Here is a 54,919-nt window from a genome sequence, read left to right as displayed (position 1 = left end):
TCCGCGCGATGCCCAGCAGCAGCGGGCCGGTCGGGTCGGCCACGATCTCGGAGAGCGTGACCGGGTCCAGCGCGGCGAAGAACGCCTCCTGGGCCCGGCGCAGGGCCCCGCGGAGCCGGCACCCGGAGTTCAGCGGGCAGGGGGTCGCGCCCTCGCACTCGACCACGTCCCCGTCGCCCTCGAAGGTCCGCACGACCGCGCCCACCGACGCCGTACGCCCCCGCTCCGTGAGCGCCAGGCCCCCGCCCCGGCCGCGGCGGGCGTCGACCAGGCCCAGATGCTGGAGTTCGGCGACGACCTTCGCGGCGTGCGTGTAGGGCACGTCCATGTCGGCGGCGACCTGGCGGGTCGTGGGCGTGGTGCCGGCGGCGACCGCGAGTCGCATCAGGACGCGCAGGGCCAGGTCGGTGGAGCGCAGCAGCCGCATACCGCGAGGGTAGGTAATGCGCATCCTGGCTTCAAATTATCCGCGGACTGTGCCCTACCTACGGAAGTGCCCCCCTCGCGCATTACGATCAGCGAGCGCCACCGTCCACGCCCCTTTCCCCTCCAGAAGGACACGCCTCATGGGTTCCGGCAAGAACAGCAGCACCGCGGCGCGCAAGGCGCGCATCGAGGAGATGCGGCGCGCCGAGCGTGCCCGGGAGCGCCGTAACCGGGTCCTCACCATCGCCGCCAGTGTGGTGGTCGTCGCCGGTCTCGTCGTCGGCGGTGTGGTCCTGGTGAACTCACAGTCGGACAAATCCAACAAGAACGACACGATCGCGAGCGGTGACGCGAAGAACTCCGGGGACTCCGGGGGCTTCACCACCGGCAAGGACGGCGTGAAGACCTGGTCCGGCAAGCTGTCCCGGACGCACGTGACGACCAAGGTGTCGTACCCGATGCACCCGCCGGTCGGCGGCAACCACAACCCGGTCTGGCTGAACTGCAACGGCGACGTCTACACCGAGCCGGTGCAGGACGAGAACGCCGTGCACGCACTGGAGCACGGCGCGGTCTGGGTGACGTACACCGGCAAGGCCAAGAAGTCCGACGTCGACGCGCTCGCGGCGAAGGTGAAGAAGACCCCGTACTCGCTGATGAGCCCGTACGAGAACCAGGACGCCCCGCTGATCCTTTCGGCGTGGGGGCACCAGGTGGCGGTGAAGAGCGCGAAGGACCCGGAAGTGGACAAGTTCTTCGCCACCTACGTGCAGGGGCAGCAGACGCCCGAGCCGGGCGCCTCGTGCACCGGCGGGGTCATGAAGTGAGGCGGCAGCACATCGGCTGGGTCGCCGGGGCCGCGGCGGCGGTGCTCGTCGCGGGCGGCGCGATCACCTACGCGGTCGCCGAGGAAACCGGCTCGGCGGAGACGAAGACGCCGGGCGCGGAGTCGGCCGACGCCGGCTTCGCGCGGGACATGGCCGTCCATCACCAGCAGGCCGTCGAGATGTCGTACATCGTGCGGGACCGCACGAAGGACGAGGAGGTGCGGCGGCTCGCGTACGACATCGCGCAGACCCAGGCCAACCAGCGCGGGATGCTGCTGGGCTGGCTGGACCTGTGGGGGCTGCCGAAGGTGTCGGCCGAGCCGCCGATGACCTGGATGGGCATGGGCGGGATGGCCTCCGGCAAGGACGGCGCGCTGATGCCGGGGATGGCCACGAACACCGACCTGAAGAAGCTCCAGACGCTGAGCGGCAAGCAGGCCGAGGTCTTCTACCTCCAGCTCATGACGGACCACCACAAGGGCGGCATCCACATGGCCGAGGGCTGTGTCGCCAAGTGCACCGTCGGCGTGGAGAAGCGGCTCGCGCAGGGCATGGTCGACGCGCAGCAGTCGGAGATCGAGCTGATGGCCGGGATGCTCAAGGAGCGGGGCGCGCAACCCCGTTCGTAACACCGCCGTAAGGACGAAGCCGCCAAATCGCCCTATGCGGCGGTTACTTGAGCTTCTCTTGACTTTTACGTTCCCCTGGCATGAACGGTTCATCGACAGAGTGGCCCCCATCGTGTGATCCACTCGCCGGCCGACACCGCCGCGGGCCGGCGCGCGCATCCGCGACGTACCGACCACCACTACGTGCATGCGAACCGCATCGCAGGGGGTTCTATGAGATCCAACCGCGCCACCGTGCGCGCCGGTGTGAGCATGGCAGCGACACTGCCCATGATCGCCGGCGCGCTGGCGCTGGGCATACCCGCGGCACACGCTGCGGACAGCCCCGCTCGTGACGTACTGAAGGGCACCAAGCCGCTGTGGGCCACGGCCAAGGCGGACAAGGGCGCGACCCCGGACAGCGCGAAGGTCAAGGCCCGGGTCTACCTGGCCGGCAAGGACGCGGCCGGACTCGCCGCCTACGCCAAGGCGGTGTCCGATCCCAGCTCGCCGCTGTACGGCAAGTACCTGAGCGCCAAGAAGGCGCAGGCGCGCTTCGGCGCCACCAAGGCCCAGGTGGCCGCGGTCACGTCCTGGCTGAAGTCGGCCGGTCTGACCGTCACCGAGGTCACCCCGCACTACGTCGCCGTCTCCGGTGACGTGGCCGCCGCCGAGAAGGCGTTCGGCACGCAGCTGCACAACTTCGCCAAGGGCTCGAAGACGTACCGCGCCCCGGCGCGCACGGCCTCCGTCCCGGCGGCCCTGAAGGGCGCGGTCCTCACGGTCACCGGCCTGGACAGCGCCCCGCACAAGGCGCACCACGACGACCAGCTGCCGCCGCCGGACGCCGTGTTCAAGAACTCGGGCCCGTTCTCGTCGTACTACGGCTCGAACATCGCGACCACGCTCCCGGACGCGTACGGCTCGAAGATCCCGTACGCGGTCAAGGGCTACACCGGCAAGCAGCTGCGCGCGGCCTACGGCGCGGGCACGTACACCGGCCGCGGTGTCCGCATCGCGATCACGGACGCGTACGCCTCCCCGACGATCGCCTACGACGCGGGCACGTACGCCCTCAAGAACGGTGACGCGGCCTGGAAGACCGGCCAGCTGCACCAGGTGCTGCCGAAGAACTACACCAAGACCGAGGAGTGCGGCGCGGCCGGCTGGTACGGCGAGGAGACCCTCGACGTCGAGGCGGTGCACGCGGTCGCCCCGAACGCCGACGTCACCTACGTGGGCGCGTCCTCCTGCTACGACGACGACCTGCTGGACTCGCTCAGCAAGATCGTCGACAACCACCTGGCCGACATCGTCTCCAACTCCTGGGGCGACGTCGAGGCCAACCAGACGCCCGACCTCGCCGCCGCCTACGACCAGGTGTTCCAGCTGGGCGCGGTGCAGGGCATCGGCTTCTACTTCTCCTCCGGCGACGACGGCGACCAGGCCGCGGCCTCCGGGGTCAAGCAGGTCGACACCCCGGCCAACTCGGCGTGGGTGACCGCGGTCGGCGGCACCTCGCTGGCCGTCGGCAAGGGCGAGAAGTACCTGTGGGAGACCGGCTGGGGCACCCAGAAGGCCTCGCTGTCGGCCGACGGCAAGAGCTGGACGAACTTCCCCGGCACGTTCACCTCGGGCGCGGGCGGCGGCACCAGCAAGACGGTGCCGCAACCGTACTACCAGAAGAACGTCGTCCCGAAGGCGCTGGCCACGGCCAACAACGCCGCCGGCAACCGCGTCGTCCCGGACATCGCGGCCATCGCCGACCCGAACACCGGCTTCCTGGTCGGCCAGACCCAGACCTTCCCGGACGGCTCGGAGCAGTACAGCGAGTACCGCATCGGCGGCACCTCGCTGGCCGCCCCGGTGATCGCGGCGGTCCAGGCCCTCGGCCAGGAGGCGCGCGGCGGCAAGGCGATCGGCTTCGCCAACCCGTCGATCTACGCCAAGTACGGCAAGAAGGGCGTCTACCACGACGTCACGGACGACCCGACGGGGTCCGGGCTGGCCGTGGCCCGCGTGGACTTCGTGAACGGCCTGGACGCCTCCGGCGGCCTCGCCACCTCGGTCCGCAGCCTCGGCAAGGACAGCTCGCTGTCTGCAGTGAAGGGCTACGACGACGTGACGGGCGTGGGTTCGCCTGCGGGCGGGTACGTGGAGTCGTTCCGGCGGCGTTGAGTCGCTGATCCGCTGAAGCGGCAGGGGCGTGGGGCGTTGAACGCCTCACGCCCCCGTTGCGTCATGCGGTCTTGAGCGCGGTGATGAAGGGGGTCCAGGCGGTGGGGGTGAGGAGGAGGGCCGGGCCGTCGGGGAGCTTGGAGTCGCGTACGGGGACGAGGCCGGGGATGTTGGGGGCTACTTCGACGCAGTTGCCGCCGTCACCGTTGCTATAGCTGCTCTTGAACCAGAGCGCTTCACTCAAGTCGATCCGGTTGCTTGCCATTTCGGTAATCCTCTGCCGCTGCCTTGATCATGGCGAGGGACGTGTCTGGTGACTGCGCGACGGCCCTGAGCCGATCGTATGCCTTGCGGTACTGCTTCACGAGCGCCGGATCGTCAACGGTGTCCCCACTGTAGGACGCCTCGGTGTAGATCAACGGTGGAGCATCCGGGAAGTCCATGATCATGACGGACGCCACCATCAGGGGATACGCGCCACACTTCCGCGAAACGATCTGCGGAGTGATCCGGCGCCGTTCCGCCAACTGCGCGATGCGGTCAAGCTGCGCGGTCATGTCCTGGGCCGACAGGAGCGGCTCGGTGACCAGCGACTCGTGCAGGATCGCCCAGTACTCCGGGGTGGCGTGGTCATCCTCGAAGAGGCGGGCGCGAGCAAGACGGGCCGTCACTTTCTCCTCGACCCACTCGTCGGAGGCCGCCGGGTGAGCCGACCGGACCATGGCCCGCGCATACGACGCCGTCTGGAGCAGCCCGGGGAACGTGATGGGGCACCACTCCTCAATGGACTCCGCGTACTTCTCCGCCTCCAGGACTTTCTCGAAGTACGCGGCATGCGGCCCCCGCCGCGCCTTCCGCACATCCTCGCAATGCCGCTCGAAGAACCCGTCGGTTCCCAGCACCCGGTCCGCATGCCGAGCCAGGTCGAGCGGCATTCTCCGCTCCCCGCGCTCGATGTCGCTGAGGTAGGTCTTGCCGTAGAAGCTGCCCTCAAGGAACGTTTCCAGCGACAGGCCGGCCGCCTCCCTCTTCCACCGCAGCTCCTTGCCGTAAAAGGTGGGGACGCTCATCGAGCCGTCAATGTCCTTGCCCCGAGCCACCGCTCGCCCTCCTCCGCTGCCCTGGTCGCGAACGCGAAACCTCTTTCACGGTAGCGAGTCCGGCGACACGCTGTGAGCCGTTCGTCACACACCGCACAGAAGGTGGCTGCCGCCCATGCCGGACCACTCCCCCACCGCCTACGACGTGACCCTCTGCGTCGAGGACCTGCGCGCCGCGCTCGCCCTGCACGGCATCACGCTCCCGTCCCTCCGCGTCGACCTGCCGAGCTTGGCAAGTACGTACTGTCCGCCAGCCGGACTGGTCACGCTCGGGAACTGCAACACGGCCACGGCACGCGCCCTGGCCGCCGCGCTGAGGAAGACGGCGGCCGAGTGATGCCCCCGATGGAGTTCCATCTGCTCGCCACGCCGAAGGCGGCACCGGACCTGCGCTACCACCTCCGCGAGCACGAGTACGAGGTCCGCCTGTGCGTAACCGAGTTGCTGACGAACGTGATTGACCACGTCGGCGAGGGCACACCGGTGACCGTCAGGGTCATCGGTACGGCGGATCACGGCCGTACCCGTATCGAGGTGACCGACCCCGACCCGCGCGTGTTGCCCGTCCGCCTCTCCGCCATGGAAACGGAGGAGTCCGGGCGGGGGTTGGCTCTCCTCGACGCGCTTGCCGAGAGGTGGGGCGTGGAGCAGTGGCCGGACCGGAAGACGGTGTGGTGCGAGCTGTGAAGTTGCCGTTGGGCCGCCCGCTTCTTTGGCCAGTGTCGGGCTTCCGCGAGGTGAGTCAAGGGCGCTCCCGTTCCGCTGCGCTCCACTCCCGCGTCGCCTTCGGCGATGGCCCTCCGGGCCACCCTTGACACACCTCGCTCCAGCCCGGGTGAGAAGCGAGCGGGCAGCCCGGGGAAAGTGGCCGGCTGAGGTCCGTTGGCCCCTTGGGTCGGCTGCGTCCGCATCGTGGGGAGGGCGGCGCGTCCGCGCCTCGCCTGCACGCCGGGTCGGCTCAGCGGCATGCGGCCGGTGGGTGGTGCGCGCTCGCGCCTCGCATGGACGCCGGGTGGGATTGGCGGCGAGCGGTGGGTGGGGGGTGGGTGCGCGGGCGCGCCTCGCCAGCACGCCGGGTGGGTTTGGCGGCTGCGGGCTGCGGGTGGGGCGCGGTCACGGGTGGCCTGCACGCCGGGTCGGCTTAGCGGCATGCGGCCGGTGGGGGTGGGTGCGCGGGCGCGCCTCGCCAGCACGCCCGGTGGGTTTGGCGGCTGCGGGCTGCGGGTGGGGCGCGGTCACGGGTGGCCTGCACGCCGGGTCGGCTTAGCGGCGAGCGGTGGGTGGGAGGGTGCGCGGTCGGGCCTCGGATGGAGGCCGCGTGGGTTTGGCGTCTTGCGGCGGTTGGGCGGGTGCGCCACCGCGCCTCGCACGGACGCCGCGCGGGCTTGGCGGCCCGCTGAGGCCGTCCCATCAGCCCCTCACGTCACACGACAGCCGTGATTGGCGGACTTGGGCCACCTTCATCGGCTATCCCTCCTCGCCTGCCTTGGACATTGCCGCCCCCGGCTGGCCCAGATCCGCCAATCCCTCCATGGGAGGCGCCAGTGAGGCCCCATGACGACGAGGGAGAGCCGCCAATCCCACCCGGCGTCCATGCGAGGCCCGACCGCGCCCCACCCGCCACCCGCAGCCGCCGATCCCACTCGGCGTGCAGGCGAGACGGGACCGCGCACCCACCACCCACCGCAAGTCGCCAAGCCCACCCGGCGTGCAGGCGAGGCGAGACCGCGCACCCACCACCCACCGCAAGTCGCCAAACCCACCCGGCGTCCATGCGAGACGCGAGCGCGCACCCCCACCCCCACCCACCGCTCGCCGCCAAACCCACCCGGCGTCCATGCGAGGCGCGAGCGCGCACCACCCACCCGCCGCTCGCCGCCATCCCCACCCGGCGTCCATGCGAGACGCGGCCGCGCACCCCCAGCCCAGGGCACGCACTCGACCCACCCCAGGGCCCGGTGCCGGTCAGGGCCACCGCCTTTCCGGGCCGCTCGCTCGCTTCTCACCCGGGCTGGAGCGAGGTGTGTCAAGGGTGGCCCGGAGGGCCATCGGCGGAGCCGACGCGGGAGTGGAGCGCAGCGGAACGGGAGCGCCCTTGACTCACCTCGCGGAAGCCCGACACTGGCCGAGAAGCGAGCGGCCCAACGGCCACTTCACCGCACCGCCAGCGGCCACACCCTCCCCCTGCCAACAGTCACCCGAAGCGCCCCCAGTGGGCCGGCGGATACCTTGGCGGCTCAGGCAGGTGAGAGAAGCCGTACCGGGGTGAGTCGTGGGTATAGAGCTGGAGTTGCGGGTCAAGCGGGCCGCGCGGGGGAAAGGGCGGCAGCGGGATGTCGTGATCCTTGGTTCCCACGAGCACGGGGACGCGCTCGCCCAGGCCCTGGACGGGGTGGTCCGGGGTCGTCTCGCGCGGGTCGATCCCTACCGGGACACCCGCTTCACCGAGCAGGACGCGGAGGCCGCCCTTCCTGAGGTGGCCGCCCTGGTACGGGAGTGCACCGACCCGGCCCAGAGAGCGGCCCTGCTCGATCTGGCCGAGCTGCTGCGGGCCTGCGCCGCGACGCCGGGGGGCTGTCTCTGGTTCGTCGGCGACTAGGGGCTTCTAGCCGTACCAGCACCCGTACCCGCACCAGTACGCCCACCCGTACCCATGCCCGCCGCCGGCGTCAGTGGTGCAGCGCGCCCGACTCCTCCGGTACGCGTCCCGCAACCACCCGGCCCACCGACGGAGTCGCCCGCCTGCGGTCCACCGCGTACGCCACGCTCGCCACGCCCAGGCCCAGGACCGCGAGGGCCGCGCCCGCGAGTGCCGGGGACGTCGTACCGAAGCCGGCCGCGAGGGCCAGGCCGCCGATCCAGGCGCCGCCGGCGTTGGCCAGGTTGAAGGCGGCCTGGTTGGCGGAGGAGGCGAGGGAGGGGGCCGCCGCGGCCTTCTCCATCACCATCAGCTGGAGCGGGGAGCCGGTCACGAAGGCCGCCATGCCGAGGAGGGCCACCGCGAGGGCCGCGCTCCACTCCGCCCACATCAGGAAGGGGAAGAGCACGAGGACGACCGCCAGGGACGCCAGGCCGCCGAAGAGGGTGCCGCGCAGGGAGTGGTCCGCGAGACGGCCGCCCAGCAGGTTGCCGGCGGTCGCGCCCACGCCGAAGAGGGCGAGGAGCAGGGTCACGTTGGTCTCGGCGAAGCCCGCCGCGTCGGTCAGCATCGGCGTCACGTAGCTGTAGGCGGCGAAGAGCGCGCCGAAGCCCGCCACCGTCGTACCGAGGGCCAGCCAGACCGGCACCGACCTCAGGGCGGCCAGTTCGCCGCGCAGGCCCGCCGTAGGAGCGGACGCGTGATCGTGCGGGATGAGGAGGGCGAGGGAGGCGATCGCCGCCACGCCGATCACGCTCACCGCGAGGAACGTCGCCCGCCAGCCGAAGTGCTGGCCCATGAGGGTGGCGGCGGGCACACCGGCGATGTTGGCGACGGTCAGGCCGAGGAACATCAGGGACACCGAGCGGGCCTTGCGCTCCGGCGGGACCATCGCCGTGGCGACGACCGCGCCCACGCCGAAGAAGGCGCCGTGCGGCAGGCCGCTGAGGAAGCGGGCGGCCAGCAGGGAGCCGTTGCCGGGGGCGAGCGCGGAGAGCGCGTTGCCGACGACGAAGAGGGCCATCAGGCCGATGAGCACCGTGCGGCGGGACATCCGGGCGGTGAGCGCGGCCAGCAGCGGGGCGCCGATGACGACGCCCAGTGCGTACGCCGAGACCAGGTGCCCGGCGCTGGGGATGGAGATGTGCAGGTCGTCCGCGACGTCGGGGAGCAGCCCCATCATCACGAACTCGGTGGTACCGATACCGAAAGCGCCGACGGCCAGTGCGAGCAGGGCCAGGGGCATGAAGGGCCTGTGCCTTTCGAAGTAAGAGAGCGGGGTTCCGTGACCAGATTATGTTCAGCTACGGAACAAAGCCTCTCAGGCCCAGTATTCCTGCCGGTTACGAGGACGTGTCCAGCTTCACACGGGCCGCCACCGGCAGGTGGTCGCTGTTCGTCCGCGGCAGCGTCCAGGAGCTCTCCGGCTCGACGCCCTTGACCATGATCTGGTCGATGCGCGCCATCGGGAACGACGCCGGCCAGCTGAACCCGAAACCGCTGCCCGCCGCGCCCTGCGTGGAGCGCAGCTGCGAGGTGACGGCGTTGAGCGAGCGGTCGTTCATCGTACCGTTCAGGTCACCGAGGAGGACGACCTGCTTCAGGGGCTCGTCGGCGATGGCCTCGCCCAGCGCGTCGGCGCTCTTGTCCCGCTGCCGGGCGGTGAATCCGGCCTCCATCTTCACCCGCACCGAGGGCAGGTGCGCGACATAGACCGCGACCGGGCCCCGCGGGGTCGTCACGGTGGCGCGCATCGCCCGCTTCCAGCCGAGCTTGATGTCGACGGCGTGGACGTCGGTCATCGGGTACCTGCTCCACAGCCCGACGGTGCCGACCACCGCGTGGTGCTTGTACGTCGGCGCGAGCGCCTTCTCGTAGACGGGGACGGAGGAGGCCGGCAGTTCCTCCAGGGCCAGCACGTCGGCACCGGACGCGGCGACGTCGGTGGCGGTCGCGGCCGGGTCGGGGTTGTCGGCGTTGACGTTGTGGGTGGCCACCATGAGGTCGCCGAGGTCGCCGCCGCCGCCCGACTTGTCGGTCAGCAGCCCGCCGAAGAGGTTGAGCCACACGATCGCCGGCAGCGTCACGGCGATGAGCGCGGTCGCCGACTTCCGGATCAGACCGAGCACCAGCAACACCGGGACGGCCAGGCCCAGCCACGGCAGAAACGTCTCGGTGAGACTGCCGAGATTGCCGATGACGTTGGGGATGCGGGAGTGCACCAGCATCACCAGGGCGAGCAGCAGGGCCAGTACGGCGAGGACGATGCCGCGACGCCAGACGCGTGGATCGCCCCGCCAGCCGGCGAACAGACGGTGCGCGAGGCGCCGAAGCCGGGATCCCGGTCGCTCGGGCCCCGAGCCGCCGCCCGCCGTCTCCGTCATGTACGCCTGCTGCGCCATACCGTCTGCCTCACTGCCTGCCGTGCACACCGTTCGCCCCCGTGCTCTTCCGACCCTAGGGGATGATCGGCTCCGTTCCCGCCGTCCCATGACGGCCGTACGGAAGACGAGGACGAAGGAAGCCGTGCCGGGAGTTCCTGTCACCCCCGGTGCCGGCGAGGTCTGTGACGAAACGTGCACATTAGTGCTACGAGGCCGTCGAGCTGACGGGTCGTAGGCCCTCCAGGACCGTGTCGACGATCTGCTCCGCCAGCCCCTCGGGCAGCTCGGCGTCGGGGCGCATGACCGAGCGGACGAGCATGGGGCCGACGAACATGTCGTTGGCCAGCTCCAGGTCGACGTCCGCCCGGATCTCGCCGTTCTCCTGCGCGCGGCGCAGCACGTCCAGGGCGACGACGCGCCGGGGCGCTATGACGCTCGCGTGGTAGGCCGCCCAGATCCGGGGGGCGGACTTCATCTGCGCGTACACGTTGTGCAGGATGGCCGACGAACGGCTCATGAGCCCGCGCTGGCGCAGGGCCTCCAGCAGTACGACGAGGTCGTCGCGCAGGGAGGTGCCGGGGAGTACGGGGTCGGGGGGTTCGGCGGCGCGTACGACGTCGACGAACAGTTCCTCCTTGCCGCTCCAGCGGCGGTAGATGGTGGCCTTGCCGACGCCGGCCGTGCGCGCGACCCGCTCGATGGACAGCTCGGCGAGGGGCACGCCCTCCTCCAGGAGCTTCATCACGCCTTCCAGGATGGCGCGTTCCACGGCTTCGCTGCGCGGGCGGCCCCGCGCGGGCGCCTCCGGGCGCGTCCGGCTGTCGGCAAGGCTCACGTCGGTCCGTCCTCTCGCTGTGCTGGGGGAATTGTCCCGCAGCCGCCTCCCTGCCCGGTGGAAGTGACCGGGGACCTCAGTCCCGCGCGGCGACCAGCTCCGCCTCCTTCGCGTCCTGCGGTGCGGCCGGCGGCTTGCCCGGCAGGAACAGCGCGGTGACCACGGCGCCGACCAGCGCGACGCCCGTACCGCACAGGGCGGTGATGTGCATGGCGTGCAGGAACGCGTCGTGGGCGGGCGTGACCAGGGCCTCGCCGCGCGGGCCGAGCTTCTCGGCGATGCCGAGGGTGGCCTCGATGGACTCGGCGGCGGTGTCGCGCAGGCCGGGCGGCAGCGCGCCGAGCTTGCCCTCGATGCCGTTGCGGTAGGAGGTGGCGAGCACCGAGCCGAGGACGGCGATGCCGAGGGCGCCGCCGACCTGGCGGAAGGTGTTGCTGAGCGCGGAGGCGGAGCCGGCCTTCTCGCGGGGCAGGGCCTGCATGATGACGACCGAGGTCGGCGTCATGATGTGCGCCATGCCGGTGCCCATGAGGAAGAAGACGACCTCCAGCAGCCAGATGGGGGTGTCGGCCTCGAAGGTGGCGAACGCGGCCAGCGTCACCGCGATCAGCACCAGGCCGGCGGTGGTGGTGGCCTTGTTGCCGAACCGGTCGACCAGCAGCCGGGCGCGGGGCGCGAAGATCAGCTGGGCGGCGGCGAGCGGCAGCATCAGCACGCCGGACTCCAGCGGGGAGTAGCCGCGCACGCTCTGGGTGTAGAAGACGCCGAAGAACGTGACGCCCATCAGCGCGAAGAAGACCAGCGCGATGGCGCTCATGGCGGCCGAGAAGACCTTGTTCTTGAAGTAGGTGACGTCCAGCGACGGGTGGTCGCTGCGCTTCTCGAAGACGACGAAGGCGGTCAGGACGGCGAGTCCGGCGAGGATGGTGGCCAGCACCTTGGGGTCGGTGAAGTCGGCCAGTTCGCCGCCCTTGATGATGCCGTAGACCAGCAGGACGAGGCCGACGACGGACAGGACCACGCCGACGGGGTCGAGGCGGCCGGGCCGGGGGTCGCGGGAGTCGGGCACCAGCCAGGCCATCAGGGCGAGCGCGACGATCACGATCGGCACGTTGACGAAGAAGACCGAGCCCCACCAGAAGTGGTCGAGCAGCGCGCCGCCGGTGATCGGGCCGATGGCGATGGCGAGGCCGACGCCGCCGGCCCAGATGCCGATGGCCTTGGGCTGCTCCTCGCGTTCGAAGACGTTCATGAGGACGGCGAGGGTGGCGGGCATGACGAAGGCGGCACCGAGGGCCATCAGCGCGCGGTAGGCGATCAGCTGGCCGGGCGAGCCGGACTCGGCGGCGAGCGCGGAGCCGATGCCGAACACGGCGATGCCTCCGAGCAGCACCTTCTTGCGGCCGAGCCGGTCGCCGACGAGGCCGGCGGTGAAGAGCAGGCCGGCGAAGACGAGGGTGTAGGCGTTGATCGCCCACTCGATCTCGCTCTGCGTGGCGCCGAGGCCGGTGGGCGCCGGGGTGGAGATGGTCTTGATGGCGACGTTCAGGATCGAGTTGTCGAGCACCACGATGAGCAGGCTCAGCATCAGCACGCCGAGGATCGCCCAACGGCGCCGGTGCACCGCTTCCGGTATCCGGGAAGGGGCGGGGGCAGGACTTGTCATGTGTTCGAGACTACGATCATTCCGATACGGAACGGTCTCGTATCTTATTTCTTTACCAATGCCTTACACAGCTCGTTCTCGGCCACTGTCGGGGATCACAGGGGCCCCCTCTGGCTCTGTCTGGCACGAGGTGCCACCATGGAGGCGAATCCGGGGACGCCGTAATGGGCGCCTCGAGATGACTGAAGGAGCCATTGCCATGACGCAGCTTCCGGCTGCCCAGACTGTGCAGAACAGGCCCTCCGACGGCAGCAAGGCGCTGTACGGAGGGAAGGGCACCCGCCGCATCACCGTGCGCGACATCGCCCTCGCCAAGGAGCGGGGCGAGAAGTGGCCCATGCTCACCGCCTACGACGCGATGACCGCGTCCGTCTTCGACGAGGCCGGGATCCCGGTGATCCTCGTCGGCGACTCGGCGGGCAACTGCCACCTCGGGTACGAGACGACCGTGCCCGTCACCCTCGACGAGATGACGATGCTGTCCGCGGCCGTGGTCCGCGGCACGCAGCGCTCCCTGATCGTCGGCGACCTCCCCTTCGGCTCGTACCAGGAGGGTCCGGTGCAGGCGCTGCGCTCGGCGACCCGGCTGGTGAAGGAGGCCGGGGTCGGCGCGGTCAAGCTGGAGGGCGGCGAGCGTTCGCACGAACAGATCCGGCTGCTGGTGGAGTCCGGCATCCCGGTCATGGCCCACATCGGGCTGACCCCGCAGTCCGTCAACGCGATGGGCTACCGCGTGCAGGGGCGCGGCGAGGAGGCTGCCCAGCAGCTGCTGCGCGATGCGAAGGCCGTGCAGGACGCGGGCGCGTTCGCGGTCGTCCTGGAGCTGGTGCCGGCGGAGCTGGCCGCCGAGGTGACGCGGGTGCTGCACATCCCGACCGTCGGCATCGGCGCGGGCCCGGAGACGGACGCGCAGGTCCTGGTGTGGACCGACATGCTCGGCCTGACCTCCGGCCGGGTCCCGAAGTTCGTCAAGAAGTACGCGAATCTGCGTGAGGTCATGGGCAACGCGGCGAAGGAGTTCGCGGAGGACGTCGTCGGCGGGACCTTCCCGCTGGAGGAGCACAGCGTCCACTAGCCATTGCGGCAACACCCCGGACAGCCCGCCGATCTTCCCCCGTCGGCGGGCTGTCCCCTTTTTTGCGCCCGCAGTGGTCGTCAGCGTCTTGTCGGTGGCTGTCGGTGGCTGTCGGTGGCTGTCGGCGGCCTGTCGGTGGTTTGTCGGTGGGGCCTGGCACCTTCTTCCCCATGACGCGAATCGACGACAACCCCGCCGGCGGCCGCTCCGCCGTGACCGTACGGGGGCTGGTCAAGCACTACGGCGAGACCAAGGCACTGGACGGTGTCGACCTGGACGTGCGCGAGGGCACCGTGATGGGTGTGCTCGGGCCGAACGGCGCCGGCAAGACCACCCTCGTACGGATTCTGTCCACCCTCATCACCCCGGACGCCGGCCAGGCCGTCGTGGCCGGCTACGACGTCGTACGGCAGCCCCGGCAGCTGCGCCGGGTGATAGGACTGACCGGACAGTACGCCTCCGTGGACGAGAAGCTCCCGGGCTGGGAGAACCTGTACCTGATCGGCCGCCTGCTGGACCTGTCCCGCAAGGACGCCCGCGCCCGCGCCGACGAGCTGCTGGAGCGGTTCTCGCTGACCGAGGCCGCCCGGCGGCCGGCGAGCACCTACTCCGGTGGCATGCGGCGGCGGCTGGACCTCGCCGCCTCGATGATCGGCCGGCCGGCCGTGCTCTACCTGGACGAGCCGACGACCGGACTCGACCCCCGCACCCGCAACGAGGTGTGGGACGAGGTCAAGGCCATGGTCGGCGACGGCGTCACCGTGCTGCTCACCACCCAGTACATGGAGGAGGCCGAGCAGCTCGCCTCCGAGCTGACCGTGGTGGACCGCGGCAAGGTCATCGCCAAGGGCGGGATCGAGGAGCTGAAGGCCCGCGTCGGCGGACGCACCCTGCGCGTCCGCCCGGTCGACCCCCTGGAGCTGGGCCCGCTCGCCACCATGCTGGACGAGCTGGGCATCACCGGACTCGCGGCCACCACCGTGGACGCCGAGACCGGCACCCTGCTGGTGCCGATCCTCAGCGACGAGCAGCTGACCGCCGTGGTCGGCGCGGTCACCGCGCGCGGCATCACGATCTCCTCCATCACCACCGAACTGCCCAGCCTGGACGAGGTGTTCCTGTCCCTCACCGGCCACCGCGCCAGTGCCCCGCAGGACACCACGCCCGCCGACGACCTCCAGGAGGTCACCGTATGAGCGCCGCCGCTCTCTCCCCGTCCCAGGCCGCCGCGAAGGTCGACACGCCGATCCCGCTGCGCGCCCACCTCCGGCACACCGGGGCGCTGATCCGCCGCAACCTGCTGTGGATCCGGCAGGACCCGGAGTCGATGTTCGACGCCATCCTCTTCCCGGTGATCTTCACCCTGCTGTTCGTGTACGTCTTCGGCGGCTCCATCGGGCAGTCGCTGGGCGGCGGCGGCCAGGACCGGTACGTCCAGTACGTGATCCCCGGACTCCTCGCCATGATGGGCATGAACATGGCCCAGGGCGTGGGCACCGGCTTCAACCAGGACTTCAACTCCGGTGTCATGGACCGCTTCCGCTCGCTGCCCATCGGGCGCGGCTCCGTCCTCTTCGCGAAGATCGCGGTGGAGCTGATGCGGATGCTGTTCGCGACCGTGGTCCTGCTGGTGGTCGCGCTCCTCGTCGGCTACGACGTGCACAGCTGGGGCGGCCTGCTCGCCTCCATCGGGCTGTCCGCGGTGTTCGGCTCCGCGCTGATGTGGGTGTTCCTGACCCTCGGCGTCGTGATGAAGAGCGCCCAGTCGGTGCAGGCGATGGGCTTCCTGGTGCTGATGCCGCTGCAGTTCGGCTCGTCGATCTTCGCGCCGACCGCGACGATGCCGGGCTGGCTGCAGGCGTTCACCGACTACAACCCGCTCTCCGCGCTGGCCGACACCGCGCGCGGGCTGATGGAGGGCGGCCCGGTCGCGCACCCGATGTGGGTGACGCTCATCTGGTCGGTCGGCCTCACCGCGCTCATGGCCCCGGTCGCCATCCACAAGTTCCGTACGAAGAGCTGACGTTCCGCGCCGGTCAGACCAGGGCGGTGGCCTCCGCGAGGGAGAGGCCACCGCCCTCGGCATAGGCGGCCTCGTACGCCGGTGCGTCGAGCGTCTCCCGGATCCGGGCCTCGGTCAGGTCGTACACCCGGCGCTCCACCCCGGAGGAGATGTGACCGGCCGGCAGGAGGGCGTCCGCCGCGGCCAGGCAGCGGGCGGCGTCGGTGGCGCGGCGGCCGTCGTCGGCGCGGGCCAGGGCCATCGCGGCGGTGGTGAGACAGACGGAGTGCAGATGCGGGGTGATGGTCTGGGAGAGCGGGTCGGCGGCGAGCCGCAGCGCCTCGCGCACCCGGGTCAGGGCCTCTTCGATGCGCTCGTCCAGGGCGTCCAGCCAGGCCTCCTGGCAGAGGATCATGGTGTCGAAGACGACGAAGTGCGAGATGGTGACCTCCTCGCGCAGCAGCCGCAGCTGTGCGCGGGCCTCCTCGGTGCGGTCGGTCAGGCCGAGCCAGCAGGCGAGGAAGAGCCGGGCGGCGGGCATCGCCTCGTTCAGGGTGCCGTCCTGGCTGGCGACGACTTCACGGAGCATCCGCTCGCCGCGTTCGGTCTCGCCCGACTCCAGGAGCACGTTGCCGAGCCGGGCGCGCAGCACGGCCACCTGGGCGCGGGCGCCGAGCCGTTCGGCATGGTCGACGGCGGCCTGGTAGTCGGCCACGGCCTCGCGGTGGGCGCCCTTGCGTTCGCGGGCCTCACCGCGGGCGGACAGGGCCTCGGTGAGGCCCCAGGTGTCGCCGAGGCGGCGGTAGATCTCCAGGGCCTCGTCGGCGTCGCGGGTGGCGTCGCCGGCCCAGGCGGTGCGGTTGGCGAGGAGGCCGGCGCGCAGTTGCAGCGCGCCGGCCAGCTCCCACTCGTAGCCCGGGGTGTTCCGGCTGGTCCGCACGGCGGCGTCCACGATGGTGCGCAGCTGGTCCGCGCCGCCGGTCAGCAGCACGGCGAAGAACCACAGCGCGCCCGGGATCCGGCAGGTCTGCGGCATGCCGGGCTCGTAGACCCGGGTGACCGCGCGCAGCCTGGCCTGCGCCTCGGGCGTCTGCCAGGCGTCGATCTCGGTGTCCATGCAGGCCAGGTGGGCCAGGTGGACGCCGCGCCGGGCCTCGGCGAGGATCTCGCCGGTGTACGGGGGCGGGGCGTCGGTGCAGCGCTGCCACACCGGTGCGGCGCGGCGGACCGGCTCGGCGAACGGGTCGGGGCCGAGCGCCATGACCTCCTTGCACCAGGTGCGGGTCTCGACGCGCTGGTCGCGCATCTGCCAGAACCAGAGCAGGGAGAGGACCAGGCAGAGCGCCTCCTGCTCGTCGCGTTCGGCGACGGCGTGCCGCAGGGCGGTGCGCAGGTTCTCGTACTCCAGCTGGATCCGGTCGATGGCGGCGCGCTGCTCGGGGCCGCGCAGCAACGGGTCGGTGGTGCGGGCGAGTTCGCGGTAGTACGTGAGATGGGCGTGCTCGGCCTCGGTACGGCGTCCGGTCTCGGTGAGCCGTTCGGCGGCGTACTCGGCGACGGTCTCCAGCAGCCGGTAGCGCATGCCGCCGTCGGCGGCGGGGGCGGCCACCACCAGGGACTTGTCGACCAGGGAGCCGAGGGCGTCCAGCGCGGCCGGCCCGCACACGGCCTCGGCGGCGGCCAGGTCGCAGCCGCCGGCGAAGACCGACAGCCGGGCGAGGACGTCCCGTTCACCGGCGTCCAGCAGGTCCCAGGACCAGTCCACGACGGCTCTGAGGGTCTGCTGGCGGGGCAGCACGGTCCGGCTGCCGGAGGTGAGCAGCCGGAACCGGTCGTCCAGCCGGTCGGCTATCTGGCGGGGTGTCAGCATGCGCAGCCGGGCCGCCGCCAGCTCGATCGCGAGCGGGAGCCCGTCCAGGCGGCGGCATATCTCGGCGCACGCCTCGGGGTCGTCCTCGGTGCGAAAGCCCGGGCGGGCCGCCGCGCCCCGGTCGGCGAGCAGCCGCAGCGCGACCGGCTCGGGCAGCGGCTCCACGGGCCGTACCAGCTCCCCCGGTACGCCGAGGGGTTCGCGGCTGGTGGCGAGGACGGTCAGCTCCGGGCAGCGGGCCAGCAGGCCCTCGGTGAGCCGGGCGGCGGCGTCCACGACGTGCTCGCAGTTGTCCAGGATGATCAGCATCCGGCGCCGGGCGCAGTGCTCCACGAGCCGTTCGAGGGGGTCGTCGTGCCGGTCGGAGACCGCGCGCATGCTGTCCACGCCGGCGCCGTGCAGCACGGTCTCGCGGGCGCCGATCGCGGTCAGCACGGCCTGCGGTACGGCGTCCGGGTCGTCCACGGGGGCCAGTTCGGCGAGCCACACCCCGTCCCGGACGGTGTGCCGTACCGCCTCGGCGGCCTCCTGGGACAGCCGGGTCTTCCCGGCGCCGCCGGGCCCGAGCAGGGTGACCAGGCGGGCCCCGCCGAGGTCGGCGCCGATGGCGCGGATGTCGGTCTCCCGGCCGACGAAGGAGGTGAGCCGGGCGGGCAGGTTGCCGGGGCGGGCCGCGGGGCGCGGGTCGGCCGGTTCCTCGCGCAGCAGCTCGGCGTGCAGGGCGCGCAGTTCGGGGCCGGGGTCGGAGCCGAGCCGGTCGGCGAGCAGACGGCGTACGTCCTCGTAGGCGGCGAGCGCCTGGGCCGGGCGGCCGGTGTCGCGCAGGGCGCACAGCCGCAGCGCCTGGAGCGGTTCGTCCAGCGGGTGGGCGTCGCACAGGGCGGTCAGCTCGGGCAGCGCCTGCTCGGCCCGGCCGAGGGCGAGGGCGGCGGCGTGCCGGGCGCGCTGGGCGTCGAGGCGGCGGGTCTCCCAGCGGGCCGCCTCGGCGGCGCGGTCGGGCAGGTCGGCGAGGGCGGGCCCGCGCCACAGGGCGAGGGCGTCGTCGAGGACGGCGGCGGCCTTGGCCGGGTCGCCGTCGGCGAGGGCGCCGAGGCCGTCGCCGGTCAGCCGCTCGAAGCGGGTGAGGTCGACGTCGTCGGGCGCGGCGGTGAGCCGGTAGCCGCCGTCGGCGGAGGCGACGGCCTCGGGGCCGAGGGCCCGGCGGAGCCGGCCGACGAGCGCCTGCAGCGCGCCGGCGGCGTCGGCGGGCGGCTCGGGGCCCCACACCTCGTCCACCAGCACGCCCGCCGGCACGGTCCGGCCGGCCCGCAGGGCGAGCACGCTCAGCAGGGCACGCAGCCGTGCCCCGCCGAGCGGGACGGTCGTGCCGTCGGGGCGGATTGCCTGGGTGGTGCCGAGCAGCGAGAAGCGCACGGGGTCCATTGTCTCCGGAGGGGTCGGCGGGGGTCACGGGGCTGCGGCGGTGTGCCGCGCCTGCCTGTCAGGGGCGTGCCGGGTCGTCGGGGTGACCCGGGTCGTCCGGGACGTCCAGGGTGACGAGGACGCCGACGGCGCGGCGGACCCGGAAGGGGACCGACCGCGGCGGCTGCTCCTCGTCCTCGAACGCGTCGAACCACTTCGGGCAGCCGTCGACGGGCTCCAGGGTATGTCCGCCGGGCACCGCCTCCAGGTCGCGCCCGGTCGCCATGAAGACCACCTCGCCGGGTGGCGCGGCGGGCGGCTCGACGGCGCGCGGGTCGTGGCGGGCCAGGAACTCCTGGTGTACCAGGTCGATGCCGCGGACCCGGCCGGTGGTCTCGCGGTCGGGGCCGCCGTGGTTCTCCACCCACGCCCCGGCGCCGTAGTACTCGCCCTGCGGATCCCGCTCGTCGACGGTGACGAGCCGCCAGCCGACCTCGTCCCCGACGTGGAACGGCGTGCCGCAGCACTCCATCTGCCAGTCCCCGTAGAACACCCTCATCCGTGCCATTCCTTCACCCTCCAGGAACCGGACGGCCACCGCGAGACGTTTTCTCCTCGCGTCAGCGGCCGGTACGGTCGCAGTCCCTGACCGACCCGGCCGTACAGGAGTCCGACATGACCACCGCCACCACCCGCCACGGCGAGCGACGGATCAGTCCCGTCTTCGTCGGCATCCTGGCCGTGACGGCGGTGACCGGCTGGGCCACCTGGACCGGGTTCGCCGCGCAGCCGGGTGTCGCGGTGTTCCTGTTCGTGACCGCGGCCTGGATCGTCTCCCTGTGCCTGCACGAGTACGCGCACGCGCGCACCGCCCTGCACAGCGGGGACATCACGGTCGGCGCGAAGGGCTACCTCACGCTGAACCCGCTGAAGTACACGCACGCGCTGCTGAGCATCGTGCTCCCGGTGCTGTTCGTGATCATGGGCGGTATCGGTCTGCCCGGCGGCGCGGTCTTCATCGAGCGGAACCGGATCCGGGGCCGCTGGCGGCACAGCCTGATCTCGGCGGCCGGCCCGCTGACGAACGTGCTGTTCGCCGCGGTGTGCACGGCCCCCTTCTGGCTGCACGCCCTGGACGGCGTGCCCGCCGACTTCCGGTTCGCGCTGGCGTTCCTGGCTCTGCTCCAGGTCACGGCGGCGATCCTGAACTTCCTGCCGGTGCCGGGCCTGGACGGCTACGGCGTGATCGAGCCCTGGCTGTCGTACAAGGTGAAGCGGCAGGTGGAGCCGTTCGCGCCGTTCGGCCTGCTGTTCGTGTTCGCGCTGCTGTGGCTGCCGTCGGTCAACGACGCGTTCTTCGACGTGATCGACGCGATCATGCGCACGCTGAACGTCGACTACTTCTCCCGGTACTGCGGCGAGACGAGCTACCGCTTCTGGCAGGACAGCCCGGAGATCTGCTCGCTCAGCTCGTGACGGACGTGTCCTGCCCGGCGGCGGCCCGGCCGCGCTTGACGTAGTACCAGGTCATGTTGGAGGACAGCCCGGCCAGCAGCACCCAGACGATCCCCAGCCAGCTGCCCTGGGCGAAGGAGACGACGGCCGCGGCCACGGCGAGGACGCAGACGGCGAGGGTGTAGAGGGCGATGCGGGGCATGGACTCGGCTCCTTGCGGGGGACACTGCTTCGCCGACCAGTGTCCCCCATCGCCCCCCGCCGCCCTCCTACGGCTCACACGTCGGTGACGCGGAGCCCGGCGTGTGCCTTGTACCGGCGGTTGACGGAGATCAGGTTCGCGACCAGGGACTCGACCTGGTGGGCGTTGCGCAGCCGGCCCGCGAAGACGCCGCGCATGCCGGGGATGCGCCCGGCCAGCGCCTGCACGGTCTCCACGTCGGCGCGGTCCTCGCCGAGCACCATCACATCGGTGTCGATCTGCTCGATCTCCGGGTCCTGGAGCAGGACGGCCGACAGGTGGTGGAAGGCGGCGGCGACCCGGGAGTCCGGCAGCAGGGCGGCGGCCTGCTCGGCGGCGCTGCCCTCCTCCGGCTTCAGGGCGTAGGCGCCCTTCTTGTCGAAGCCGAGCGGGTTGACGCAGTCGACGACGAGCTTGCCCGCCAGTTCCTCCCGCAGCGCCTTCAGGGTGTCGCCGTGGCCCTCCCACGGTACGGCGACGATCACGATGTCGCTGCGGCGCGCGGTCTCGGCGTTGTCGGCGCCCTCGATGCCGTGGCCGAGTTCGTCGGCGGCGGCCCGGGCGCGCTCGGCGGCGCGGGAGCCGATGATCACCTTCTGGCCGGCCCGGGCGAGCCGGTAGGCGAGGCCCTTGCCCTGCGGCCCGGTGCCGCCGAGCACGCCGACGACATGGCCGGAGACGTCGGGCAGGTCCCAGGGGTCCTTGGCGGGAGCCTTCTGTGCGCTGTCGGTAGAGGTCATGGCCCGACTCTACGTCCGCCGCCGGGCCGGTACCGGCTCAGGTCAGCCGGTGTACGGGCACCCGGCGGAAGGTGATCGTCTCGTAGGCGCCGAAGTCGCCCGTCTCGTACAGCAGCCCGACCGTGTGCGCATCGACGCGGACCAGGTCGGAGTAGGCGGCGGGCAGCCCGTCGGCGGTGAACGCCGTCCGCCAGGTGGTGCCGCCGTCGGCGGAGGCGCGGATCGTCATCAGGGCGCGGGCGGCGGGGTCGGCCGGGGCGGAGAAGAGCAGCAGGTCGGGATCGCGGAGCTGCAGGACGCTGGCCTCGCAGACCGGGGCGGTCAGGCCGGCCTGCGGGCGGAAGGGCTTGACGAGGGTCTTCCCGCCGTCCTTGGAGTGGGCGTCGGCGCGGTTGCCGGGGGACGGCGAGTCGTTGCGGGTGTTGAGGTAGACGCGGCCGTCGGGGAGTTCGGCGGCGGTGGTCTCGTTGACGTTGACGTAGCCGTCGGGGTTCTCGTCCAGGTAGCCGAGGTACCAGGTCTCGCCGCGGTCGTCGCTGAGCAGGCAGTGCCCGCTGTTGTACCGGGCCTCGGCGCCGGTGTCGGTGCCGGTGGGCGCCACGGTGTGGTTGGCCGGAACGAGGACGCGGCCGGAGGTCAGCTGGAGGGCGTGGCCGGCGGTGGTGGCGTACCAGCGCCAGCCGGGCTTCTTCACCTGCGCGGTGATCTCCCGGGGCCTGGACCACGTGACCCCGTCGTCGTCACTGTGCTGCACCCACACCCGCCGGCCGTCGGCGTCCTTGACCTGGCCGCGCAGGATGGCGGCCTCGGTGGCAGAGGCGGCGGCCCGTACGTGTACGAGCAGGATCCGGCCGGTGTCCAGGACGACGGGGGCGGGGTTGCCGGCGAGGTTCTTCCCGTTGTTCGCGACGACCTGGAGCGGGCCCCAGGTACGGCCGCCGTCCGTGGACCGCTTGAGCACGATGTCGATGTGCCCGTGGTCGGCGGCGGAGTCGGCCCGGCCCTCGCAGAAGGCGAGCAGCGTGCCGGACGCGGTGGCGACGATCGCGGGGATGCGGAAGCTCGCGTACCCCTGGTGGCCCGCGCGGAAGGGGACGGTCACGTCGGTCATCCCGGCACCTTCCCCACGTCGGGCGAATTCGGGGTGAACTCCGCGTCACAAGTGACCGGTTGCGGCAGGATGCGGTCGCATGGACGCCGTACGGGTCGCGTTGCTGCGGGAAGTGCTCGCCGGAACCGAGTGGCTGGGGGCCACCCGGCGCTTCGCGGGGGTGCTGCGCGGGTCGGTGGTGGCGCACGGGGGCGGGCTGCTGCTGGTGGGCACGCCGGAGTACGAACCCTGGCATCTGGCCGCGCACTTGGTGGACGAGGCAGCGTGGTCGGGCACGCCCGAGCTGGCGCCGACTCTGGTCCGACACGGGGCGCGTCCGTCCGATCCCGCGCATCTGGCGGTCGGGCCGGGCCGGATCGCGGCGGCGCGGCGCGGTGAGACCCTGCTGGTGGTGGCGCCCGGTGAACCCGCGTCGCTGCTGGAGCGGGTGCACGACGCCCGGCGGGCCGGGGTGACGGTGCTGGCGCTGGGCGCGGGCGGGGGCGAGCTGGCCGCGATGGCCCATGACACGCTGGCCGTGCCGGACGGGGCGGAGCTGGACCTGGACACCGTGCAGCACCTGGTGAGCGCGGCGGCGGGCGAGAACGGGGGCTCTTCGAGGGTCCGGCGGGGCTTCCGGGACCGGTTGGCACGGCTGACGGAGGTTCTGACGGCACCGCCACCGGCCCCGTGGTGACGTCGCCCGCCCGCCCGGGAAAAGCGGTTGCCCCCTGCCGCGTGGCCGTCGGGCATGCAGCGGTGACCCGCGCTCTCCTCCCCGACCTGTCCCCCTGGAAGGCCTCCGCGGACTTCCGGCGGCTCTGGAAGTCCGGCCTGGTCAGCAACTTCGGCAGCTTCCCGACCTTCGTCGCGTTGCCGGTCCAGCTGAAGGAGCTGACGGAGTCCACGGCGGCCGTGGGTGCGATCGGCGCGGTGGAGCTGCTGCCGCTCATCGTGTGCGGTCTCTACGGCGGCGCCCTGGCCGACGCCCTGGACTAGCGGAAGCTCATCGTGTGGGCGGAGGCCGGCCAGGGCCTGCTCAGCGCCGTCCTGCTGCTGAACGCCCTGCTCCCGCACCCTGCGGTGTGGCCGCTGTACGCGGTGGCCGCCCTCTCCTCCGCGCTGGTGTCCGTGCAGCGGCCGGCTCTCGACTCCCTGTGGCCGCGGATCGTCGCGCACGACGACATGCCGGGCGCGGCCTCGCTGAACTCGTTGCGCTGGACCGTCGGCGGGGTCGCCGGTCCGGCGGTCGCGGGCGTGGTCGTCGCCTACGCGGGCCTCGGCGGGGCCTACGCGGCCGATGTGCTGACGTTCGTGGTCCCGCTGGCGTACATGGCGCGGATCGCCCCCTCCCCCGCCGCCGAGGAGGCCGCGAAGCCGGATCTGAGGGCGATCGCGGAGGGCGCCCGGTACGCGTGGAGCCGGAAGGAGCTGCTCGGCACCTACGCCGTCGACCTCGCGGCGATGTTCCTGGCGATGCCGCTGGCCGTGCTGCCGTTCCTCGCCGACGACCTGCACGCGCCGTGGGCGCTCGGCCGTGGGGGTCCCCCCACGCCCTTAAGGCAGTGGGGGAGTACGCGGCTGCGCCGGCCGGAGCGCTGCTGGTGAGCCTGACCAGCGGCTGGACCGCGCGGGTGCACCGGCACGGGCTGATGGTGGTGCTGTCGGCCGCCGGCTGGGGCCTGGCGGTCGCGGCGGCCGGGGTCTTCGGGAACGTGTGGCTGGTGCTGCTGTTCCTCACGGTCGGCGGCGGCTTCGACATGGTCAGCGGGGTCTTCCGGTCGGCCATGTGGAACCAGACGATCCCGGACGAGCTGCGCGGCCGGCTCGCCGGGATCGAGCTGCTGTCGTACTCGGTGGGCCCGCAGCTCGGCCAGGTCCGGGCGGGTGGCTTCGCCGCCTGTGCCGGGGTCCGGGCCTCGGTCTGGTCCGGCGGTCTGGCGTGCGCGGGCGCGGTGGGGCTGCTCGCGGTGTGCCTGCCGGGCCTGATGACGTACGACGCCCGGACGAACGAGCACGCGGTGCGGATGCGCGAGCGGCGCGCCGCGGTACAGGCCTGATCAGTCCTCTTCGGTGTCCTGGCCGGCCGCCGCGTCGTGCCAGCGCGGGTCGGCCTCCCACTGGAGGTTGCGTTCGGCGGCGGTCTCCATCGCCCGCTGGGCCTCCTCGGGGGAGGCGTACGGCCCGAAGCGGTCCTTGCCCGGGCAGTCCGGGCCCTCCTCGACCTTCTTGTGCTCCAGGCAGTAGTACCACTCGCCCGGCTTGCCGGCGGTGCGCTTCTTGAACAGGGCCATGAACAGCTCCTCTCGCCACCGACATGTTCCCCCATGTCACGCTGGTTAGACTCGCTGGCATGTCTGGCCAGTCGCTGCTCGTACCAGGGGAGCTGTCTCCCACCCGTCCGGTTCCCGGAAACATCCGCCGCCCCGAGTACGTCGGCAAGCCCGCGCCGACGCCGTACACCGGGCCGGAGGTGCAGACCCCCGAGACCATCGAGGCGATGCGGACCGCGGGCCGTATCGCCGCGCGGGCGATGGCGGAGGCCGCGAAGATCATCGCGCCCGGGGTCACCACGGACCAGCTGGACAAGGTCGCCCATGACTACATGTGCGACCACGGCGCCTACCCGTCCACGCTCGGCTACCGCGGCTTCCCCAAGTCGCTGTGCACCTCGGTCAACGAGGTCATCTGCCACGGCATCCCGGACTCGACGGTCCTGCGTGACGGCGACATCGTCAACCTGGACGTGACGGCGTACATCGGCGGGGTGCACGGCGACAACAACGCCACCTACCTGGTCGGCGAGGTGGACGAGGAGTCGCGGCTGCTGGTGGAGCGCACGCGCGAGGCGCTCACCCGGGCGATCAAGGCGGTGAAGCCCGGCCGGCAGATCAATGTCATCGGCCGGGTCATCGAGTCGTACGCCAAGCGCTTCGGCTACGGCGTCGTCCGTGACTTCACCGGGCACGGCATCAACTCGTCGTTCCACTCCGGGCTGATCGTCCCGCACTACGACAGCCCGCACGCGACGACGGTGATGCAGCCGGGCATGACGTTCACGATCGAGCCGATGCTGACGCTGGGCACGCACGAGTACGACATGTGGGACGACGGCTGGACGGTCGTCACGAAGGACCGCAAGCGGACCGCGCAGTTCGAGCACACGCTGGTGGTCACGGACACCGGCGCGGAGATCCTCACCCTGCCCTGACCTCCCTGACCGCCGACGGCCCGCTCCCTGCCGGGGGCGGGCTTCCTCTTGTACGCTTTTACCGACAGGGCGTCGGCAAAGTTACCGACACAAGGTCGGCAAGGTCGTTGACTTAGGTAAGGCTTACCTTAGAGGATGTGGTCATGGACTCCTTCTCGTCCCTGATCCGTACCGCGTCGCACGAGCAGCACATGGAGGCGGAGACCTCGACGTTCATGAGCGATCTGCTCGGCGGCCGGCTCGGCGTCACGGCCTACGCCCGCTACACCGAGCAGCTGTGGTTCGTCTACGAGGCCCTGGAGAGCACGGCCGAGCGGCTGGCGACGGATCCGGTGGCCGGGCCGTTCGTCCGGCCGGAGCTGTTCCGGCTGCCCGCGCTGGAGCGGGACCTGGCGCATCTGCGGGGCCCGGACTGGCGGACGGGACTGAACGCCCTGCCCGCGACCCGCCAGTACGCCGCCCGGGTGCGGGAGTGCGCCGAGCGCTGGCCCGGCGGCTATGTCGCCCATCACTACACCCGGTATCTCGGCGACCTCTCCGGCGGCCAGATCATCCGGGACAGGGCGGAGCGGACGTGGGGCTTCGCGAAGAAGGGTGACGGCGTCCGCTTCTACGTCTTCGAGCGGATCTCCAACCCGGCCGCGTTCAAGCGGGGGTACCGGGAGCTGCTGGACGGGATCGGGGTGGACGACCTGGAGAAGCAGCGGGTCGTCTCGGAGTGCAAGCGGGCGTTCGACCTGAACACGGCGGTCTTCCGGGCGTTGGGCGACGAGTTCCCGCTGACCGCCTAGCGCTGACCGCCTAGCGCTCCAGGAACACCCGGCCGCCGACCTCCACCCAGCCGTGCGGCTGCGGCGCCGTCAGGATCTGGGAGCCCCGGCCCTGCGTGATGTTGAGGGCGCGGCCCAGCCGCTCGGTGAGGAGCAGCGCCGCCGCGCCCGTGGCCTCGTCCTCGTCGATGCCGTCGTCACGGCCAGGGAAGGCCCGGGCCCGGACACGCCCGGCCGCCTCGTCCTCCCAGGCCCAGGCGTAGACCCACTCGCCCGGCGGGGGGACGGGCAGGGCGTCGACCTCGGCCGCCGTGTCGTACCGGCGCAGGGTGCGCGGCGGGGCCCACTCCGGGCGGGCCTCGATCCAGCTGAACTCGCCGTCCAGGCGGGTCCCGACGACACCGGCGGGCGTGACCAGTTCGGGCACGTCGAGCAGCCAGGCCGTCCCCACGCAGGGGTGACCGGCGAAGGGCAGGCGCAGGGTGGGCGTGTAGATGTCGATCACACCGCGCTCGGGGTCGTCCACGAACACGGTCTCGCTGAAGCCGAGTTTGGCCGCCAGCGCCTGCCGGTCGCTCCGCTCGGGCAGCACCGAACCCTCACGGACGACACCCAGCTCGTTGCCGTAGCCGCCGTCCGGTCCGCAGAAGACGCGGAGTACGTCGTAGTCAGTCACGGGGGAATTGAAACATCGCGGCGCGGGCGAGCGCGTCCCAGGCGGGGGCGCCGCCGGCCAGGGGCCAGGAGTAGGTGCGGGCCGTCTCATGGGGCAGTGAGGAGAGAGTGTCGCCGTACGCCCGCAGCATGGTCTCCCGCTGCCGCTCGGCGCCGGGGGTGTCGGGGCGCGCGGCGAGCCGCTCCAGCCGGTCGGCCACCTCGCGGGCGGTGCGGCGCCAGTCCTCCTCCTCCGGCACCCGGGTGAGCACCGCACAAGGCGGGGTCAGCCCCTCCGCGAGCGCCGCCACGGCCCGGTCGTGCCCATCCAGGAGCAGCCAGCCGTCGAGGGCGGTGACCCACCACAGCAGAACCGGCGCCAGGGTGCCGTCACGGGCGTGCTTGCGGTAGGCCTTCACCCGGGGGTCGTTCTCGGACGAGAGCGGACGCAGGGGTACCACGCCGTGCCAGCCGCGCGCGGACCAGTCGAGACGGCAATGCGGCCACTCGCGGACGAAGTCCTCTCCGTGCCAGACGTACGGAGGGAAGGCGGAACGCGCTCCGAGAAGCCAGCGGGAGTCGTGCAACGGCCCTTCGGGGGCCTCCTCCAGCCATCGGGCACAGAGGTGGACCCAGTTGGCGGGGTCCCGCATCAGCGCCGAGCGGATCGGCGGGAGCGGTGGGCGGTAGCCGTCGTACCGGCTGATGTACACACCCTGGTTCCCCTCCTCGACCCGGCCCAGCAGTACGACGCGCTCGCCCTGCCGCAGCAGCATCCGGCCGCCGTCGGCCACCTCGAAACGGAGCGGCGGCGGTCCTGGGCGCCCGCGCACGTCGAGCACCACACCGCCCTCCCCCACCCACTCCCTGCGCGCGTTTCCCATGCCGGTCACCCTGTCACCGCCCGACGGCCGCCCGCGAAATGTTTTGAGATCTGAATCACCACCCCGGGGGGTAGAGGTGAGATAAGCCTCAGGTAAGTTAGGGCAGCCTCACCACACCAGATCCGCCAGGAGCCTGTATGCGAGCCGTCCGACTGACCGTCACCGCCGCCGTCACCACGGCGGCTCTGACCGCCCTCTCGGCCTGCACCGCGAAGAGCGACGCCAAGGACGGCGACGCCATCCAGGTCACGGCCGCCGACTCGAAGTGCGACACCTCCAGCAAGTCCGTGCCGGCCGGGCACGTCACGCTGAAGATCGAGAACAAGGGCTCGAAGGCCACCGAGGTCGAGATCCTCTTCCCGGACGACCGGATCGTCTCCGAGAAGGAGAACATCGGCCCCGGCACCAAGTACACGCTCACCGCCGAGGTGAAGGCCGGCTCGTACGAGATCGCCTGCCGGCCCGGCATGAAGGGCCACGGCGTGCGGCAGAAGCTGACCGTGACCGGCGGCGGCAGCACCGCCAAGCGTGACCCGAAGCTGGACAAGGCCGTCGCCGACTACCGCCAGTACGCCCAGGACCAGGCCGACGAGACGCTGCCGAAGGTCGAGACCTTCGTCAAGGCGGTCAAGGCCGGCGACCTGGAAGCCGCGCGGAAGGCCTACGCCCTCTCCCGCCTCGGCTGGGAGCGCACCGAGCCGGTCGCCGAGTCCTTCGGTGACATCGACCCGAAGGTCGACTTCCGCGAGGACGGCCTGGAGGACGGCCAGAAGTGGACCGGCTGGCACCGGCTGGAGAAGGCTCTCTGGCAGGACAAGAAGATCGGTGCCGAGGAGAAGACCCTCGCCGGCCAGCTGCTGACCGACCTGAAGGACTGGCAGGGCCGGGTCGGCAAGGCCGAGATCACCCCGACCTCCATGGCCAACGGCGCCAAGGAACTACTGGACGAGGTCGCCACCGGCAAGGTCACCGGCGAGGAGGAGCGCTACTCGCACACCGACCTGGTCGACTTCAAGGGCAACGTCGAGGGCGCCGAGAAGGCGTACGAGCTGCTGAAGCCGGTCGCCGCGAAGAACGACCCGGCGCTGGCCAAGGAACTGGACAAGCAGTTCACGGCGCTGAACACGCTGCTCGACAAGTACCGCTCGGACAAGGCGTCATACGACTTCGTGTCCTACGACAAGGTCACCAAGGACCAGCGCAAGGAGCTGTCGGACGCGGTGAACGCACTCGCCGAGCCGCTGTCCAAGCTGGCCGCCGCGGTCGTGAAGTAAGCAGAGGGGCAAGGGCAATGACCGAGACCCAGGGGAGCAATCCGTCGCGCCGCTCGCTGATCGGCTGGGGTGGTGCCGGGCTCGCGCTCGGCGCCGCCGCGGCCGGCGGGGCCGTGGCGATGACCAGGACCGGCAACGACATGGACCCGGCCGCCGCCGAGACGGGCGGCGCGGTGGAGTTCCACGGCGCCCACCAGGCCGGCATCGCCACGCCGGTGCAGGACCGGCTGCACTTCGCCGCGTTCGACGTGAAGACCGAGGACCGCGACGAGTTCGTCCAGATGCTGAAGGACTGGACGGCGGCGGCCCGCCGGATGACCGCGGGCAAGGCGGTCGGCGAGGGCGCGTACGGCGGGCTCGCCGAGGCCCCGCCGGACGACACCGGTGAGGCGCTCGGGCTGAAGCCGTCCCGGCTGACGCTGACGATCGGCTTCGGGCCGTCGCTGTTCGACAAGTTCGGGCTGCACGACAGGCGGCCCGAGGCCCTGGTCGACCTGCCCAAGTTCTCCGGCGACAACCTGGACAGGGCCCGCACCGGCGGCGACCTGTGCGTCCAGGCCTGCGCCGACGACCCGCAGGTCGCCGTGCACGCCATCCGCAACCTGGCCCGCATCGGCTTCGGCAAGGTCGCCATCCGCTGGTCGCAGCTGGGCTTCGGCAAGACCTCCTCGACCACCCCGGACGCGCAGACCCCGCGCAACCTCATGGGCTTCAAGGACGGCACCCGCAACATCGCGGGCACCGAGACCGACCGGCTGAAGAAGTTCGTGTGGGTCGGCGACGAGGACGTCGACGCGAAGTCCGCCTGGATGACCGGCGGGTCGTACCTGGTCGCCCGGCGCATCCGGATGAACATCGAGACCTGGGACCGTACCTCGCTGCAGGAGCAGGAGGACGTGTTCGGCCGGGACAAGCGCGAGGGCGCCCCGGTCGGCAAGGCCAAGGAACACGACAAGCCGTTCCTGAAGGCGATGAAGCCGGACGCGCACGTACGGCTCGCGCACCCCGACTCCAACGACGGGGTCACCATCCTGCGCCGCGGCTACTCCTTCACCGACGGCACCGACGGCCTCGGCCGCCTCGACGCGGGCCTGTTCTTCCTCGCCTACCAGCGGGACGTACGCAAGGGCTTCATCCCGCTGCAGCGCAGGCTGTCGGCGCAGGACGCGCTCAACGAGTACATCCAGCACGTGGGTTCGGCGGTCTTCGCCGTACCGCCGGGTGTCCGGGACTCCGGCGACTGGTGGGGCCGGGCGCTGTTCTCGAAGGAGGCGTAGCCCGTGTTCTCCAACTACCTGATCGGCCTGCGCGAGGGTCTTGAGGCGTCGCTCGTCGTCTGCATCCTGATCGCGTACCTGGTCAAGACCGGCCGCAAGGACGCCCTGAAGCCGATCTGGATCGGCATCGGCATCGCGATCGCCATCGCCATGGGCTTCGGCTGCGCCCTGGAGTTCGGCTCGCAGGAGCTGACCTTCGAGGCGCAGGAGGCGCTCGGCGGCTCCCTGTCGATCGTCGCGGTGGGCCTGGTGACCTGGATGGTGTTCTGGATGCGGCGCACCGCCCGGCATCTGCGGTCGGAGCTGCACGGCAAGCTGGCCGCGGCCCTCGCCCTCGGCACGGGCGCGCTGGTCGCCACCGCGTTCCTCGCGGTCGGCCGGGAGGGCCTGGAGACCGCGCTGTTCGTGTGGGCGTCGGTGCACGCGGCCTCCGACGGCACCCCGCGCCCGCTGGTCGGCGTCGCCCTGGGCCTGGCCACGGCGGTCTTCCTCGGCTGGCTGTTCTACCGGGGCGCCCTGAAGATCAACCTGGCGAAGTTCTTCACCTGGACCGGCGGCATGCTGGTCGTGGTCGCGGCGGGCGTGCTGGCGTACGGCTTCCACGACCTTCAGGAGGCCAACTGGATCCCGGGCCTCACCGACCTGGCCTTCGACATCAGCGACACCATCCCGCCGGACAGCTGGTACGGCACCCTGCTGAAGGGCGTGTTCAACTTCCAGCCGGACCCGACGGTCATTCAGATCACGGTGTGGGCGCTGTATCTGGTCCCGGTGCTCGGGCTGTTCCTCTCCCCGGTAGGGTTCGCCTCCGGAAAGGGGAAGGTGAAGGAGCCCGATGACCAGGGAACGCAGCCGTCGAAGGCTTCGCAGGCGTGACCGGAACGCACTCATAGCGGCCTCGCTGACCGCTTTGTCGCTCACCGCGAGCGGATGTGTGGTGGTGCACGGGGAGCGCGAGGTGCTCCCCGCCGCCACCCGCGCCGAGGCCGCCAAGGCGCTCACCGCGTTCACGGACGCGTACAACAAGGCCGACAAGGCCTACGACAGCTCTCTGGACGCGCCCTATGTCACCGGCGCCCTCGCCGACATCGACTCCGCGCGGCTGAAGGCCGGGCACGTCAACAGCCCGTCCGGGAACCCGGGCCACATTCCGCTGAAGCTGACGGACGTGAAGATCACGATCCCGGAGAAGGCCGGCTGGCCCCGCTGGTTCGTCGCGGACGCCCAGGGCAACAAGGGCGGCAACTTCCGCTGGGTGATGGTGTTCACCCGGGGCGACCTCGGCGAGCGGTGGCGGGTGAGCTATCTGACGCTCATGACCCCGGGTACCGTCCCGGAGTTCAAGAAGGACGAGGACGGCTGGGCCGAGGCCGTTCCGGCGGACACCGCGCAGCTGGCCGTCCGGCCGGACGAACTGAGCCGGACGTACGCGTCCTACCTGAAGAGCGGCGGGAAGACCTTCGCGGACGGCCGCGACACCAGCGCACTGCGCGCGGCCCGCAGGAAGGAGGCCGAGAAGCCCGGCCTCGTCCGGCAGTTCATCGACGAACCGCTCGCCCACGGCGCCTACGCGCCGCTCGCGCTGCGCACGGCGGACGGCGGGGCGCTGGTGTTCTTCGCCACCCACCACTACGAGAAGCGGACCGCCTACACCGGCGGCACCGTGCAGGTCCCGAACAAGGACGTGCAGGCCCTGATCAAGGGCGAGGTGAAGCAGTCCCTGACGATGGAGTCGATCGCCAACGAGGCCGTCCTCGACCCGGCCGGCAGCGGCCCGCTGCGGATGCTGGGGCGTGCCTGGGGCCTGACGTCCGCGCAGGGCGAGTAGGCAGCCCGCTCAGTGGTGCAGGGGCCAGGCCGCGCCCTGGTGGCCGGCCTCGGCGCCCGCGTACCGGGCGCAGGCGTCGGTGAGCGCCTCCAGCAGGGTCAGCGGGTCGGGCAGCGGATGCTCGGGGCCGCGCGCCCAGCGCACCCGCTGGTCGTCGTCGCCGGGCAGCCGGGCGGGCGGTACGAGGACGTAGGAGCCCCGGCAGTGCCAGCGCAGGCCGGGGTGCTCGTCCATGGTCTCGGGGTGGCAGTCCAGCGCGCACGGCCACCACTCGTCCTCGTCCTCGGGGGTGCCCCGGGTGAGGGTGAAGAACAGCATGCGGCCGTCGTCGCTCTCGGCGACCGGGCCGACCTCCACACCGGAGCCGAGCAGCCGGTCCAGGGCCTCGCGGCCGGCCTCCAGGGGCACGTCCAGGACGTCGTGGACCATGCCGGTGGCGGTGATGAAGTTCGCCTGCGGCTGGTGCCGGGCCCAGCGCTCGACCTGGGCACGGTCGGTGGTGGACTGCGTCTGCCAGGCGAACGACACCGGGTGCCGGGCCGGGGTCGGGCAGCCCACGCGGTCGCAGGAGCAGCGGTAGCCGTCGGCGGGGTGCGCGGCGGGGGCGAGCGGCAGGCCCGCGCCGGCGGCGGCGAGCAGCAGGGCCTCACGGCCGCCGTCGTCGGCGGCCTCCTTCGGGCGGCGTCCGCGCAGCCACTGGGAGAGTTTGCCCTGCCGGCCGGTCCGGCCGCCGAACGTCGCGCTCATCTATCGCCTCGGTCTCGCCTCGCTGGTGTGCGCACAGCATGCCTTATCGTCCCATCTTCTGTTGCTTCGGGGGGCGCCGAAGGCGGAAGGCCGGCCGTCACCGCGGTGCGAGTCCGTACAGGGCGTAGTCGACGAGGGTGTCCGTGTAGGCGTACGAGATCGGCGCCGTGCGTTGCAGCCAGCGTTGCGCGAGGGGCGAGACGAACAGCTCCAGCGCGATCCGGGGGTCCACGTCGGCCCGTACGTCCCCGGTGTCCTGGGCCGAGCGCAGGCGGGCGACGTACAGCTGGAGCTGCGGTTCCAGGAGCTTGGTCACGAACTCGCGGCCGACCTGCTCGTTGACCACGCCCTCCGCGGTCAGCGCCCGCGCCGGCGCCTCGAAGCGCGGGTCGCACAGCTCGTCCACCGTGGCCCGCAGCACCGCCTTGAGGTCGGCGGCCAGGTCACCGGTGTCCGGGATGGTGTACGGCTCCTGGCCCGCCGCCTGCGCCGTCTGCCCGGCGAGGTCCAGGAACGCCTCCAGCAGGACGTCCGCCTTGGACGACCACCAGCGGTAGATGGTCTGCTTGCCGACGCCGGCCCGGGCGGCGATGGCCTCGACGGTGGTCTTCGGGTAGCCGACCTCGGCCACCAGGGCGAGGGCGGCGGCGTAGATCGCCCGGCGGGACTTCTCGCTGCGGCGGGTGGCATCGGGGGCGGGCTTGTCGACCATGGGGACGAAAGTAACAAGCCACGGCGGCGGGCTACGACACGGAGTCGTACGGCGGCCAGGGGTCGCCCCAGTCGGCGTCCCGGGCCGCCTTGTACAGGTCGCCGTGGCGCTTGCTGACCGTCGTGCGGCGCAGCTGCTCCTCGGCCTCGCACAGGTCGAGGAGCACCTGGCCCTTGCGGATCTGCGGGCGCCGGACCACACGGGCGGGGGCCGGCTCGGCGGGCAGCCGGGTGGCGGCGACGTAGGCGAACTTCTCGTCCTCGTACGCCAGCGAGCCGCCCTTGACCTGGCGGTGCAGGGAGGAGCGGCCGACCCGGGCGGAGAAGTGGCACCAGTCCGTGCCGGGCACGATGGGGCAGGCGGCGCTGTGCGGGCAGGGCGCGGCGATCCGGAAGCCGGCCCGGATCAGCCGGTCGCGGGCCTCGATGACGCGGTCGTAGCCGGCCGGGGTGCCGGCCTCGACGATCACGACGGCCCGCGCGGCGCCGCCGGCGGCGTCGACGAGGGCGGCGCGGTCGGCCTCGGCGAGTTCGTTGAGGACGTACGACACGGTGACCAGGTCGGTGGCGTCCAGGGTGAGGTCCGCGCCGATGCGGGCGCGCTGCCAGCGGGCGTCCTTCAGGGCCGGGTTGGCGGCGGCGATCTCCCGGCCGAGGGCGAGGGCGGGCTCGGCCCAGTCCAGCACGGTGACGCCGCGCTCGCCGGGCCAGGTCGCCGTGACGGCCCAGGTGGCGGCGCCGGTGCCGCCGCCGATGTCCACATGGCTGCCGGGTGTCCAGCCGGGCAGGGCGTCGGCGAACGCGGCGAGGGCGGAGCGGACCGCCTCGAAGGTGGCCGGCATCCGGTAGGCGGCGTAGGCGGCGACGTCGGCGCGGTCGCGGAGGATCGGCGCGTGGGTGGGGGTGTCACCGCGATAGTTGGCGATCAGCCGGTCCACCGCGGCGGACACCTCCGTGGGGGGCAGGCCGTCGAGGAGGTCGGCCAGGGCCGTGCGGAGGCCTGCGGCCGGGGAGGCGGGGTCGTTCACCTGGCGATTCTAAGGCGCCCCGCGCTGGTGCCGGGCCCGCTGGGGGGCGGGCCCGGGTCACCGGGTGCGCCTCAGATCACCGCCCTCGCCAGGCACGTCGCCAGTTTCGCCCTCGGGCCGCTGTCCGGTGGGCGGCGTCTCGGGTGGACCGTGTTGGCCAGCAGGACGAGGAACGTGTCCGTCGCCGGGTCCAGGATCAGGGACGTGCCGGTGAAGCCGGTGTGGCCCGCCGCGCCGCGGCCCGCCAGCTCGCCCATGAACCACGGCTGGTCCAGGGCGAAGCCCAGCCCGGGCGGGGTGAACAGCAGCTCCACGAAGTCGGGGCCGAGGATCCGCGCGGGGCCGTAGGAGCCGCCCGCGAGCAGGGTGCGGCAGAAGACGGCCAGGTCGGGCGCGGTCGAGAAGAGGCCCGCGTGTCCGGCGACCCCGCCGAGCGCCCAGGCGTTCTCGTCGTGGACCACGCCCCGCAGCATGCCCCGGTCGGCCTTGGCCCACGGCCGGCGCTGGTCCTCGGTGGCCGCTGCGCCGGGGCAGGGTCCGAAGCCGGTGGCGGTCATGCCGAGCGGCCGGGTGATGCCGTCCCGGACGAGGACGTCGAGGGTGCGGCCGGTGATGCGCTCCAGCACGTACTGGAGCAGGAGCATGTTGAGGTCCGAGTACCCGTACCGGCCCGGTTCGGTGGCCGGTGCCTCGGCGCGCAGCAGGTCCAGCCGGCTCGCGTCGTCCGGGCAGTCGTACAGCGGGAGTTCGGGGCGCAGCCCGGAGGTGTGGGTGAGCAGCTGCCGTACCGTGATGCCGTGCACGGCGGCGGCGTGGAAGTCGGGCAGGTAGTCGCCGACGCGGGCGTCGATGCCGAGGGTGCCGCGTTCGATCTGCTGCACGGCGGCGACGGACGTGAACAGCTTGGTGAGGGACGCCAGGTCGAAGGTGGTGCCGACGGTGACCGGGACCCGGGCGGCGGGCGGCAGTTCGACGCCGGTGTCCGTCTCGGGGTCGTAGGAGGCGTAGCGCACCGCCCAGCCGGCGGCCTCGGCCACGGCGATCACGGGCCCGCGGCCGGCCAGCACGACGACGCCGGCCGCCCAGGGGCGCTCGCCGGCGGTGAGGGCGTGCGCCTCGGCGACCAGGTGCCCCAGCTCGACGGTGTCGAACCCGGCCCGCTCCGGTGTGCCGGCGCGCAGTCTCGGTGCGCTCAGCTCTCGTCTCCCTCCGACCCGGCACGGGTGATCTCCCGTGCCGTCCAGGGACGGCACATTCCCACGAAGCAGGCCGCCGCGACCAGTGCCCCGGTCAGCTGGACGACCGCCATGGGTACGGCGGTGTGCTCTCCGGCGACGCCGACGAGCGGGGAGGCGACCGCGCCGACGAGGAAGGAGGAGGTGCCGAGCAGCGCGGAGGCGGAACCGGCGGCGTGCCGGGTGCGCAGCAGGGCGAGGGACTGGGCGTTGGGCAGGATGAGGCCCATCGCGGACATCAGGACGAAGAGGGCGGCGGCGACGGGGGCGAGGCCGGTGTCGCCGAGGGCACCCGTGGCCATCAGCAGCAGGGCGGTCGCGGCGAGCACGGTCACGGTGAGACCGGTGGCGAGCACCTTGTCCAGGCTGACCCGGCCGACCAGCAGCTTGCCGTTGATCTGGCCGGCGGCGACCAGGCCGATGGAGTTGAGGCCGAACAGCAGGCTGAAGGTCTGCGGGGAGGCGCCGTAGATCTCCTGGATGACGAAGGGCGAGGCACTGACGTAGGCGAACAGCGCGGCGAAGGCGAAGCCGCCGGCGAGCATGTAGCCGGTGAAGGCCCGGTCGGCGAGGAGGCCGCGCATCGCGCGCAGGGCCTCCCCCACTCCCCCTTGGTGGCGCGCGGCGGGCGGCAGGGTCTCCGGCAGCCGGGCCCAGACCAGGGCGCCGAGCACCGCGCCGACCAGGGTGAGCACCACGAACACGCCCCGCCAGTCGGTCACCCGGAGGATCTGCCCGCCGATGAGCGGGGCCACGATGGGGGCGGCCCCGGAGATCAGCATCAGGGTGGAGAAGAAGCGGGCCATGGCGACGCCGTCGTAGAGGTCGCGTACGACGGCCCGGGCGATGACCACCCCGGCCGCGCCGGCGAGGCCCTGCACCAGCCGGAACGCGATCAGCGTCTCGACGGTGGGCGCGAGGGCGCACAGGGCGGTGGCGGCCAGGTAGCCGGCGAGCCCGGTGAGCAGCGGGCGGCGCCGGCCCCAGCGGTCGCTCATGGGGCCCACGACCAGCTGGCCGAGGGCGAGCCCGGCCATGCAGGCGGTGAGGGTGAGCTGGACGGTGACCGCGGGCGCGTGCAGGGAGCGGGTGACCTGCGGCAGGGACGGCAGGTACATGTCCATGGCGAGCGGGGTGGTCGCGGTGAGGGCGCCGAGGAGGACGGTGAGGAGGGCGCCGGCGCGGCCCGGGGCGTGGGTGGGTGACGGTGCGGGGGTGGGCTGATGGTCCTGTTCCGGTGTCGATGCCGCCGTGTGCTCCGGCATGTGCCCTCCCTCTCCCCGCTGTGCCGGCCCCCATGGTCTCAGTTCGCACACAGTGCCGAGGCACAGATGAGCGAGAGAAGATCGACACCCGGGGGCGGTAACCGTATGGCGGACAGCTGATTCCGCATGGCGGACTTCGCACCTAGGCTGCGTTGCCATGACTGACAGGGAATCGAAGATCGCGGTGGTGACCGGGGCGGGCTCCGGCATCGGGCGGGCCGTCGCCGTGGAGCTGCTGCGCGCCGGCTGGTCCGTGGCGCTGGCCGGCCGGCGCGCCGAGCCGCTGGCGGAGACGGCGGCACTGGTACCGGAGGCGGCCTCGCTCGCCGTGCGCACGGACGTGTCCCGGCCCGAGGACGTGGCGGCGCTGTTCGCGGCGACCGTGGAGCGGTTCGGCCGGGTGGACCTGCTGTTCAACAACGCGGGGACCTTCGGGCCCGGCGGGGTCCCGGTCGAGGAGCTGCCGTACGACGCGTGGCGGCACGTGGTGGACACCAACCTCAACGGGGCGTTCCTGTGCGCCCAGGCGGCCTACCGGCAGATGAAGGAGCAGGGCCCGCAGGGCGGCCGGATCATCAACAACGGCTCCATCTCGGCCCACGCGCCCCGCCCCCACTCGGTCGCCTACACCGCGACCAAGCACGCGCTGACCGGCCTGACCAAGTCGCTGTCCCTGGACGGGCGGCCGTACCGCATCGCCGTCGGGCAGCTCGACATCGGCAACGCGGCGACCGACATGACGGCCCGGATGCAGACGGGCGCGCTCCAGGCGAACGGGGAGGTAGCCCCGGAACCGGTGATGGACGTGGCCGATGTGGCGCGCACGGTACGGCACATGGCGGAGCTGCCGCTGGAGGCGAACGTGCAGTTCGCGACGGTGCTGGCGACGACGATGCCGTACATCGGCCGGGGCTGACCGGGACCCCGCCCACCCGCACAAACGGAATTACAACGTCCGCGGTATTGCGGCCCGTCGCGGACGTATGCTCAACTTTCCTCCACGAGAGCTTCACAGTTGGAGCACGGAAATTCCGTAGCCACTCCGAGGGGGGAGCGGCGGCCGTTCCACCGGACCGGAGTCGGGGGTCGCCCCGGCGGCGGACCGCGGGGTGCACACCGGTCGGTGGAACGGCCGCCGCATGACGTCGTCGGGCACGGGCCCCCGCGTCCCGCCGCTCAGCGCCGGTGGCCGCGGCCGGAATCCGGCTCGTCGCCCTCGGGCAGGGCCATCGCGCGCGCCCGGCGCCGGCGCAGGGCCCAGCCCCCCGCCCCCAGCAGCGCGAGCGCCCCGGCGGCGCCCCCCAGGGCCTGCCACGCCGAGCCGCCTGCGGACGACACCGAGCCGGGCGCGCCGGCCGCCGCCCGCACGGGCTTCCGCGCGGGCGCCGGGCTCGCGCTCGCCCCGCCCTCGCTGAGCGGCGCGACCAGCGTGCCGACGGCCTGGGCCGAACGCCCGTGCGTGAAGCCCCAGTCGAGCAGGGCGGCGGTCTCCTCGTAGACGGCGTTGCCGCCGGACTCGGGGTGCATCACGGTGACCAGCAGGGTGCGCCCGCCGCGGGTGGCCGCGCCGGTGAAGGTGTTGCCGGCGTGGCTGGTGTAGCCGTTCTTGACACCGATGAGGCCGTCGTACGTCTTCAGGCCCCACGCCCCGGTGAGCAGGCGGTCGGTGTTCTGGATCTGGAAGGTCTTCTTGCCGCCCGCCGGGAAGTCGGCGGTCCTGGTGCCGCAGTAGCCGCGGAAGTCGGCGTCCTTCAGACCGTGGCGGGCGAAGAGCGTGAGGTCGTACGCCGAGGAGAGCTGCCCCTTGTGGTCGAAGCCGTCGGGGCTGACCACATGGGTGTCCAGGGCCTGCAGATCCGCGGCCTTGGCCTGCATCTCGGCGACGGTCCGGGCGATGCCGCCGTTCAGATGGGACAGCACGTGCACGGCGTCGTTGCCGGAGCGCAGGAACACGCCCTGCCACAACTGCTCGACGGTGTAGGTGATGCCGGGCTTGATGCCGACCAGGCTGGAGCCGGCCGGGACGTCGGCGAGGTCGGCGTCGGTGACCCGGTAGCGCCGGGTGCGGTCGAACTTCTTCAGCACGGTGTCCGCGAACAGCATCTTCAGCGTGGACGCGGGCGCCAGCCGCCGGTGCGCGCCGAACGAGGCGAGCACCTCACCGCTCACGCAGTCGGCGACCAGCCAGGAGCGGGCGGTGAGCTTCTTCGGCAGTCCGGAGGCGCCGCGTATCTGGACACCGGTACGGGCCAGCCGCTCGCCGCCGATGACCGTGGTCGCGGCGGCCTCGCTGGCCGTGGTCAGGGGAAGGGCGGCGGCCGTCAGCCCGAGGACGGCACGCCGGCTGAGCCGGGAACTTTCGCGCACCCGGGGACCGTACACCGCGTCGAGCAGGGGATTCGCTCCCGGAGGGCCGATACGGCGTGGAATGTGCCGCGGTATGAGAATCCCATGAGTTACCCCCGTTTCTCAGCCCTCGCACATCCTTTGCCCAGGGCTGCACAAAGGTTCCTCCCTAGCTTGTGGCCGCGCCCACAGCGGGCGCCCAGAACCACCGAGGAACGGGATGTTTGGCAGGCGAGGGCGCCCTGGGCGAGGGTCCGGCCGCCGCTGGCGAGGATCGAGCGGAGCGCGTCGATCCGGGTCGGCCAGCGCGGATCAGCGCCGGATCCGTCGCTCTCGTACCCCGGGAGCCAGGTCCGACAGCGCCAGGAGTTCGGGGGCGTCCTGCATCACGTTGAGGGTGTGCTGTACGGCCGTGCAGTGCGGGCCCTCGGCGAAGACGGCGGCCCGCGCGGGGTCGTCGGTGCTCCAGCCGTAGGCGCGGACGCGCCCCTCCCGGACGAACTCCTCGCACCGCTCGCGGAGTTCGGCGGCCCGTGCCGGGTCGGCGTCGGACAGGTGGAGCTGGTACAGGTCGACGTGGTCGGTGCCGAGCCGGCGCAGGGAGGCGGTCAGGGCCCGGCGGGCGTACCGCGGGGTGTCGTCGGTGCCGGTGAGGGTGCGGGTGTCCGGGTCGAAGACGTTGCCCCACTTGGTGGCGAGGACGACGTCGTCCCGCCGCCTGCCCAGGGCCCGACCGAGGATCTCCTCGCCGGCCCGGTCCCTCCCCCCCGGTGCGGCTCGGTCAGGCCTGCCCGGTCTCGAAACGCGAGATCTGTCCGTCGTCGTCGACGGTGAACGACCACCTGGTCTGCATCTCGCCCCAGGCGTCGTTGCGGTAGCGGGCGAGCAGGGTGCGCCCGCCGTTCGACTCCCGGTCGACGTCCATGTGCCCGTGGGACTCGAAGATCTCCCGGTCGATCCAGTCGGCGAGGTCCCGGTCGGCGCCGTCGTCGGACATGGTCGCGCCGGGTGCCAGCAGGGCCAGGAAGCCTTCGCGGTCGTGCGCGTTGACGGCGTGGACGAAGGCCCGGACGGCCGGGTCGCTGAGCTTGGCTGGCTGAATCGTCATGCCGCCAGGCTCACACCGCTCCCCCGGGCCCGCCACCCGAACGGCAGCCAGGACGGGCCGGACGGGTCCGGAGGTGCGAGGGTGGGTCCGCGGGAGGGGACCTGTCCGACTGTCTGCCGGGGAGTCACCGTGAGCTGTTACGACCGACGTGATCTGGGCCTGCTGCTGCTCCGGCTGGGCGCCGGCGGGGTGCTGGTGGCACACGGCACGCAGAAGCTGTTCGGCTGGTTCGGCGGGCACGGCCTGGAGGGCACCGGGCAGTTCATGGAGTCCGTCGGCTACGCGCCCGGCAAGGCGAGCGCGACGGCGGCGGGCCTGGCGGAGACGGGCGGCGGCACGCTGCTGGCGCTGGGCCTCGCGACCCCGGCGGCGGGCGCGGCGGCGGCCGGCGCGATGGCGGGGGCGGCGGCCGTCCATCTGCCCAACGGCTTCTTCGCCCAGGAGGGCGGTTACGAGTACGCGGCGACCCTGGGCCTGGCCGCGGCCGGCCTCGCCGTGTCCGGGCCGGGCCGTCTCTCCCTCGACCATGCCCTCGGGCACGTCTTCGACCGCGGCTGGATGGTCCCGGTCGCCCTCGGCGCGACGGCGGCGGGCACGGCCCTGGTGGTGGGGGCACGGAACCAGCGGATGCGGCGGAAGGCGGAGGGCGAGCAGGAGGCGCTCTTCGAGGAGTGAGCTGACCTGAAACCATCGCCCTTCAGAGACCCAGCACTCCGGTCCGTACGGCCGCTCCGGGCGGCCGCACCAGGTCGATCTGCAACTGCGAGGCGGCCAGGGCGAGTTCGGTCCGGTTCGAGCAGTCGAATTTCAGCAGCAGATTCGACACGTGCCGTTTGACGCCGTGAATGGATATCCCCAGGCATCGGGCGATCTGCTGATTGCTCTGGGCCTGGGCGAGCAGCCGGAGGACTTCCCGCTCCCGCTCGGTCACGCGATGCAGGAGACGCATGGCACGGTCGCCGGCAGGGGCCAGATCCACCGGGCGGTGCATACCCTCGGTGAATCCCAGAAAAACCCTCTGCAGCATGCTGAGTGTGATGCGGTGTTGGGGCAGCCAGTGCGCGATCCGCCGGTCCACCTGCCCGAAATCCTCGGAAGTCTTGCCCGCCGGAAGCGTCAGCACAAGAAGTGATCCGCAGCGGTCTGCCAGTTCGCCGACCTGTGTGGTATATCGTTCCACAGGAAGTACGCAAACGTCGAAGGAATGCTCCCGCAGCCGCTTTTCCGCCGCCGAGACATCCAGGCAGACTTCGTATTGGGATACGCTGCCGACGAGATCGAGAAGGGCCGTCAGGCCGTAGAGGGAAACTTCGTCGCTGACCACCCACAGAACGCGAAGAAACATCGGCTTCTGCATAGTCTGCCCCCGCTCCGCCTTGCGGCCGATACGCTTCGTGCCCGTTCGCAGCGACGTCATCAAGGGAATCACGGCACAACACTTGTTCGCACCATGTTTGGGCCATGATCACCAAGACTGTCTTGTTTCCCGCTACCCGACCGGGAAGATTCAGCCAAAGTTCAACTCCACAGGATTAGAGCGTCCGCAGCACGTCATCGCCGTTTTGTCGCCGCGAAAAGGACAGACATGACCATACAGCGCGAGAGCGATGCCACACCCGAAACACCCGGCACAGTGGACATGGCCGAAAGAACCCTCGTCCTCATCAAACCGGACGCTCTGCTGCGCGGCCTGTCCGGAAGAGTGCTCGCCCGCTTCGAGGACGCCGGGCTGAAGGTCGTCGGGGTGAAGATGCGGTGGATGGACGCCGAACTGGTCCGCCGTCACTACGCCGACCTGGAGGAGCGGCTGGGCGCGGACATCTACCGGCGCAGCAGCGAGTTCATGCGGCAGAGCCCCGTCATCGCCCTGGTCCTGGAGGCCCCCGGCGCCGTGGCCGTGGTGCGCAAGCTCATCGGCTCCTCGTGCCCGGACCAGGCCGCGCCCGGGACCATCCGCGGCGACCTCTCGCACTTCGGCAACGAGGCCGGCCGCGTCTCGGGCAAGGGCATGGCGAACGTCGTGCACGCCTCCGCCACCCCGGCGGAGGCGAAGTACGAGGTGGACCTGTGGTTCACCGCGCAGGAGCTGTTCCAGTACCGGACGCTGGCGGAGCGGTTGATGTACTGAGCCCGCGGCGCCTCGGGTTCACCGGTCCCCGGCTGGACGAGAGGCGCTGCGCAGCAGCACCGTGTAGTCCTCGGCGCCGTAGCCCGCCGCGAGGGCCGTCTCCACCCAGCTCCAGGTCGCCTCGCCGAGGCGCAGCCCCACGTCGTGCCGCCGGGCCGCCTCCCGGATGAGGCCCAGGTCCTTGGCGGCCAGCAGCAGGGAGAACCGGGCGGGGTAGTCGTCCTTCTCCAGCGACGGGCGGCGGCGCTCCGCCTGGGCGGCCAGCGGGGTGGCCGCCAGCACCTCGAACGCCGTGTCCCGGTCCAGGCCGAGGCCGTCGGCCAGGGCCAGGGACTCGCCCAGCTGGGCGAGGACACCGAAGAGCGCCGCGTTGGCCACGAGCTTGGCGGCCGACCCCGCCCCGAGCGGCCCCACCCGGCGGACCGGCCCGAGGTCGTCCAGGACGGGCCCGCACCGCTCCACCAGCTCCGGGGGGCCGCCGGCGAACACGGTCAGCCGCCCGGCGCGGACGGCGTCGACGCTGCCCATCACGGGCGCGTCCAGCAGCCCGGCCCCGGGCGGCAGGGCGGCGGACAGCCACCGGTACGCCTCCGGGGCCACGGTCGACGTCTGGACGAGCACGGCGTCGGTGCCGGCCAGACCGGCCAGGGCTCCCTCGTCCCCCTCGGTCACCTCGCGCAGCGCCCGCTCGTCGGAGGTGGCGACCAGGACGACCTCGCTGCCCCGCGCCACCGCGCGCGGGGAGGCCGCGGCCACTCCGCCGGCGGCGGTGAACGGGCCGAGGGCTTCCGGCGACCGGTTCCAGCCGGTGACCCGGTGCCCGCGGCGCAGCAGCCGTAGCGCCATGGCCCGGCCCATGGTGCCCAGGCCGATCACGCCGACGCGGGTCACGCGGGCACCCCGTCGGCGGAGCTGAGGGCCCGGTTGGCGTACCGGGCGTCCTCGGTGACCTCCTTGCCGAACCAGGGCGGCGGGCCGAAGGCGTGTGCCTCGTCCTCGGAGCCGAACTCCACCTCGACGGTGGCCAGTCCGCGCAGCCGCTCGTCGAACACGTCGACGTGGGCGGTATTGCCGTCGGGCAGCGCCACGGCGTAGCGGGTCTTGGTGACGCGGGCTCCCTCGGTGGCCGGCCACAGTTCCTGGAACTGTTCGGGCCGCAGCTCGATCTGGAACTCGGCGCGGGAGAGCCCAAAGCCGCGCTTCACCGTCAGGGTGAACTCCTCGCCCTGCCGGCGGACCCGCGCCTCCTCCCCGTCGCCGCGGGCCAGATACCCCTGGCGGACCGGGACGGGCAGGGCGCCCTTCACGGCGTCCAGTGAGTCCACGAGGAACTTTCGCTCGATCTCGACGTGCATGAAGTGGCAGACCTCAGTCCGTAGGAGCCGACGGCGGACAGCACAGTCTGGCCTCCCGGCACGGCATCCGGGCAGGTAGCCGGGCGTGCAGATACCTAGGAGGTAGCCGATCGGCCACCTCCGGGGGACAGGGACCTTCTGGTACTTGTCCGCCTGTCGGACGGTGCGCTCGAATACACCGACGGCACGTGACGGAGCCCTGGCCGGTCCGCTCGTACCGCCACCGACAGGCCGGGCGGGGACACTGCGTTCAAGAAGGCGGACATGACTGGACCGATACGGCCTGATGCCCTGGCGCGGCAGCCGGATGTGCGACTGCGCGGCACGGAGACGGTCCTGGACGACTGGTTCCATGTGCGCCGGTTCCACCTGGAGGACTCGGGCCCCGACGGCCGGGCCCGCCGCTTCACCCGGCTCAGCATGGCGCGCGGCGACCGGGCGGCCGTGCTGCCGCACTGCCCCGCGCTGAACACCGTCGTGCTCACCAGCCAGTTCCGGGTGCCGGCGTATCTGCACGGCCGTCCGGACGGGCGGCTGCTTGAGGTGCCGGGCGGGCTGCTGGACGCGGACGACGCGCGTACGGCGGTGCGGCGCGAGGTGGAGGAGGAGACCGGGTTCCGGATCGGGGAGCTGCGCGAGGTGTCCGTCACCTACCTGGCCCCGCAGCTGAGTTCCGAACGGACCCATCTCTTCGTCGCCGAGTACGACCCCGGGGCCCGGGTCTCTCCCGGCGGCGGTGTCGCCGAGGAAGGAGAGGACATCCAGGTGCGGGAACTGCCTCTGGAGAAGGCCCTGGACGAGGTGCTGAGCGGGCCCGCCGCGGACGCCAAGACGCTGCTCCTGCTGCTGTACCTCCGCCACTGCATGTCATGAGCATGCTCTAAAGGCACATGCCCGGTACGGCGCGAGCCGCCCCGGACCCGCCACCACGGTGACGTCCGCCCTCCGGACCGGAAGGGCGGAGAAGGGCTCGATCCATGTCACTCACCCCCTCCGACACGGCTCATGTCCTGCTGGCCCTCGTCGTCCTCGCGACCTGCGCCCACGGCGTCGGCCATGTGTTCAAACGGCTCCGCCAGCCCCAGGTGATCGGCGAGATCGTCGGCGGCCTGCTGCTCGGCCCCACGGTGCTCGGCCGGATCAGCCCCGGGGCACAGCACTGGCTGCTGCCCCCGGACGGACCCACCGCGGCGGTGCTCGGCGCCTTCTACCAGATCGGACTGCTGCTCCTCGTCTGGCTCACCGGCAGCGAACTGCGCGCCCGGGACGCCGGTTCCGAGCGCCGCACCATCGGGTCCGTGGCCGGGTCGGGGCTGGTCCTGCCGTTCGCCTGCGGGCTGGCGGTCGCCCAGACGCTGGATCTGGGCGAGCTGTCCGGTGCGAGCGGCTCGCCGGCCACCCTGGCCCTGGTCTTCGGCATGGCCATCGCCATCACCAGCGTGCCGGTCATCTCACGGATCATGCTCGACCTGGACGTGCTGGGCACGCGGTTCTCCCGGATCGTGCTGGCGGTCGCCGTGGTCGAGGACGTGGTGCTCTACGTCATCCTGGCCATCGTGCTCGGGGTGGCGCAGGCCGAGACCGCCGGCTCGCACGGCCTGTGGTCCCTCATCGGCACCGACTCGCTCCCCCTGGCCATCGCCTACTTCACGCTCGTACCGCTGCTCTTCCTGGCGGTCACCATGCGCTGGGGGCCGCGCCTGTTCACGGCGCTGTCGCGCTGGTCCTTCAACGTGCTGAACCTGCAGAGCCCGCTGGCGTTCCGGATCTCCTTCGTCTTCCTCCTCTGCGCGGGCTGCATCGGCCTCGGCATCGACCCCATCTTCGGGGCGCTGGTGGCGGGGATGAGCACGGCGGGGGCGAGCGGTGCGGGAGCGGCGGGCGCCTCGCCGGCGGCGGGACCGGAGACGTCGGCGGAACCGCAGACGCCGACGGAGCCGGAGACCTCGGCCGGGGGTTCGCACCAGACGCTGCGGGCCGTCTCGCTGGGCTTCTTCGTCCCCGTCTACTTCGCGATCGTCGGGGTCAAGCTCGACCTGGCCCGCCATCTCGACCTCGTGTTCTTCGGCTGGTTCCTCGTGTTCGCCTGCGCGGTCAAGCTCGTCAGCGTCTGGGCGGGCGCCTCGCTGGCCGGCGAGCCGCGCGGCTCCTCGTTCCATCTGGCCGTGGCCATGAACGCCCGGGGCGGCCCCGGCATCGTGCTCGCCTCGACCGCGCTCCAGGCCCGGATCATCAACGAGGACTTCTTCACCGCGCTGGTCCTGCTGTCCATGGTCACCTCGCAGATCGCCGGCGTCGTCCTCGGCCGGGCCGTACGCGCCGGAAAGCTCCCGACGACCGCCACGGAGCCACCCCCGGCACCGGCCGCCCCGCACCGGCCCGAGCGCCTCCAGCAGGAGCGGCTGTGACCCGCGCACAGGACCACCCACTCGCGCCAAGGAGCCGCGCATGAGGATCTGTCTGGTACGGCACGGCCAGTCGCTGTGGCAGCTCGCCCCGAGCCGGGACTGGGACACCCGGCTGAGCGACCTGGGCCACCGGCAGGCCGAGGCCCTCGCGACCTGGTGGGCGGGGCACGAACTGCTGGACGCCACGACCCGCCTGGACGTCGGCCTGCTCGGCGCCAGCCCGCTCAAACGCGCCCAGGAGACGGCCGGATACCTCGCCGACGCGCTGCGGCTGCCCGTCACCACCCGGCCCTCGCTCACCGAGGCCACCTTCCATGTCGCCGCCGAGCTGCCCCAGTGGCCCGGCCCCGCCGTACCGCGGACGCCCGGAACCCTCTCCGAGCGCTACCGGACCTTCCGGAAACAGGCCGCCGACGCCCTGCTGGAACTCGCGGACGCGGCCGAGGAAAAGGGGGACGCGGTGCTCGCCGTCACGCACGGCGGATTCATCAAGACCGTCATGCGGGTCATATCCGACAGCGATTCCTTCACCTGCAAGCTCTACAACTGCGGAATCAACGTGATCGAGTGGAAGGACGGCCGATGGCGGATAGTCCACCTCAATCTCCTGGACCACCTTCCGCCGCCGCTGCGCACCACATAGAAATCCCGCGGCTCAGGCCGGTGCGCCGCGCCACCCTCACGGTCCGGGCCGGCACGCTCTGGCGGCACAGACCCCTGTACGCGGAACTCGTACGACGGGCGAAGGAGCAAGGACTCTCCGGCGCCCATGTCCTGCACGCGGTCGCGGGCTTCAGCGGGGGCGGGCCCATCGCGAGCCGCCGGGCACTCGCCCCGCGCGACCGGCCGCCGCTCAGCGTCGTGATCGTCGACGACGAGGCGGCGGTGGACCGGTTCCTCGGTTCGCTCGACGCGCGGATGCACGTCGACTCGATCGTGCTGGACCGCGTGTACCAGCTCATGCCGCCTGGCGGCACTCTCCGGACAGACAAGGAATGAAACAGGCAATGACCTCGGTAGTCACCCAAGAGCCGCTCATCACCGACTCGGTGTCGCTGCGTCAGATCACCGACGTGCTCGACCGGTTGCCCATCGACCGCTCCGGACCGACCGTCGCGGCCAATCTGGGCCTCATCCACCAGCTCGGGCAGCCCGGCACGATGACCGGCCTGCTCCAGGAGATCCTCGGCGACGAGAAGGCCCTCGCCACCATCGCCGCGCGCTCCTACGCGCACACCAACCACTTCGACAAGATCGTCCTGGTGGACTCGGGCACGCCCCTCGGCTACCGGCTCACCCTGCACCTGTGGAACCCGCCGTACTCCGACGCCGAGGCCGAGGACGAGCAGATCCACGACCACCGGTTCAGCTTCGTCTCGCACGTGGTGGTCGGCACCCTGACCTCCCAGAACTTCGTCCGCGACCCCACGGGTGTGCAGTTCGGCGAGTACCAGTACATCCCGGAGAAGCTCAACGACGTGGCCACCGTGGGCAACTACTACGTCAACGTCGGCACCTCGCCGCTGCTGGAGGCCGACCGCCCGTCCGTGCCGCAGGGGCACTCCTACAGCCTCGACTTCGCCCAGATCCACCGGGTCCTGCTCCCCCGCACCAGCCCGACCTGCACGCTCGTGCTGCGCGGCCCGCGCCAGAAGAACTACGCCAGCGTGTTCAGCAACTCGCAGAAGTACGACCCCTCGGCCAACGCGATGTTCGCGCCCGCCGAACTCGCCGGAAAGCTGCGGATCATCCTCGACCACATCGCCGCCTCGGCCTAGCCGGCAGCTCTCGGAAAGAAGCCCGGCAGCCCCCTCAGAAAGGCACGGACAGAGCATGATCAACCCTCAGGGACCGACCGCCGACCCGATCTACACCCGCACCGGAGACTTCGCGGTCTTCAACCAGCTCGGTCTCAAACTGGCCTTTCCCGATGACGTGTCCAAAGAGGACTACTACGCCTGGCTGGACACGATGCACGAGAAGGTCGGCACCATGGTGAAGGGTGCCGAGATCGCGGAGAAGAGCTACGCCCGCAAGGAACCCCGGATGAACACCGGTGTCTACTACGACACCGACGACTACCGGCTGCTGCGCGCCGGCGCGGTCCTGCGGACCACCTGCAACATCAAGACGCACGCCTTCTGCGCCTTCAAGCTGTCGGAGGACGAGCACAACGTCCGGCGCGACCACCGCTACAGCTTCGACGGCGAGGACAAGCTCACCATCCAGCAGGCGCCCACCTCGCCCGAGGCCCAGGCCGCGGTGAAGCGGCTGCTGGCCCGCACGGACATCGAGCACCCGGGCATCCACCTGCGGGAGAGGTTCGGCCTCACCGGCGACGACCTCAGCCCCGCGGTCTGCCTGCGCCAGTACCGCCACCCGTTCTTCGTCTGGATCGACAAGAAGGACGCCCTGCGCTGCTCGATGGACCGGGTCCGGGTGCACAGCATGCGCCGGCCGGACGGCGAGGAGCACGAAGTCCCCTTCAGCGAGATCGAGTTGCCGGTCTACCCTCACCTGGACGAGGAGATAGCGAACGATCCGCGGCTCATCGAGCTCATCGAGGCGCTGGCCGAATCCCTGCGGTCCTGGTTCGGAATCGAGCCAATCTCGGAGTCGAAGTACCAACGAGCCGCTCAGGTTCTGGGCTTGAGCACATCCTGAACCATGCCCTCACCAGAAGCGGACGCGCCCCCGTCGGCGCGCCAGGCCGACGTGCCCGCCCCGCGGTCCGCGGCGGGCGCGCTGGCCCTGCTGGCCGTCGCCCAGCTGCTCATCGGCCTGGACTACTCCATCGTCTATGTCGCGCTGCCCGTCATCGACGCGGCGCTGGGGTTCTCGGCGGAGTCGTTGCAGTGGGTGGTCAGCGCGTACGCCGTCCTCTTCGCGGGACTGCTTCTGGTGTGCGGCCGGCTGGTCGACACGTTCGGGGCGCGCCGGGTCTTCCTGGGCGCCGCCGGCATCCTCGCCGCGGCCTCGCTCGGGGCGGGGCTCTCGGCCACCTCGGCGCAGCTGATCGCCTTCCGGGCGTTCCAGGGCGCCGGGGCGGCGGCCCTGGCCCCGGCCACGCTGTCCCTGCTGACGCAGACGTTCCCGCCCGGCCCGCGGCAGACCCGCGCGCTGACCGTGTGGAGCACGACCGGTGCCGCCGGCCTGGCCGTGGGGGTGCTCGGCGGGGGTGTCCTCACCCATCTGACGTCGTGGCGGTGGATCTTCCTGGCCGTCGCGGTGGTGGCGGGGGCCATGGCGGTGGGCGGCCTCCGGCTGCCGAGGCCGGCGGGTCCGGGTGCGCCCCGGGCGGAACTCAGCCTGGGGCGTGCGCTGCTGGCCACGGCCGCGGTGTCGCTGGTCGTGCTGTGGCTGACGCGGGCCACCGGCGGCGGCTGGGGGCGTCCGGCGGAGTATCTGCCGCTGGCCGCCGCGCTGGTGTGCGGTGCGGCCTTCGCCCGGCTCGACCGCGGGGCCCGGAGCCCCATGGTGCCGCGGGCGTTGCTGCGCCGGCGTCCGTTCGTCGTCGCCTGTGCGGCGGCCGCGCTGTTCATGGCGAGCTTCGGCGCCGAGTTCTACGTCGTCACCCTGCTCATGCACGACGTCCACCACTACTCGGCACTGCGGGCCGGGGTGGCCTTCCTGCCGCTGGCCGCGACGGCCCCGCTGGGCAGCGCGGTCACCGGCCGGCTGACCCGGGCCTTCGGCGGCACCCGCACGCTCGTCGCCGGTTTCGCGGTCGGCGCGCTGGGCATCGCCCTGCTGCTGCCGATGACGGGCGACGGGCCGTACGCCCTCACGGTGCTGCCCGGCCTGGTCATCAGCGGGGTCGGGCAGGGCATCGCGTACACCGCGGCCTACGGTCTCGGCACCTCGGTGCTGGACGAGCAGCAGGGCGCCGGCTCGGCGCTGATCACCACCGTCCAGTACTTCGGCGGGTCGGTCGGGCTGGCGGTGCTGGTCTCGGTGATGGGCGGTACGCCGTCCGGGGCGTCCGCCCGGGCGGGCATCGCCCTGCTGGCGGCGGTGGCCCTGGCCGCGGTCGTCGTGCTCCCCGTCGCCCACCGCGGACACGTCGCCCACCGCACGCACTAGTCTCGACGCGCACAGCCGCGCGGCACACCTTCAGAGGAACGGCATGAACGAGAACGAGCACGGCGGGTTCTACGCCAAGGCGCGCCTGGACGAGGACCCGCGGGGCCGGGTGACCGGACTCTCGGTGCGGCGCGCGGGCGTGGACTCGGTGCCGTCCTCCCTCGCCGAGCTGCGCGACCTGCGCACCCTGGACCTCTCCTACAACGACGTGGGGACGCTGCCCGACGCCCTGGGCGCGCTGCCGGCCCTGGTGGAGCTGCGGCTCGACGCGCTGGGCGTCGCCGCCGTACCCGACTCGCTGCGCGGCCTGAGCGGCCTGGAGGTCCTGAGCCTCTACAAGAACCGGCTGGCCGAGGCGCCCGTGTGGCTCCCCGAGCTGACCGGTCTGCGCACCCTCAACCTCGCCGACAACGAGCTGACGGCGCTGCCGCCGGGCCTGGGCGCCCTCAAGCACCTCCACACGCTCGACCTCGGTCACAACCGGCTGACCGAGCTGCCGGACGACCTCGGCGAGCTGCCCGCGCTCGACCGCTATCTGTACCTGAGCGACAACGCCCTGCGCAGCGTCCCCCGGTCCCTGTGCGGGCTCTCGGGGCTGCGCTACCTGAACCTCACGGACAACCGGCTCACCCGTCTCCCGGACGAGTTCGGGGCTCTCGCGGCGCTGCGCGAGCTACGGCTCTACCACAACGAACTGACCGAACTGCCCGACGGCTTCGGTGCGTTGGGTTCGCTGCGCGAGGCCCATCTGATGGGCAACCGGCTGCGGTCGCTGCCGGACACGCTCGGCGGCCTGCGGGAGCTGCGGGAGCTGCGGCTGATGGACAACGAGGTGACGGCGCTGCCGCCGAGCATCGGCGAACTGCGCCGGCTGTGCCGACTGGACCTGCGCAACAACCAGCTCGGCGAACTCCCGGACGCCATCGCCGGGTTGACCGAGCTGACCCACCTCGATCTGCGCAACAACCGCCTCACCCGTCTGCCGGACGCCCTCGCCACGCTGCCCGCGCTGGAGAAGCTGGACCTGCGCTGGAACGTGCTGGACTCCTGGCCGGCCTGGCTCGACGACCTCGAACTGCGCGGCTGCGCCGTGCTCACCTGACACCGTTTCACACCTCTCGCGTCTCAAGGAGTCCCCGAGATGACGCAACCCCCGTTGGTGCGCTCCTTCGCCGACCTCGTCCCCGGACCGCACGAGCGCGACCAGCCCGTCGTGACGCTGTTCAGTGGCGGCCTGGACAGCAGCTATCTGCTGTACCGGCTGAAGCGGGCCGGGTTCCGGAACATCCACGCGGTCGGTGTCGACCTGGGCGCCGGCGACGGCCCGGACCCGGAACTCGTCGCCGACCGGCTCGGCGTCCGGATGCATGTGCTGGACGGCCGCCGCGAGTTCGCCGCCGACTACGTCCGCCCGGCCATCGCGGCCCAGGCGGTCTACCTCGGCACGCATCCCATCAGCTCCTCGCTCAGCCGCCCCCTGATCGCCGAGCTGGCGCTGCGCGTGGCGACCGGTCTCGGGGCGTGGGGCGTCCTGCACTCGGCGAACCGCTCGCAGAACACCCTGCGCCGGCTGAACGGCGCCCTCGGCCTGCTGGGCTGCGCCTGCCGGTACGGCAGCCCGTACGAGGCCGATCCGGTCGGCCGGGAGGAGAAGACCAGGGCGCTGGAGGAGGCCGGTCTCGTCGCCATGGGCAAGCGGCCGACCAGTGTGGACGCCAATCTGTGGTGCCGGGAGTTCGAGTCCGGGGTGCTGGAGGACCCGGAGGAGCACACCGTACCCGAGCATCTGTACCGGTGGAGCGTGCGGCGGCCCACGCCGGACGACACCACGGTCGCGATCGGCTTCACCGAGGGCGTGCCCACCTCTCTCGACGGTGTCGGCATGCCCCTGCCGGACCTGATAGCGGCTCTCAACCGGACGGCCGGCGCGTACGGCATCGGACGCTACAGCGGCCTGGAGCACCTGCCGGGCGGCCAGAAGGTGCTGGAGCTGCGGGAGATGCCCGCGGCGGCCCTTCTGCTGCCCTCCTACCGGCACCTGGAGACGGCGGTCCTGGACGCCGAACTCGTCCGGGAGAAGATGCACCTGGAGCAGCTCTGGGTGCGCGAGGCGCTCGAAGGCCGCTGGTTCGGCCCGCTGCGGCAGGCGAGCCAGGCGTTCATCGACTCCTGCGCGGTACGGGTCACCGGAACCGTGCGCTGGCGGCTGCGGCCGGGCGCCGCGGAGACCCGGTCCATCGTCGCCGCCTCCCCGCTGTACCTGAGGAACCGGGAGGACTGGGAGCGGGCGTCCGCGGCGCCCGGCGACCGCCAGGATCCGGCGCCGTGAGGAGGGTTGCGGGAGACCCCGTGAGGGAGGCGTCACGGGCGCGGAGAACACACTGACGACTTTCGGCCATCTTTGAGCCGCTGTCGCTTCCTTCCCGCCCGCCACAGCCCGCCTCCCCACCGGCCAGGGCCCGGCAGCACGCCCTCCGCAGGTGTCGTGGGAGAGCCCGCGGAGCCCTTGTCACGCCTGGCTCACGGCCCTGGTTTCGTTGATTGTCCGAACAACGAACACCGCACGGGACACTACATCTGGGGTCCGTTGCGAGGGGAGACACAAGATGTATGCTCCCACCTGATTTCGGCGACACCCTGAGACGCCCACGGCACAGCGGGCCCCTCGGGCACCGGCGTCTGCCTTTCCACGCCTTGCCACCCCTGTGTCCCGGGCCACGACTTCCACCCAACGAGGGAGCACCACGTGACCATCGCTCCGAGCCACCCGGCCTCGCTCACCGAGGAGCAATCGCAGCAGGACCTGGAGCCCGCGCTGCTGCGGACGCTGTCCGAGCTGACCGCCGATCTGCCCGACGCCGACCCGGGCCGGGTCGCCGCCGCGGCGCTGCGCGGCCGGTCCGCGCGGGCCGACGAGGCGGAGCTGCGCGAGCTGGCCACGGAGACCGCCGCCGGCCTGATCGCCGAGGACCCCGCCTACTCGAAGCTGGCCGCCCGGCTGCTGACGATCAGCATCCGCCGTGAGGTCGGCGCGCAGGGGGTGACGTCCTTCACCGAGTCGGTCGCGCTCGGCCACCGCGAGGGGCTTGTCGCCGATGACACGGCGGACTTCGTCCGCACCCACGCGGAGCGGCTCGACGCCCTGGTCGAGTCCGCCGTGGCGGAGGGCGCCGACGACCGGTTCGGCTACTTCGGCCTGCGCACCCTCTACACCCGCTATCTGCTGCGCCACCCGGTCACCCGCAAGGTCGTCGAGACGCCCCAGCAGTTCATGCTGCGCGTGGCGAGCGGCCTGGCCGAGGACCACTCGGAGCGGTCGGTGGACCAAGTGGCGGCGCTCTACGGCCTGATGAGCCGCCTGGACTACATGCCGTCCTCCCCCACCCTCTTCAACTCCGGCACCCTGCACCCGCAGATGTCCGCGTGCTACCTGCTCGACTCCCCGCTGGACGAGCTGGACTCCATCTACGGCCGCTACCACCAGGTCGCCCGGCTCTCCAAGCACGCCGGCGGCATCGGCCTCTCGTACTCCCGCGTCCGCTCCCGCGGCTCCTTCATCCGTGGCACCAACGGGCACTCGAACGGCATCGTGCCGTTCCTGAAGACGCTGGACGCGTCCGTCGCCGCGGTGAACCAGGGCGGCCGGCGCAAGGGCGCCGCCGCCGTCTACCTGGAGACCTGGCACTCCGACATCGAGGAGTTCCTGGAGCTGCGGGACAACACCGGTGAGGACGCGCGCCGTACGCACAACCTGAACCTGGCGCACTGGATCCCGGACGAGTTCATGCGGCGGGTCAACGCCGACGAGCAGTGGTCGCTGTTCTCGCCGGCCGACGTGCCCGAGCTGGTCGACCTGTGGGGCGCGGAGTTCGACGCCGCCTACCGCAAGGCCGAAGCGGCGGGCCTGGCCAAGAAGACGATCCCGGCACGGGATCTGTACGGCCGGATGATGCGCACCCTCGCCCAGACCGGCAATGGCTGGATGACGTTCAAGGACGCGGCCAACCGCACCGCCAACCAGACCGCCGAGCCCGGCAACGTCATCCACTCCTCCAACCTCTGCACCGAGAT

The 54,919-nt window shown here is 72.0% G+C and carries 55 protein-coding genes and 2 pseudogenes (1 of these 57 cut by a window edge); 31 read left to right on the top strand and 26 right to left on the bottom strand.

Annotated features, from left to right (window positions below; all coding sequences use genetic code 11):
- On the bottom strand, window positions 1–427 hold the 5' portion of the coding sequence (locus tag ABZ937_RS30885) for an Rrf2 family transcriptional regulator (RefSeq protein WP_361696629.1). Its footprint begins 26 nt before the window's first position; only the first 427 of its 453 coding nucleotides appear in the window; the start codon lies at window positions 425–427; its stop codon lies off the left edge, out of view.
- 139 nt (window positions 428–566) lie between these two features.
- On the opposite strand from ABZ937_RS30885, the gene ABZ937_RS30880 reads away from it, so the two are divergent.
- From ABZ937_RS30880 to ABZ937_RS30870, 3 genes are all read left to right on the top strand, one after another.
- Entirely contained in the window at window positions 567–1,253 is a 687-nt protein-coding gene (locus ABZ937_RS30880) for a DUF3105 domain-containing protein (protein ID WP_361696628.1), read from the top strand.
- Window positions 1,250–1,882 carry a DUF305 domain-containing protein gene (locus ABZ937_RS30875; protein WP_361696626.1) on the top strand — a complete coding sequence of 211 codons (633 nt, stop codon included), beginning with the start codon at window positions 1,250–1,252 and terminating at the stop codon, window positions 1,880–1,882. Before ABZ937_RS30880 ends, ABZ937_RS30875 begins: the two co-directional genes overlap by 4 nt.
- Window positions 1,883–2,095: 213 nt before the next feature.
- A complete protein-coding gene (locus ABZ937_RS30870; protein ID WP_361696625.1) occupies window positions 2,096–4,039 on the top strand; it encodes a S53 family peptidase in 1,944 nt (647 codons plus the stop codon).
- Window positions 4,040–4,100: 61 nt separating this feature from the next.
- Here ABZ937_RS30870 and ABZ937_RS30865 read toward each other — a convergent pair whose 3' ends face one another.
- Entirely contained in the window at window positions 4,101–4,304 is a 204-nt protein-coding gene (locus ABZ937_RS30865) for a DUF397 domain-containing protein (RefSeq protein WP_361696624.1), read from the bottom strand.
- Window positions 4,276–5,139 (bottom strand): helix-turn-helix transcriptional regulator, encoded by an 864-nt coding sequence (locus tag ABZ937_RS30860; RefSeq protein WP_361696623.1) that lies wholly within the window; start codon window positions 5,137–5,139, stop codon window positions 4,276–4,278. The genes ABZ937_RS30865 and ABZ937_RS30860 overlap by 29 nt, the downstream gene beginning before the upstream one ends.
- A gap of 115 nt (window positions 5,140–5,254) precedes the next feature.
- Between ABZ937_RS30860 and ABZ937_RS30855 the strand changes: the two genes are divergently transcribed.
- The 3 genes from ABZ937_RS30855 (at window position 5,255) to ABZ937_RS30845 (ending at window position 7,738) form a co-directional block, all read left to right on the top strand.
- On the top strand, window positions 5,255–5,476 hold the full coding sequence (locus ABZ937_RS30855) for a hypothetical protein (RefSeq protein ID WP_361696622.1): 222 nt from the start codon (window positions 5,255–5,257) through the stop codon (window positions 5,474–5,476).
- Window positions 5,476–5,826, top strand: coding sequence for an ATP-binding protein (locus ABZ937_RS30850; RefSeq protein WP_361696621.1), 351 nt, complete (start codon window positions 5,476–5,478; stop codon window positions 5,824–5,826). Before ABZ937_RS30855 ends, ABZ937_RS30850 begins: the two co-directional genes overlap by 1 nt.
- Window positions 5,827–7,411: 1,585 nt before the next feature.
- Window positions 7,412–7,738, top strand: a complete 327-nt coding sequence (locus tag ABZ937_RS30845) for a hypothetical protein (protein WP_361696620.1) — start codon at window positions 7,412–7,414, stop codon at window positions 7,736–7,738.
- Window positions 7,739–7,808: 70 nt separating this feature from the next.
- Here the strand turns inward: ABZ937_RS30845 and ABZ937_RS30840 are convergent, their stop codons facing one another.
- The 4 genes from ABZ937_RS30840 to ABZ937_RS30825 form a co-directional block, all read right to left on the bottom strand.
- Window positions 7,809–9,023 carry an MFS transporter gene (locus ABZ937_RS30840; RefSeq protein WP_361696619.1) on the bottom strand — a complete coding sequence of 405 codons (1,215 nt, stop codon included), beginning with the start codon at window positions 9,021–9,023 and terminating at the stop codon, window positions 7,809–7,811.
- A 97-nt stretch (window positions 9,024–9,120) separates the two neighbouring features.
- Window positions 9,121–10,179: an endonuclease/exonuclease/phosphatase family protein gene (locus ABZ937_RS30835; RefSeq protein WP_361696618.1), complete on the bottom strand. Its 1,059-nt coding sequence runs from the start codon at window positions 10,177–10,179 to the stop codon at window positions 9,121–9,123.
- Between the two features lie 187 nt (window positions 10,180–10,366).
- On the bottom strand, window positions 10,367–10,996 hold the full coding sequence (locus ABZ937_RS30830) for a TetR/AcrR family transcriptional regulator (protein ID WP_361696617.1): 630 nt from the start codon (window positions 10,994–10,996) through the stop codon (window positions 10,367–10,369).
- A gap of 76 nt (window positions 10,997–11,072) precedes the next feature.
- A complete protein-coding gene (locus ABZ937_RS30825) occupies window positions 11,073–12,662 on the bottom strand; it encodes an MFS transporter (protein WP_361696616.1) in 1,590 nt (529 codons plus the stop codon).
- 199 nt (window positions 12,663–12,861) lie between these two features.
- Here ABZ937_RS30825 and panB point away from each other — a divergent pair, with 199 nt between their 5' ends.
- From panB to ABZ937_RS30810, 3 genes are all read left to right on the top strand, one after another.
- Window positions 12,862–13,737 carry a 3-methyl-2-oxobutanoate hydroxymethyltransferase gene (panB, locus tag ABZ937_RS30820; protein WP_361696615.1) on the top strand — a complete coding sequence of 292 codons (876 nt, stop codon included), beginning with the start codon at window positions 12,862–12,864 and terminating at the stop codon, window positions 13,735–13,737.
- Window positions 13,738–13,907: 170 nt separating this feature from the next.
- Window positions 13,908–14,933: an ATP-binding cassette domain-containing protein gene (locus tag ABZ937_RS30815; protein ID WP_361696614.1), complete on the top strand. Its 1,026-nt coding sequence runs from the start codon at window positions 13,908–13,910 to the stop codon at window positions 14,931–14,933.
- Window positions 14,930–15,760 carry an ABC transporter permease gene (locus ABZ937_RS30810; protein ID WP_361696613.1) on the top strand — a complete coding sequence of 277 codons (831 nt, stop codon included), beginning with the start codon at window positions 14,930–14,932 and terminating at the stop codon, window positions 15,758–15,760. The genes ABZ937_RS30815 and ABZ937_RS30810 overlap by 4 nt, the downstream gene beginning before the upstream one ends.
- 13 nt (window positions 15,761–15,773) lie before the next feature.
- Here ABZ937_RS30810 and ABZ937_RS30805 read toward each other — a convergent pair whose 3' ends face one another.
- Window positions 15,774–19,031 (bottom strand): BTAD domain-containing putative transcriptional regulator, encoded by a 3,258-nt coding sequence (locus ABZ937_RS30805; protein ID WP_361696612.1) that lies wholly within the window; start codon window positions 19,029–19,031, stop codon window positions 15,774–15,776.
- A 58-nt stretch (window positions 19,032–19,089) separates the two neighbouring features.
- On the bottom strand, window positions 19,090–19,569 hold the full coding sequence (locus tag ABZ937_RS30800) for a DUF6578 domain-containing protein (RefSeq protein ID WP_361696611.1): 480 nt from the start codon (window positions 19,567–19,569) through the stop codon (window positions 19,090–19,092).
- A gap of 116 nt (window positions 19,570–19,685) precedes the next feature.
- Between ABZ937_RS30800 and ABZ937_RS30795 the strand changes: the two genes are divergently transcribed.
- Window positions 19,686–20,486 carry a site-2 protease family protein gene (locus tag ABZ937_RS30795; protein WP_361696610.1) on the top strand — a complete coding sequence of 267 codons (801 nt, stop codon included), beginning with the start codon at window positions 19,686–19,688 and terminating at the stop codon, window positions 20,484–20,486.
- Here the strand turns inward: ABZ937_RS30795 and ABZ937_RS30790 are convergent.
- The 3 genes from ABZ937_RS30790 to ABZ937_RS30780 form a co-directional block, all read right to left on the bottom strand.
- Window positions 20,476–20,667, bottom strand: coding sequence for a hypothetical protein (locus ABZ937_RS30790; protein WP_361696609.1), 192 nt, complete (start codon window positions 20,665–20,667; stop codon window positions 20,476–20,478). The genes ABZ937_RS30795 and ABZ937_RS30790 overlap by 11 nt on opposite strands.
- 74 nt (window positions 20,668–20,741) lie before the next feature.
- Complete coding sequence (gene npdG, locus ABZ937_RS30785; protein WP_361696607.1) at window positions 20,742–21,446, bottom strand: NADPH-dependent F420 reductase; 705 nt, start codon at window positions 21,444–21,446, stop codon at window positions 20,742–20,744.
- Between the two features lie 37 nt (window positions 21,447–21,483).
- Window positions 21,484–22,557 carry a sialidase family protein gene (locus ABZ937_RS30780; protein ID WP_361696606.1) on the bottom strand — a complete coding sequence of 358 codons (1,074 nt, stop codon included), beginning with the start codon at window positions 22,555–22,557 and terminating at the stop codon, window positions 21,484–21,486.
- Between the two features lie 79 nt (window positions 22,558–22,636).
- On the opposite strand from ABZ937_RS30780, the gene ABZ937_RS30775 reads away from it, so the two are divergent.
- Together ABZ937_RS30775 and ABZ937_RS30770 are read left to right on the top strand one after the other, a co-directional pair.
- On the top strand, window positions 22,637–23,233 hold the full coding sequence (locus ABZ937_RS30775) for a hypothetical protein (protein WP_361696605.1): 597 nt from the start codon (window positions 22,637–22,639) through the stop codon (window positions 23,231–23,233).
- A gap of 62 nt (window positions 23,234–23,295) precedes the next feature.
- Window positions 23,296–24,596, top strand: a pseudogene (locus ABZ937_RS30770) (MFS transporter).
- Here ABZ937_RS30770 and ABZ937_RS30765 read toward each other — a convergent pair.
- Window positions 24,597–24,830: a hypothetical protein gene (locus tag ABZ937_RS30765; protein WP_361696604.1), complete on the bottom strand. Its 234-nt coding sequence runs from the start codon at window positions 24,828–24,830 to the stop codon at window positions 24,597–24,599.
- A gap of 59 nt (window positions 24,831–24,889) precedes the next feature.
- Between ABZ937_RS30765 and map the strand changes: the two genes are divergently transcribed.
- Window positions 24,890–25,747, top strand: coding sequence for a type I methionyl aminopeptidase (gene map, locus ABZ937_RS30760; protein ID WP_361696603.1), 858 nt, complete (start codon window positions 24,890–24,892; stop codon window positions 25,745–25,747).
- Between the two features lie 143 nt (window positions 25,748–25,890).
- Complete coding sequence (locus ABZ937_RS30755) at window positions 25,891–26,538, top strand: biliverdin-producing heme oxygenase (RefSeq protein WP_361696602.1); 648 nt, start codon at window positions 25,891–25,893, stop codon at window positions 26,536–26,538.
- Between the two features lie 10 nt (window positions 26,539–26,548).
- On the opposite strand, the gene ABZ937_RS30750 is transcribed toward ABZ937_RS30755, so the two are convergent.
- Both ABZ937_RS30750 and ABZ937_RS30745 read right to left on the bottom strand, forming a co-directional pair.
- Window positions 26,549–27,193: a PhzF family phenazine biosynthesis protein gene (locus ABZ937_RS30750; protein ID WP_361696601.1), complete on the bottom strand. Its 645-nt coding sequence runs from the start codon at window positions 27,191–27,193 to the stop codon at window positions 26,549–26,551.
- Window positions 27,186–28,055 (bottom strand): hypothetical protein, encoded by an 870-nt coding sequence (locus ABZ937_RS30745; protein ID WP_361696600.1) that lies wholly within the window; start codon window positions 28,053–28,055, stop codon window positions 27,186–27,188. Before ABZ937_RS30745 ends, ABZ937_RS30750 begins: the two co-directional genes overlap by 8 nt.
- A gap of 137 nt (window positions 28,056–28,192) precedes the next feature.
- Here ABZ937_RS30745 and efeO point away from each other — a divergent pair, with 137 nt between their 5' ends.
- From efeO to ABZ937_RS30725, 4 genes are read left to right on the top strand one after another with little or no spacing between them, the layout of a single operon-like run.
- Window positions 28,193–29,329 (top strand): iron uptake system protein EfeO, encoded by a 1,137-nt coding sequence (efeO, locus tag ABZ937_RS30740; RefSeq protein ID WP_361696599.1) that lies wholly within the window; start codon window positions 28,193–28,195, stop codon window positions 29,327–29,329.
- A gap of 17 nt (window positions 29,330–29,346) precedes the next feature.
- The gene (gene efeB / locus ABZ937_RS30735) at window positions 29,347–30,606 is read left to right on the top strand and encodes an iron uptake transporter deferrochelatase/peroxidase subunit (protein WP_361696598.1); all 1,260 of its coding nucleotides are present in this window, start codon (window positions 29,347–29,349) and stop codon (window positions 30,604–30,606) included.
- 3 nt (window positions 30,607–30,609) lie between these two features.
- Window positions 30,610–31,482: an iron uptake transporter permease EfeU gene (gene efeU / locus ABZ937_RS30730; RefSeq protein ID WP_361696597.1), complete on the top strand. Its 873-nt coding sequence runs from the start codon at window positions 30,610–30,612 to the stop codon at window positions 31,480–31,482.
- A complete protein-coding gene (locus tag ABZ937_RS30725; protein ID WP_361696596.1) occupies window positions 31,442–32,434 on the top strand; it encodes a hypothetical protein in 993 nt (330 codons plus the stop codon). Before efeU ends, ABZ937_RS30725 begins: the two co-directional genes overlap by 41 nt.
- Before the next feature lie 9 nt (window positions 32,435–32,443).
- On the opposite strand, the gene ABZ937_RS30720 is transcribed toward ABZ937_RS30725, so the two are convergent.
- The 5 genes from ABZ937_RS30720 to ABZ937_RS30700 all read right to left on the bottom strand — a co-directional run bounded on the left by ABZ937_RS30720 (window position 32,444) and on the right by ABZ937_RS30700 (window position 37,420).
- A complete protein-coding gene (locus ABZ937_RS30720; protein ID WP_361696595.1) occupies window positions 32,444–33,181 on the bottom strand; it encodes a bifunctional DNA primase/polymerase in 738 nt (245 codons plus the stop codon).
- 97 nt (window positions 33,182–33,278) lie between these two features.
- Window positions 33,279–33,893, bottom strand: a complete 615-nt coding sequence (locus tag ABZ937_RS30715) for a TetR/AcrR family transcriptional regulator (protein ID WP_361696594.1) — start codon at window positions 33,891–33,893, stop codon at window positions 33,279–33,281.
- A gap of 31 nt (window positions 33,894–33,924) precedes the next feature.
- Window positions 33,925–34,920, bottom strand: a complete 996-nt coding sequence (locus ABZ937_RS30710) for a small ribosomal subunit Rsm22 family protein (RefSeq protein WP_361696593.1) — start codon at window positions 34,918–34,920, stop codon at window positions 33,925–33,927.
- A gap of 71 nt (window positions 34,921–34,991) precedes the next feature.
- Window positions 34,992–36,173, bottom strand: coding sequence for a serine hydrolase domain-containing protein (locus ABZ937_RS30705; protein ID WP_361696592.1), 1,182 nt, complete (start codon window positions 36,171–36,173; stop codon window positions 34,992–34,994).
- Entirely contained in the window at window positions 36,113–37,420 is a 1,308-nt protein-coding gene (locus tag ABZ937_RS30700) for a multidrug effflux MFS transporter (protein ID WP_361696591.1), read from the bottom strand. The genes ABZ937_RS30705 and ABZ937_RS30700 overlap by 61 nt, the downstream gene beginning before the upstream one ends.
- 157 nt (window positions 37,421–37,577) lie before the next feature.
- Between ABZ937_RS30700 and ABZ937_RS30695 the strand changes: the two genes are divergently transcribed.
- Window positions 37,578–38,336 carry an SDR family oxidoreductase gene (locus ABZ937_RS30695; protein WP_361696590.1) on the top strand — a complete coding sequence of 253 codons (759 nt, stop codon included), beginning with the start codon at window positions 37,578–37,580 and terminating at the stop codon, window positions 38,334–38,336.
- A gap of 260 nt (window positions 38,337–38,596) precedes the next feature.
- Here ABZ937_RS30695 and ABZ937_RS30690 read toward each other — a convergent pair whose 3' ends face one another.
- The 3 genes and pseudogenes from ABZ937_RS30690 to ABZ937_RS30680 form a co-directional block, all read right to left on the bottom strand.
- Window positions 38,597–39,787 (bottom strand): D-alanyl-D-alanine carboxypeptidase, encoded by a 1,191-nt coding sequence (locus ABZ937_RS30690; protein ID WP_361696589.1) that lies wholly within the window; start codon window positions 39,785–39,787, stop codon window positions 38,597–38,599.
- A gap of 191 nt (window positions 39,788–39,978) precedes the next feature.
- Window positions 39,979–40,513, bottom strand: a pseudogene (locus ABZ937_RS30685) (aldo/keto reductase); the annotation flags it as partial.
- A gap of 34 nt (window positions 40,514–40,547) precedes the next feature.
- Window positions 40,548–40,874 carry a nuclear transport factor 2 family protein gene (locus ABZ937_RS30680; protein WP_361696588.1) on the bottom strand — a complete coding sequence of 109 codons (327 nt, stop codon included), beginning with the start codon at window positions 40,872–40,874 and terminating at the stop codon, window positions 40,548–40,550.
- A gap of 129 nt (window positions 40,875–41,003) precedes the next feature.
- Here ABZ937_RS30680 and ABZ937_RS30675 point away from each other — a divergent pair, with 129 nt between their 5' ends.
- Window positions 41,004–41,549 (top strand): DoxX family protein, encoded by a 546-nt coding sequence (locus tag ABZ937_RS30675; RefSeq protein WP_361696587.1) that lies wholly within the window; start codon window positions 41,004–41,006, stop codon window positions 41,547–41,549.
- Between the two features lie 22 nt (window positions 41,550–41,571).
- Here the strand turns inward: ABZ937_RS30675 and ABZ937_RS30670 are convergent, their stop codons facing one another.
- Window positions 41,572–42,303: a LuxR C-terminal-related transcriptional regulator gene (locus tag ABZ937_RS30670; protein ID WP_361696586.1), complete on the bottom strand. Its 732-nt coding sequence runs from the start codon at window positions 42,301–42,303 to the stop codon at window positions 41,572–41,574.
- Window positions 42,304–42,513: 210 nt separating this feature from the next.
- Between ABZ937_RS30670 and ABZ937_RS30665 the strand changes: the two genes are divergently transcribed.
- On the top strand, window positions 42,514–43,002 hold the full coding sequence (locus ABZ937_RS30665; protein WP_361696585.1) for a nucleoside-diphosphate kinase: 489 nt from the start codon (window positions 42,514–42,516) through the stop codon (window positions 43,000–43,002).
- Between the two features lie 18 nt (window positions 43,003–43,020).
- Here ABZ937_RS30665 and ABZ937_RS30660 read toward each other — a convergent pair whose 3' ends face one another.
- The gene (locus tag ABZ937_RS30660) at window positions 43,021–43,893 is read right to left on the bottom strand and encodes an NAD(P)-dependent oxidoreductase (RefSeq protein WP_361696583.1); all 873 of its coding nucleotides are present in this window, start codon (window positions 43,891–43,893) and stop codon (window positions 43,021–43,023) included.
- Complete coding sequence (locus tag ABZ937_RS30655; RefSeq protein ID WP_361696582.1) at window positions 43,890–44,357, bottom strand: CYTH domain-containing protein; 468 nt, start codon at window positions 44,355–44,357, stop codon at window positions 43,890–43,892. The genes ABZ937_RS30660 and ABZ937_RS30655 overlap by 4 nt, the downstream gene beginning before the upstream one ends.
- Before the next feature lie 264 nt (window positions 44,358–44,621).
- On the opposite strand from ABZ937_RS30655, the gene ABZ937_RS30650 reads away from it, so the two are divergent.
- The 10 genes from ABZ937_RS30650 to ABZ937_RS30605 form a co-directional block, all read left to right on the top strand.
- A complete protein-coding gene (locus ABZ937_RS30650) occupies window positions 44,622–45,230 on the top strand; it encodes an NUDIX domain-containing protein (protein WP_361696581.1) in 609 nt (202 codons plus the stop codon).
- Window positions 45,231–45,334: 104 nt separating this feature from the next.
- The gene (locus ABZ937_RS30645; protein WP_361696580.1) at window positions 45,335–46,765 is read left to right on the top strand and encodes a cation:proton antiporter; all 1,431 of its coding nucleotides are present in this window, start codon (window positions 45,335–45,337) and stop codon (window positions 46,763–46,765) included.
- Between the two features lie 40 nt (window positions 46,766–46,805).
- Window positions 46,806–47,408 carry a histidine phosphatase family protein gene (locus ABZ937_RS30640; protein ID WP_361696579.1) on the top strand — a complete coding sequence of 201 codons (603 nt, stop codon included), beginning with the start codon at window positions 46,806–46,808 and terminating at the stop codon, window positions 47,406–47,408.
- Window positions 47,409–47,428: 20 nt separating this feature from the next.
- On the top strand, window positions 47,429–47,764 hold the full coding sequence (locus ABZ937_RS30635; RefSeq protein WP_361696578.1) for a DUF190 domain-containing protein: 336 nt from the start codon (window positions 47,429–47,431) through the stop codon (window positions 47,762–47,764).
- An 8-nt stretch (window positions 47,765–47,772) separates the two neighbouring features.
- A complete protein-coding gene (locus ABZ937_RS30630) occupies window positions 47,773–48,543 on the top strand; it encodes a hypothetical protein (protein WP_361696577.1) in 771 nt (256 codons plus the stop codon).
- A gap of 55 nt (window positions 48,544–48,598) precedes the next feature.
- The gene (locus tag ABZ937_RS30625; RefSeq protein WP_361696576.1) at window positions 48,599–49,429 is read left to right on the top strand and encodes a hypothetical protein; all 831 of its coding nucleotides are present in this window, start codon (window positions 48,599–48,601) and stop codon (window positions 49,427–49,429) included.
- A gap of 3 nt (window positions 49,430–49,432) precedes the next feature.
- Complete coding sequence (locus ABZ937_RS30620) at window positions 49,433–50,848, top strand: MFS transporter (RefSeq protein WP_361696575.1); 1,416 nt, start codon at window positions 49,433–49,435, stop codon at window positions 50,846–50,848.
- 43 nt (window positions 50,849–50,891) lie between these two features.
- Window positions 50,892–51,950: a leucine-rich repeat domain-containing protein gene (locus ABZ937_RS30615; RefSeq protein ID WP_361696574.1), complete on the top strand. Its 1,059-nt coding sequence runs from the start codon at window positions 50,892–50,894 to the stop codon at window positions 51,948–51,950.
- Between the two features lie 39 nt (window positions 51,951–51,989).
- Window positions 51,990–53,177: an argininosuccinate synthase-related protein gene (locus ABZ937_RS30610; RefSeq protein ID WP_361696573.1), complete on the top strand. Its 1,188-nt coding sequence runs from the start codon at window positions 51,990–51,992 to the stop codon at window positions 53,175–53,177.
- A 417-nt stretch (window positions 53,178–53,594) separates the two neighbouring features.
- A partial coding sequence (locus tag ABZ937_RS30605) for a ribonucleoside-diphosphate reductase subunit alpha (RefSeq protein ID WP_361696572.1) occupies window positions 53,595–54,919 on the top strand: 1,325 nt, incomplete at its 3' end.

Origin of the sequence: Streptomyces sp. NPDC046727 (assembly GCF_040645635.1) — a bacterium.
Classification (GTDB): Bacteria; Actinomycetota; Actinomycetes; order Streptomycetales; family Streptomycetaceae; genus Streptomyces.
The sequence above is the reverse complement of the archived record's forward strand: the minus strand, read 5'-3'. Positions and strand labels throughout refer to the sequence as shown.

Coding starts and splice junctions, on each gene's coding strand:
- ABZ937_RS30880 (WP_361696628.1), top strand. CDS start 567: ATGGGTTCCGGCAAGAACAGCAGCACCGCGGCGCGCAAGGCGCGCATC.
- ABZ937_RS30870 (WP_361696625.1), top strand. CDS start 2,096: ATGAGATCCAACCGCGCCACCGTGCGCGCCGGTGTGAGCATGGCAGCG.
- ABZ937_RS30865 (WP_361696624.1), bottom strand. CDS start 4,304: ATGGCAAGCAACCGGATCGACTTGAGTGAAGCGCTCTGGTTCAAGAGC.
- ABZ937_RS30855 (WP_361696622.1), top strand. CDS start 5,255: ATGCCGGACCACTCCCCCACCGCCTACGACGTGACCCTCTGCGTCGAG.
- ABZ937_RS30850 (WP_361696621.1), top strand. CDS start 5,476: ATGCCCCCGATGGAGTTCCATCTGCTCGCCACGCCGAAGGCGGCACCG.
- ABZ937_RS30840 (WP_361696619.1), bottom strand. CDS start 9,023: ATGCCCCTGGCCCTGCTCGCACTGGCCGTCGGCGCTTTCGGTATCGGT.
- ABZ937_RS30835 (WP_361696618.1), bottom strand. CDS start 10,179: ATGGCGCAGCAGGCGTACATGACGGAGACGGCGGGCGGCGGCTCGGGG.
- ABZ937_RS30825 (WP_361696616.1), bottom strand. CDS start 12,662: ATGACAAGTCCTGCCCCCGCCCCTTCCCGGATACCGGAAGCGGTGCAC.
- panB (WP_361696615.1), top strand. CDS start 12,862: ATGACGCAGCTTCCGGCTGCCCAGACTGTGCAGAACAGGCCCTCCGAC.
- ABZ937_RS30815 (WP_361696614.1), top strand. CDS start 13,908: ATGACGCGAATCGACGACAACCCCGCCGGCGGCCGCTCCGCCGTGACC.
- ABZ937_RS30810 (WP_361696613.1), top strand. CDS start 14,930: ATGAGCGCCGCCGCTCTCTCCCCGTCCCAGGCCGCCGCGAAGGTCGAC.
- ABZ937_RS30805 (WP_361696612.1), bottom strand. CDS start 19,031: ATGGACCCCGTGCGCTTCTCGCTGCTCGGCACCACCCAGGCAATCCGC.
- ABZ937_RS30800 (WP_361696611.1), bottom strand. CDS start 19,569: ATGAGGGTGTTCTACGGGGACTGGCAGATGGAGTGCTGCGGCACGCCG.
- ABZ937_RS30795 (WP_361696610.1), top strand. CDS start 19,686: ATGACCACCGCCACCACCCGCCACGGCGAGCGACGGATCAGTCCCGTC.
- ABZ937_RS30790 (WP_361696609.1), bottom strand. CDS start 20,667: ATGCCCCGCATCGCCCTCTACACCCTCGCCGTCTGCGTCCTCGCCGTG.
- npdG (WP_361696607.1), bottom strand. CDS start 21,446: ATGACCTCTACCGACAGCGCACAGAAGGCTCCCGCCAAGGACCCCTGG.
- ABZ937_RS30780 (WP_361696606.1), bottom strand. CDS start 22,557: ATGACCGACGTGACCGTCCCCTTCCGCGCGGGCCACCAGGGGTACGCG.
- ABZ937_RS30775 (WP_361696605.1), top strand. CDS start 22,637: ATGGACGCCGTACGGGTCGCGTTGCTGCGGGAAGTGCTCGCCGGAACC.
- ABZ937_RS30765 (WP_361696604.1), bottom strand. CDS start 24,830: ATGGCCCTGTTCAAGAAGCGCACCGCCGGCAAGCCGGGCGAGTGGTAC.
- map (WP_361696603.1), top strand. CDS start 24,890: ATGTCTGGCCAGTCGCTGCTCGTACCAGGGGAGCTGTCTCCCACCCGT.
- ABZ937_RS30755 (WP_361696602.1), top strand. CDS start 25,891: ATGGACTCCTTCTCGTCCCTGATCCGTACCGCGTCGCACGAGCAGCAC.
- ABZ937_RS30745 (WP_361696600.1), bottom strand. CDS start 28,055: ATGGGAAACGCGCGCAGGGAGTGGGTGGGGGAGGGCGGTGTGGTGCTC.
- efeO (WP_361696599.1), top strand. CDS start 28,193: ATGCGAGCCGTCCGACTGACCGTCACCGCCGCCGTCACCACGGCGGCT.
- efeB (WP_361696598.1), top strand. CDS start 29,347: ATGACCGAGACCCAGGGGAGCAATCCGTCGCGCCGCTCGCTGATCGGC.
- ABZ937_RS30725 (WP_361696596.1), top strand. CDS start 31,442: ATGACCAGGGAACGCAGCCGTCGAAGGCTTCGCAGGCGTGACCGGAAC.
- ABZ937_RS30720 (WP_361696595.1), bottom strand. CDS start 33,181: ATGAGCGCGACGTTCGGCGGCCGGACCGGCCGGCAGGGCAAACTCTCC.
- ABZ937_RS30715 (WP_361696594.1), bottom strand. CDS start 33,893: ATGGTCGACAAGCCCGCCCCCGATGCCACCCGCCGCAGCGAGAAGTCC.
- ABZ937_RS30700 (WP_361696591.1), bottom strand. CDS start 37,420: ATGCCGGAGCACACGGCGGCATCGACACCGGAACAGGACCATCAGCCC.
- ABZ937_RS30695 (WP_361696590.1), top strand. CDS start 37,578: ATGACTGACAGGGAATCGAAGATCGCGGTGGTGACCGGGGCGGGCTCC.
- ABZ937_RS30680 (WP_361696588.1), bottom strand. CDS start 40,874: ATGACGATTCAGCCAGCCAAGCTCAGCGACCCGGCCGTCCGGGCCTTC.
- ABZ937_RS30665 (WP_361696585.1), top strand. CDS start 42,514: ATGGCCGAAAGAACCCTCGTCCTCATCAAACCGGACGCTCTGCTGCGC.
- ABZ937_RS30655 (WP_361696582.1), bottom strand. CDS start 44,357: ATGCACGTCGAGATCGAGCGAAAGTTCCTCGTGGACTCACTGGACGCC.
- ABZ937_RS30650 (WP_361696581.1), top strand. CDS start 44,622: ATGACTGGACCGATACGGCCTGATGCCCTGGCGCGGCAGCCGGATGTG.
- ABZ937_RS30645 (WP_361696580.1), top strand. CDS start 45,335: ATGTCACTCACCCCCTCCGACACGGCTCATGTCCTGCTGGCCCTCGTC.
- ABZ937_RS30640 (WP_361696579.1), top strand. CDS start 46,806: ATGAGGATCTGTCTGGTACGGCACGGCCAGTCGCTGTGGCAGCTCGCC.
- ABZ937_RS30630 (WP_361696577.1), top strand. CDS start 47,773: ATGACCTCGGTAGTCACCCAAGAGCCGCTCATCACCGACTCGGTGTCG.
- ABZ937_RS30625 (WP_361696576.1), top strand. CDS start 48,599: ATGATCAACCCTCAGGGACCGACCGCCGACCCGATCTACACCCGCACC.
- ABZ937_RS30620 (WP_361696575.1), top strand. CDS start 49,433: ATGCCCTCACCAGAAGCGGACGCGCCCCCGTCGGCGCGCCAGGCCGAC.
- ABZ937_RS30615 (WP_361696574.1), top strand. CDS start 50,892: ATGAACGAGAACGAGCACGGCGGGTTCTACGCCAAGGCGCGCCTGGAC.
- ABZ937_RS30610 (WP_361696573.1), top strand. CDS start 51,990: ATGACGCAACCCCCGTTGGTGCGCTCCTTCGCCGACCTCGTCCCCGGA.